General features: G+C 43.6%; 48 protein-coding genes. 35 read left to right on the top strand and 13 right to left on the bottom strand.

Going from position 1 to position 57,671, the window contains the following annotated elements:
* Window positions 1-107: 107 nt before the first annotated feature.
* Window positions 108-2,072 carry an ABC-F family ATP-binding cassette domain-containing protein gene (locus tag B3L97_RS02655; RefSeq protein WP_286933730.1) on the bottom strand — a complete coding sequence of 655 codons (1,965 nt, stop codon included), beginning with the start codon at window positions 2,070-2,072 and terminating at the stop codon, window positions 108-110.
* Window positions 2,073-2,367: 295 nt separating this feature from the next.
* Here B3L97_RS02655 and B3L97_RS02650 point away from each other — a divergent pair, with 295 nt between their 5' ends.
* Entirely contained in the window at window positions 2,368-2,568 is a 201-nt protein-coding gene (locus B3L97_RS02650) for a cold-shock protein (RefSeq protein ID WP_024822992.1), read from the top strand.
* A gap of 95 nt (window positions 2,569-2,663) precedes the next feature.
* On the opposite strand, the gene B3L97_RS02645 is transcribed toward B3L97_RS02650, so the two are convergent.
* Complete coding sequence (locus B3L97_RS02645) at window positions 2,664-4,355, bottom strand: DEAD/DEAH box helicase (protein WP_286933728.1); 1,692 nt, start codon at window positions 4,353-4,355, stop codon at window positions 2,664-2,666.
* A gap of 277 nt (window positions 4,356-4,632) precedes the next feature.
* Here B3L97_RS02645 and B3L97_RS02640 point away from each other — a divergent pair, with 277 nt between their 5' ends.
* From B3L97_RS02640 to B3L97_RS02620, 5 genes are all read left to right on the top strand, one after another.
* Complete coding sequence (locus tag B3L97_RS02640) at window positions 4,633-5,694, top strand: efflux RND transporter periplasmic adaptor subunit (RefSeq protein ID WP_286933724.1); 1,062 nt, start codon at window positions 4,633-4,635, stop codon at window positions 5,692-5,694.
* Window positions 5,695-5,711: 17 nt separating this feature from the next.
* On the top strand, window positions 5,712-8,777 hold the full coding sequence (locus B3L97_RS02635; protein WP_286933717.1) for an efflux RND transporter permease subunit: 3,066 nt from the start codon (window positions 5,712-5,714) through the stop codon (window positions 8,775-8,777).
* A gap of 69 nt (window positions 8,778-8,846) precedes the next feature.
* Window positions 8,847-10,115 carry a D-serine ammonia-lyase gene (locus tag B3L97_RS02630; RefSeq protein WP_286933715.1) on the top strand — a complete coding sequence of 423 codons (1,269 nt, stop codon included), beginning with the start codon at window positions 8,847-8,849 and terminating at the stop codon, window positions 10,113-10,115.
* Window positions 10,112-10,807, top strand: a complete 696-nt coding sequence (locus B3L97_RS02625) for a transglycosylase SLT domain-containing protein (protein ID WP_024822987.1) — start codon at window positions 10,112-10,114, stop codon at window positions 10,805-10,807. Before B3L97_RS02630 ends, B3L97_RS02625 begins: the two co-directional genes overlap by 4 nt.
* A gap of 29 nt (window positions 10,808-10,836) precedes the next feature.
* Window positions 10,837-11,730, top strand: a complete 894-nt coding sequence (locus B3L97_RS02620; protein ID WP_286933713.1) for a DMT family transporter — start codon at window positions 10,837-10,839, stop codon at window positions 11,728-11,730.
* Here the strand turns inward: B3L97_RS02620 and B3L97_RS02615 are convergent.
* The gene (locus B3L97_RS02615; RefSeq protein ID WP_286933708.1) at window positions 11,712-12,917 is read right to left on the bottom strand and encodes a CdaR family transcriptional regulator; all 1,206 of its coding nucleotides are present in this window, start codon (window positions 12,915-12,917) and stop codon (window positions 11,712-11,714) included. The two genes, B3L97_RS02620 and B3L97_RS02615, sit on opposite strands and share 19 nt — an antisense overlap.
* Before the next feature lie 512 nt (window positions 12,918-13,429).
* Between B3L97_RS02615 and B3L97_RS02610 the strand changes: the two genes are divergently transcribed.
* From B3L97_RS02610 to B3L97_RS02590, 5 genes are all read left to right on the top strand, one after another.
* Complete coding sequence (locus B3L97_RS02610; RefSeq protein ID WP_286933702.1) at window positions 13,430-14,716, top strand: DUF3798 domain-containing protein; 1,287 nt, start codon at window positions 13,430-13,432, stop codon at window positions 14,714-14,716.
* Between the two features lie 144 nt (window positions 14,717-14,860).
* Window positions 14,861-16,471, top strand: coding sequence for a sugar ABC transporter ATP-binding protein (locus B3L97_RS02605; protein WP_024822983.1), 1,611 nt, complete (start codon window positions 14,861-14,863; stop codon window positions 16,469-16,471).
* On the top strand, window positions 16,468-17,514 hold the full coding sequence (locus tag B3L97_RS02600) for an ABC transporter permease subunit (protein WP_024822982.1): 1,047 nt from the start codon (window positions 16,468-16,470) through the stop codon (window positions 17,512-17,514). The genes B3L97_RS02605 and B3L97_RS02600 overlap by 4 nt, the downstream gene beginning before the upstream one ends.
* Window positions 17,511-18,617 (top strand): ABC transporter permease, encoded by a 1,107-nt coding sequence (locus B3L97_RS02595; protein WP_414631806.1) that lies wholly within the window; start codon window positions 17,511-17,513, stop codon window positions 18,615-18,617. The genes B3L97_RS02600 and B3L97_RS02595 overlap by 4 nt, the downstream gene beginning before the upstream one ends.
* A gap of 28 nt (window positions 18,618-18,645) precedes the next feature.
* Window positions 18,646-19,026, top strand: coding sequence for a DUF6672 family protein (locus B3L97_RS02590; RefSeq protein WP_051461168.1), 381 nt, complete (start codon window positions 18,646-18,648; stop codon window positions 19,024-19,026).
* Between the two features lie 117 nt (window positions 19,027-19,143).
* On the opposite strand, the gene B3L97_RS02585 is transcribed toward B3L97_RS02590, so the two are convergent.
* The 5 genes from B3L97_RS02585 to B3L97_RS02565 form a co-directional block, all read right to left on the bottom strand.
* Window positions 19,144-19,734 carry a nitroreductase family protein gene (locus tag B3L97_RS02585; protein WP_286933701.1) on the bottom strand — a complete coding sequence of 197 codons (591 nt, stop codon included), beginning with the start codon at window positions 19,732-19,734 and terminating at the stop codon, window positions 19,144-19,146.
* A gap of 28 nt (window positions 19,735-19,762) precedes the next feature.
* Window positions 19,763-21,130: a tRNA uridine-5-carboxymethylaminomethyl(34) synthesis GTPase MnmE gene (mnmE, locus tag B3L97_RS02580; protein WP_024822978.1), complete on the bottom strand. Its 1,368-nt coding sequence runs from the start codon at window positions 21,128-21,130 to the stop codon at window positions 19,763-19,765.
* A 114-nt stretch (window positions 21,131-21,244) separates the two neighbouring features.
* Window positions 21,245-22,450 carry a PLP-dependent aminotransferase family protein gene (locus tag B3L97_RS02575; RefSeq protein ID WP_024822977.1) on the bottom strand — a complete coding sequence of 402 codons (1,206 nt, stop codon included), beginning with the start codon at window positions 22,448-22,450 and terminating at the stop codon, window positions 21,245-21,247.
* 100 nt (window positions 22,451-22,550) lie between these two features.
* The gene (locus tag B3L97_RS02570; RefSeq protein ID WP_024822976.1) at window positions 22,551-23,777 is read right to left on the bottom strand and encodes a PLP-dependent aminotransferase family protein; all 1,227 of its coding nucleotides are present in this window, start codon (window positions 23,775-23,777) and stop codon (window positions 22,551-22,553) included.
* 190 nt (window positions 23,778-23,967) lie between these two features.
* The gene (locus B3L97_RS02565; protein WP_286933699.1) at window positions 23,968-24,588 is read right to left on the bottom strand and encodes a M48 family metallopeptidase; all 621 of its coding nucleotides are present in this window, start codon (window positions 24,586-24,588) and stop codon (window positions 23,968-23,970) included.
* Window positions 24,589-24,756: 168 nt separating this feature from the next.
* Between B3L97_RS02565 and B3L97_RS02560 the strand changes: the two genes are divergently transcribed.
* Window positions 24,757-26,718: a transglycosylase SLT domain-containing protein gene (locus B3L97_RS02560; protein WP_286933695.1), complete on the top strand. Its 1,962-nt coding sequence runs from the start codon at window positions 24,757-24,759 to the stop codon at window positions 26,716-26,718.
* Window positions 26,719-26,789: 71 nt separating this feature from the next.
* Here the strand turns inward: B3L97_RS02560 and B3L97_RS02555 are convergent, their stop codons facing one another.
* Complete coding sequence (locus tag B3L97_RS02555; RefSeq protein ID WP_286933687.1) at window positions 26,790-28,910, bottom strand: CDC48 family AAA ATPase; 2,121 nt, start codon at window positions 28,908-28,910, stop codon at window positions 26,790-26,792.
* Between the two features lie 119 nt (window positions 28,911-29,029).
* Window positions 29,030-30,241: a pyridoxal phosphate-dependent aminotransferase gene (locus B3L97_RS02550; RefSeq protein ID WP_024822972.1), complete on the bottom strand. Its 1,212-nt coding sequence runs from the start codon at window positions 30,239-30,241 to the stop codon at window positions 29,030-29,032.
* A 165-nt stretch (window positions 30,242-30,406) separates the two neighbouring features.
* Here B3L97_RS02550 and B3L97_RS02545 point away from each other — a divergent pair, with 165 nt between their 5' ends.
* The 5 genes from B3L97_RS02545 to B3L97_RS02525 all read left to right on the top strand — a co-directional run bounded on the left by B3L97_RS02545 (window position 30,407) and on the right by B3L97_RS02525 (window position 35,519).
* Window positions 30,407-31,621, top strand: coding sequence for a 2,3-bisphosphoglycerate-independent phosphoglycerate mutase (locus B3L97_RS02545; RefSeq protein WP_286933686.1), 1,215 nt, complete (start codon window positions 30,407-30,409; stop codon window positions 31,619-31,621).
* A 27-nt stretch (window positions 31,622-31,648) separates the two neighbouring features.
* A complete protein-coding gene (locus B3L97_RS02540) occupies window positions 31,649-32,662 on the top strand; it encodes a 3'-5' exoribonuclease YhaM family protein (RefSeq protein WP_024822970.1) in 1,014 nt (337 codons plus the stop codon).
* A 6-nt stretch (window positions 32,663-32,668) separates the two neighbouring features.
* Complete coding sequence (locus B3L97_RS02535) at window positions 32,669-33,616, top strand: RluA family pseudouridine synthase (protein ID WP_286933685.1); 948 nt, start codon at window positions 32,669-32,671, stop codon at window positions 33,614-33,616.
* 167 nt (window positions 33,617-33,783) lie between these two features.
* Window positions 33,784-33,981, top strand: a complete 198-nt coding sequence (locus tag B3L97_RS02530) for a hypothetical protein (RefSeq protein ID WP_286933683.1) — start codon at window positions 33,784-33,786, stop codon at window positions 33,979-33,981.
* Between the two features lie 257 nt (window positions 33,982-34,238).
* Complete coding sequence (locus tag B3L97_RS02525) at window positions 34,239-35,519, top strand: Glu/Leu/Phe/Val family dehydrogenase (protein WP_024822968.1); 1,281 nt, start codon at window positions 34,239-34,241, stop codon at window positions 35,517-35,519.
* 179 nt (window positions 35,520-35,698) lie between these two features.
* Here the strand turns inward: B3L97_RS02525 and asnS are convergent, their stop codons facing one another.
* Complete coding sequence (gene asnS / locus B3L97_RS02520) at window positions 35,699-37,003, bottom strand: asparagine--tRNA ligase (RefSeq protein WP_286933680.1); 1,305 nt, start codon at window positions 37,001-37,003, stop codon at window positions 35,699-35,701.
* A gap of 86 nt (window positions 37,004-37,089) precedes the next feature.
* On the opposite strand from asnS, the gene B3L97_RS02515 reads away from it, so the two are divergent.
* From B3L97_RS02515 to B3L97_RS02505, 3 genes are read left to right on the top strand one after another with little or no spacing between them, the layout of a single operon-like run.
* Window positions 37,090-38,487, top strand: a complete 1,398-nt coding sequence (locus B3L97_RS02515) for a hypothetical protein (protein ID WP_024822966.1) — start codon at window positions 37,090-37,092, stop codon at window positions 38,485-38,487.
* A gap of 37 nt (window positions 38,488-38,524) precedes the next feature.
* Window positions 38,525-40,003 carry an AMP-binding protein gene (locus B3L97_RS02510; RefSeq protein WP_286846410.1) on the top strand — a complete coding sequence of 493 codons (1,479 nt, stop codon included), beginning with the start codon at window positions 38,525-38,527 and terminating at the stop codon, window positions 40,001-40,003.
* Between the two features lie 5 nt (window positions 40,004-40,008).
* On the top strand, window positions 40,009-41,025 hold the full coding sequence (locus tag B3L97_RS02505; protein WP_286933677.1) for a bifunctional heptose 7-phosphate kinase/heptose 1-phosphate adenyltransferase: 1,017 nt from the start codon (window positions 40,009-40,011) through the stop codon (window positions 41,023-41,025).
* On the opposite strand, the gene B3L97_RS02500 is transcribed toward B3L97_RS02505, so the two are convergent.
* On the bottom strand, window positions 41,003-41,854 hold the full coding sequence (locus B3L97_RS02500) for an HAD family hydrolase (RefSeq protein WP_286846408.1): 852 nt from the start codon (window positions 41,852-41,854) through the stop codon (window positions 41,003-41,005). The two genes, B3L97_RS02505 and B3L97_RS02500, sit on opposite strands and share 23 nt — an antisense overlap.
* A 175-nt stretch (window positions 41,855-42,029) precedes the next feature.
* Between B3L97_RS02500 and B3L97_RS02495 the strand changes: the two genes are divergently transcribed.
* Window positions 42,030-43,034: a hypothetical protein gene (locus B3L97_RS02495; protein ID WP_286933675.1), complete on the top strand. Its 1,005-nt coding sequence runs from the start codon at window positions 42,030-42,032 to the stop codon at window positions 43,032-43,034.
* Window positions 43,035-43,334: 300 nt separating this feature from the next.
* Window positions 43,335-44,705: a PLP-dependent aminotransferase family protein gene (locus B3L97_RS02490; RefSeq protein WP_286846406.1), complete on the top strand. Its 1,371-nt coding sequence runs from the start codon at window positions 43,335-43,337 to the stop codon at window positions 44,703-44,705.
* On the opposite strand, the gene B3L97_RS02485 is transcribed toward B3L97_RS02490, so the two are convergent.
* Complete coding sequence (locus B3L97_RS02485; protein ID WP_286846405.1) at window positions 44,690-44,893, bottom strand: hypothetical protein; 204 nt, start codon at window positions 44,891-44,893, stop codon at window positions 44,690-44,692. The two genes, B3L97_RS02490 and B3L97_RS02485, sit on opposite strands and share 16 nt — an antisense overlap.
* A gap of 192 nt (window positions 44,894-45,085) precedes the next feature.
* On the opposite strand from B3L97_RS02485, the gene B3L97_RS02480 reads away from it, so the two are divergent.
* The 13 genes from B3L97_RS02480 (at window position 45,086) to recA (ending at window position 57,424) form a co-directional block, all read left to right on the top strand.
* Window positions 45,086-45,748 carry a GntR family transcriptional regulator gene (locus B3L97_RS02480; protein WP_286846404.1) on the top strand — a complete coding sequence of 221 codons (663 nt, stop codon included), beginning with the start codon at window positions 45,086-45,088 and terminating at the stop codon, window positions 45,746-45,748.
* Between the two features lie 167 nt (window positions 45,749-45,915).
* Entirely contained in the window at window positions 45,916-47,046 is a 1,131-nt protein-coding gene (locus tag B3L97_RS02475; RefSeq protein ID WP_286846403.1) for a DegT/DnrJ/EryC1/StrS family aminotransferase, read from the top strand.
* A gap of 105 nt (window positions 47,047-47,151) precedes the next feature.
* Window positions 47,152-47,847: a zinc metallopeptidase gene (locus tag B3L97_RS02470; protein ID WP_286846402.1), complete on the top strand. Its 696-nt coding sequence runs from the start codon at window positions 47,152-47,154 to the stop codon at window positions 47,845-47,847.
* Window positions 47,848-47,933: 86 nt separating this feature from the next.
* Window positions 47,934-48,629: a DUF6391 domain-containing protein gene (locus B3L97_RS02465; RefSeq protein WP_286933673.1), complete on the top strand. Its 696-nt coding sequence runs from the start codon at window positions 47,934-47,936 to the stop codon at window positions 48,627-48,629.
* Window positions 48,626-49,954 (top strand): RsmB/NOP family class I SAM-dependent RNA methyltransferase, encoded by a 1,329-nt coding sequence (locus tag B3L97_RS02460; protein WP_286846398.1) that lies wholly within the window; start codon window positions 48,626-48,628, stop codon window positions 49,952-49,954. The genes B3L97_RS02465 and B3L97_RS02460 overlap by 4 nt, the downstream gene beginning before the upstream one ends.
* Window positions 49,955-49,959: 5 nt before the next feature.
* On the top strand, window positions 49,960-51,138 hold the full coding sequence (locus tag B3L97_RS02455) for a PASTA domain-containing protein (protein ID WP_286846397.1): 1,179 nt from the start codon (window positions 49,960-49,962) through the stop codon (window positions 51,136-51,138).
* Window positions 51,117-51,848: a ribulose-phosphate 3-epimerase gene (gene rpe, locus B3L97_RS02450; protein WP_286846396.1), complete on the top strand. Its 732-nt coding sequence runs from the start codon at window positions 51,117-51,119 to the stop codon at window positions 51,846-51,848. The genes B3L97_RS02455 and rpe overlap by 22 nt, the downstream gene beginning before the upstream one ends.
* Window positions 51,817-52,710 (top strand): helix-turn-helix domain-containing protein, encoded by an 894-nt coding sequence (locus B3L97_RS02445; protein ID WP_286846395.1) that lies wholly within the window; start codon window positions 51,817-51,819, stop codon window positions 52,708-52,710. Before rpe ends, B3L97_RS02445 begins: the two co-directional genes overlap by 32 nt.
* Window positions 52,707-53,996, top strand: a complete 1,290-nt coding sequence (gene rimO / locus B3L97_RS02440; RefSeq protein WP_286846394.1) for a 30S ribosomal protein S12 methylthiotransferase RimO — start codon at window positions 52,707-52,709, stop codon at window positions 53,994-53,996. Before B3L97_RS02445 ends, rimO begins: the two co-directional genes overlap by 4 nt.
* A complete protein-coding gene (locus tag B3L97_RS02435; protein WP_286846393.1) occupies window positions 53,993-54,457 on the top strand; it encodes a phosphatidylglycerophosphatase A family protein in 465 nt (154 codons plus the stop codon). Before rimO ends, B3L97_RS02435 begins: the two co-directional genes overlap by 4 nt.
* 6 nt (window positions 54,458-54,463) lie before the next feature.
* The gene (locus B3L97_RS02430) at window positions 54,464-55,678 is read left to right on the top strand and encodes a nicotinamide-nucleotide amidohydrolase family protein (protein WP_286846392.1); all 1,215 of its coding nucleotides are present in this window, start codon (window positions 54,464-54,466) and stop codon (window positions 55,676-55,678) included.
* Window positions 55,678-56,250, top strand: a complete 573-nt coding sequence (thpR, locus tag B3L97_RS02425; RefSeq protein WP_286846391.1) for an RNA 2',3'-cyclic phosphodiesterase — start codon at window positions 55,678-55,680, stop codon at window positions 56,248-56,250. Before B3L97_RS02430 ends, thpR begins: the two co-directional genes overlap by 1 nt.
* A gap of 61 nt (window positions 56,251-56,311) precedes the next feature.
* Window positions 56,312-57,424 carry a recombinase RecA gene (gene recA / locus B3L97_RS02420; protein WP_024822947.1) on the top strand — a complete coding sequence of 371 codons (1,113 nt, stop codon included), beginning with the start codon at window positions 56,312-56,314 and terminating at the stop codon, window positions 57,422-57,424.
* Window positions 57,425-57,671: the final 247 nt, after the last annotated feature.

The following is a 57,671-nucleotide window of genomic DNA, read 5'->3' as shown; positions in this document are numbered from 1 at the left end:
AGAAGTAATATGCGAAGTATCTCTTGGGTTTTATAGAGACCTGAAAAAATTATAAAAAATCATAAAAAGGGGCGATTCGTCTAAAAGGATCGTGTCTTTTCATAATTTTAAACAGACGAAGTGTTTTCTTCTTCTATTGCCTCTAGCTTTTCCATAAGGACTTCCCACTCCTTCATCTTTTCCTCAAGTTGGGTTTCAATGAAATTATGTCTTACCATAACTTCTTGGACAGCCTCCGAATTTATTAGAAAATCTGAAGAACAAAGTTGTTTTTCAATTTCTGCTTTCTCTGACTCCAGTTCTGCTATGGATTGTTCCAAAGGCTCGAGAACTTTATTAACTTTCTGCTTTTCCCGATAAATTATATTACGTATCTCTCCTTCTTTCCGTCTCCTTTCTCGCTCATTTTCTTTGTTCGTACTGCTGGCTTTAGCCTCTTCATTCATCAATGCTACTTTCTCTGCTTGAGAAAGAGCTTTTCGTTTCTCAATGAAATAAGAATAATTGCCGGGATAATCGTAAATTTGCCCATCCCGAATTTCAATAACACGTGAAACCAGGTTATCGAGAAAGTATCTATCGTGAGAGACGATGATCAACGTTCCACTGTATTCCATTAATGCCTGCTGAAAAATATCACGTGTACGCATGTCCAGATGGTTTGTTGGTTCGTCAAGGATCAGCAAATTTGTTTCTTTTAAAAGAAGCTTAAGTAAGGCGACTCGGGACTTTTCTCCTCCTGAAAGCACGGATATAGACTTATAAATATCATCGCCGCAAAAAAGAAAGGCACCAAGGAGATTCCGTTTTTCTCCATCAGAGCCAAGATAACCAGTATGAGATATTTCTTCCCAGACAGTGCGCTTGTAATCGAGGTTCTGAGCGCTTTCCTGGGAGAAAAATCCCATTTTGACATTGTAACCGTAGAGAACCTTTCCCTCAGTGGGAGGTTCTGCCTTGCTTATCAGTCGTGATAAAGTTGATTTTCCTGCTCCATTAACTCCGACTAAAGCAATTTTTTCACCACGAGTTACATTGAACGATATATCGCTGAAGACCCAGTGAGCATCATACTGCTTTCCTGCCCTTTCTACAGAAAGAACATTATGTCCACTTCTGGGGCATGGTGGAAAATGAATGGCTATAGCCCGTTCCTCGCTGTCTAATTCTACGAAGTCCATTTTTTCAAGTTGTCGAATTCTACTTTGAACCTGAGCTGCTTTTGTTGCTTTATAACGGAAACGCTCAATGAAGATTTTTGTCTTCTCGATCTCTTCTTTTTGTTTTTTGAAAGTTCGCTCTAACTCTTCTTCTTTACGTGCTTTCTCTTCTAGATACCACGAGAAATTCCCTTTATATACGGTAATAGTTTTGTTAGAAAGTTCGGCAGTAACAGAACAGACCTTATCAAGAAATCTCCGGTCATGGGAAATAGCCACGAGAGTTCCGTTAAAGGAAAGGAGCCATTCTTCGAGCCATTCCATACTTTCAGTATCGAGATGGTTGGTAGGTTCATCAAGTAGAAGAATATCTGGTGCGGAAAGGAGAAGGGCCGCTAAAGATATCCTCATTTTCCATCCGCCAGAAAACTCACTGCTTTTACGGTGGATGTCTTCATTGGAAAAACCTAATCCTTTCATGACTTTCTGAGCCATAGCAGAGAATTCATAGCCTCCCTGCTGTTCATAGCGGTGAAGTATAAGATCATGATGTTTTAAGAGCTGGTAATATTCTTGCCCACTTTCCACAGCCTGAGTAATAGCCTTTTCAAGGGCTTTCAGCTCTTTCTCTGTTTTGTAGACACCGGCCTGTTTTTGTAGGTACTCTAAGAGCGGAATGTCTTCTATTTCCACAAGATCTTGGGGCAGATATCCTATACGGCAATCTTTAGGAAAGAATACATTCCCTTCATGGGGTTCTATAGATCCCATGAGGATTTTGAAAAGAGTAGTCTTTCCGCTACCATTGTTTCCTACAAATCCAGTTTTAGTTCCGAAAGGAATTATCCAATTTAGTTCTTTATAAAGAGTTTGTTCTCCAAAAAAATGGGTTATGTTTGACAATTGAATCAATTTTTTCACCTTTTCATCTATTCTGCGGCTGGAATTATATCACGAGAGATAATAGATCGATGACATTTCTTTTTTGAATACTTTATAAGGCTGTTTGCTGAAGTTTAAGACAAGTGTATTATAAAAAATGTCTGCTAAAAAAGGAATGTTGTCGAATTTTCATTGCATGCTTAAATTGTTTAAGGTGCGCAAAACGTTAAAGATTGCTTGACAGTATTTACTAAATCGGGTATTGTCTAACAGCCGAAATATACAGAAACGGCTCTATATTCAAGTACTAGGAGGCTTCTCTTTTATGGCTCAGGGCACAGTGAAATGGTTTAATGATAGTAAAGGGTATGGATTTATTACGACCGATGAGGGAAAAGATGTCTTTGTCCATTACAGTGCTATTCTGGGGGATGGATTTAAAACATTGAGCGAAAACCAGCGGGTTTCCTTTGATGTAACACAAGGAGACAAGGGACCGCAAGCTGCTAACGTTCAGAAGTTGTAGCCTTTCTTTAAATCATTCATCGAAAATAGTAAAAAGGGTTGCCAAGCGGCAACCCTTTTTTATTTATCTCTTCTATATATCTTTACTTTTAACTTTTATCTTTTTTCTTTTTTACGGTGCCGGAAACCTTTGTTTGCTTTTTTCTCTCCGCCTTTTCCCCCACCTTTGCGAGGAGACTTTCGTGTCTCAGAAAGAGCTTCATGCAGTAATCCTTTTTCTACAAGTTTATTCCCGTATCGTCGATATTCTTTCTCTGACGTAGGTAAAAGTTCTACCAACGAATGGTCATCTTTTAGGCGGATTGCTCCAACTCCAGATTTTTCGATATGGAGGGTTGAACATATAATCCGCAATATTTTGCCTACATCCCAGCCGTGGCTCCTGCCTCTTTCCAAACGGATAACAAAAGCCGATGAACACAGTTCTTCCTTGGGCGTGCGAGAACGTTTAGGTCTGTTAGCATCTTTGATCTCTCGTTCTAGTTCTGTTGTTAAAGGGTATCCGGATTGTTTACGGGCAAAAAGTAGGCCAAGCAAACGTGCTGTCAACTTCTGTGAATCATTATTGCTAAGAAGAGCGTCAGCCCACTCTAAGTACTCTTCTTGTTCATAATGATCTGCAGTAAGAATTTTTTCTTCGTAGGCTTCTCTCTGCTTATGCCGTATATCTTTGGGATCCGGCACATTTTTCCACGTAAACTTGATCTTAGGCCCTACCATGCGTTTAAAGTTTGAAGCCTCTTTAGGAGAAAGGACGAGCAAATCCCGACCTTCATGTCCGGCTCGGCCAGTACGACCACTACGGTGTACGAAAGTTTCTCTGTTATCAGGGAGTCCCATCTGAATTACGTGAGAAACGCCTTGTATATCCAAACCTCGTGCTGCTACATTTGTAGCAACGAGAAGGGGTACTCGACCACTTCTGAACTGCGAGAGAGCGGTGTTCCGTTCTCTTTGAGTCATTTCGCCATGAAGACACACTGCTTGAAAACCTTCATCGTGAAGTCGTCGGCTTAAATCCACTGTCTCCACCCGTGTATGGCAGAAAATAATGGCTCTAACAGGTTTCTCCCATAAAATAACATTTACGAGTCCTTCTTCCTTATGTTTAAAAGGAACAAGGTAGACCTCATGCGTAATGTCTTCGTTGGCCTCCCCTTCTTCTGAAAGAGAAATAAACAAGGGGCTTTTAAGGAACTTCTTAGAAAGAGAATGTATCTCTGGGGGCATAGTTGCTGAGAAAAGCCATGTCCTTTGGCAATTCACAAGACTTTCAAGTATAGCTTCAAGTTCCTCTCTGAAACCTAAATCGAGCATATGATCCCCTTCGTCGAGAACTACAGTATGTATATCTGTAGTAACAAGGGTTCCTCTGCGTATATGATCAAGAACCCGCCCTGGGGTTCCTGTTACAATAGCGGATCCGTTGCGTAAAGATCGGATCTGTTGCGACATATCCATGCCGCCTACAAGAGATGCTACAGAAAGATCTAGATAATCACCGAGCCAGCAGGCTTCTTTCCATATTTGCTGAGAAAGTTCTCGAGTGGGAGAAAGAATAAGAATATTGGAGGAGCGGTCGCCTCGAGATGTTTCTTGCAATAAGGGGAGAAGGAAAGCTAGGGTTTTTCCAGATCCGGTACGTGCTCGAACGACAATATCTCGTTCGGCAATGTCTTCTGATAGAACTCGGTCTTGTACAGGTGTAGGTGTTGTAAAACCTTTCTCTGCCAAGGCCCGTAAAAGTTCTGGCCGAAGGCTGTATTCTTCAAAATAGTTTTGTTCCATAAATGTAATAGTGCCTCCCGTTTCTATTGGGGCATAAAAAAAGTGACCCGTCTGCAAAAAGAGGGCCACTTTTTACTATCCCTTTCTTATGCTCTCCTATTATGCAGATGTTTTACTCTTTGTCAACTCTTGTCCTCCCTTATTTTGTAAGTGGGCAAAACGTTCCTTGACAGCCTTGAAATTTTTAGAATATTATACCGTTAAGGGCGTTTATAAAGTTTATACTTCCCCAGCTCTGAAAGAGGAGTTGATGAGACAGAGGAAGTGAGTTTTCGTCATGAGGATTCGTTTTTTTATAGGGGTGGTGGCGGGGCTTGCTATAGTAATTGGAATCTTCCTCTTGTTGCGATTATGGGCGAATGGAGATAAAGAAACACTTAAAGTAACAACGCAGCAGCAAGCTATTCCAGTGATGTCTTATAAGGTGGAAGAGTCTCACTGGGAATATTGGAAATTATATTATGGGAAAATTCGCCCAGTCTCTGAACAGACAGTTACGGTATATGTCAGGGAATATGTGACAACTGTATATGTGGATGTTGGAGATCAGGTGGAGCCTAATCAAATTCTTGCCGAACTTTCAAATATAGCGCAATCTTCGGATTCTGCGTCTAAACTCGCCGATTATGAAAATGCTCAGAGAGATCTTAAACGTAAAAAAAATCTGTATGCGTCAGGAGGGATTTCTCAGCAGGAGGTAGAGCGGGCGTTGGCTCTTGTAGCTGAGAAAAAAGCTCGTCTTGAAGAGGCGCAGATGTTGTTAAAGCGCACATTAGTTCGTTCCTCTCTGAAGGGGGTCATCTTCTCGAAAAACATAGAAGTAGGCGAGATGGCGGAGCCAGGGCAAGAACTTTTTCGTTTGGGGAACCTTGAACATCTTGAAGTAGAGGTCAATATTCCTTATCCGGATATAGAGCACTTTACTCCTTTCACTCAGTGCCAGATACTGCAAAATACAAATATTTTACGAGGTGTAGTGAAGAGAGTGGATCCTGAAGCACTAGCGGATATTGGTATGTATCGGTGCCTTATTTCTCTCGAGAAAGGTGTTTGCCTTCCCCCAGGTTCTTTTGTAGAAGTGAAGGTTCGATTGGATGCCAAAGACGGAGTTGTAGCTATTCCTGACGATCTTTTACGCAGAGAGGGAAAAGACGTTTATGTCTTTCTTATAAAAGAAGGGAGGGCGGTGCGAAGAAAGGTTGTTACGGGAGAGAGTCAGAATAGTTTGATAGAAATAAAAGAAGGGCTTGATGAAGGGAGTTTTCTTGTGAGGGAAGGCTTGGATAAGATCTATGACGGGGCTCTTATTCAGGTCATTGAAAAAAAGGACCAGCTATAATGCTTGGTGGTGGTATCATGAAATTGATACAGATATTTATAAACCGTCCCGTTTTTACAAGTGTAACAGTTTTAATAGCAGTCGTTCTTGGTCTATATAGTTACGCAAATCTTGGAGTTGCTCTTGTTCCAGAAGTAGATATTCCGGTTGTCACAGTAAGCACTACTTATCGAGGAGCGGGACCTTCTGAAATAGAACTGCTTGTGAGCAAACCTATTGAGGATGCGGTGGCTCAGGTAGAAGGAGTAAAACGTATCCTTAGCTACTCTCTTGAAGGGGTTTCCTTTGTAGTTATAGAGTTCGAATATGACGTTAATGTTTCAGATGCTACCGTCAGCGTTTCTAATAAAATTAAAACTATTTCTGCTTTATTGCCAGAAGATGCTGAGGATCCTGTAACCGAAAAATTTGATATTAATGCCTTCCCGTTTATGACTATAGCGGTAACCTCTAACCTCCCTTCTCAATATGCTTACGATGTTGTAGAAGATAAAATCCAACGACGTTTAACGCAAATAGAGGGGTTAGCGCGAGTCGAAATACTAGGCGGTTTAAAGCGCGAGATACATGTATATCTAGACCCAATAAAGCTCTATCAATATAGAGTCTCTCCCCAGAAGGTAGCAGAAGCGATTCAAATGGGAAGCCGAAACGACCCTTCTGGCCATATTGTCCAAGGTCGAAAAGAATTTTCTGTGCGAGTTTTAGGCGAAGCTCAAAAGGTTGTGGAGCTAGAAAATATTTATATTTCTCTCAAAGGAGCTATTGCCGTGCGCCTTGGAGATTTGAGCAGAATACTAGATACCACAGAAGAACGGAGAGGATATGCGAAGTACGGAGGGAAAGATGCCATTCTTCTCGACTGTATATCCAGACCTGGAAGTAATGTAGTGGATCTAAGCTCTCGTATCAGACAAACGCTGGATGAACTCCGCTCTTCATTACCAGAGGGATTTGATATAACTATTACTGATGACATATCTTCTTTTGTCAAAGAAGCTATTCACAATGTGTTTCGCGACATGGTGGTGGGCATTTTTCTTACAGGACTTGTATTGTTTCTTTTTTTTCAGCGTCTTTCTCTTACAGTGGTAGTAGGTATCGTTATGCCTACAGCAGTTGTTTCTACTTTTATCCCCATGTTTATGACTCACATGACGATGAATATGATGAGTACTTTGGGTATTGCCATCTCCATTGGCATTTTAGTGAATAACTCCATTCTTGTTCTCGAAAACATTTCCAGGTACAAAGATCTTGGCTTCTCATCTTTGGATGCGGCGGAGAAGGGGACAGAAGAAATTGCGCTATCTGTTTTTTCGACCACAGCAACAAACCTTGGAGTCTTTATTCCGGTCATTTTTATGAAGGGCATTGCGGGCCAGTTTTTGAAGGATTTTGCCATAACTATCGTTTTCTCTACGCTCTTTTCTCTTTGGGTAGCGATGACGCTGACCCCGATGGTCATGGCTCAAGTCCATTACGAAAAAGCTCCCTCCTCTTTAGAGCGAAAAATGACATCTTGGTGGATTGGGCCTTATAACAGATTCGAGGCAGGACATCGTTCATTTGTAAAGGGAACATTACAATATCCTTATGTCACTATAAGTTTTTTTATATGCCTTTTCTTGTTTTGCCTCTTCTTAATTCCTCGTTTGGGAGTGGAATTTATTCCTAAGGTAGATCGAGGCGTAATGGAGATTACATTAGAACTTCCTTCGGATGCCTCCTTGACTTATACAGAAAAAATCACGGGAGAAGTGGAAAGATACCTTCGTTTTTTACCTAGTGTAGAAGCGGTAGAAGTAGCTGTTGGAGGAAGTGGATCTGAAACCGGAGTGAATAGAAGCCGTTTGAGAGTGCTTCTTACAGACGATCCTCATCGGCCGAGCTCTTTTATGCTGGCAGAACAACTTCGAGGCTACTTAAATTCTATCCCTGATGTACGAAGCAGCATTAGCGCTTCAGTGAGTGGAGGGGGATCCCCAGGGAAGCCTATTCAGATTATTGTCTCTGGAGAAAGTATAGAAACCCTTAATATAATAGCCTTTCAAGTTGTTGATATTATGAAAGAAACTTCTAACGTAGTTGATGTAGACACGAACTGGAGGTTAGGGCGGGCAGAGTATCGTATCTCTCCTGTGTCGTGGCGACTTGGCTATCTCGGTCTTACGACAGAAGCTGTGGTTGATACTGTTCGAAATTACATTACTGGTACGAAGGCAGGCATCTTCAGGGAGGAAGGGAAGGAGTATGATATCCTCACAATTCTTGATCCTCTACATGCCGATGCCATAGCAAAAATACAAGATTTCCCCTTGCCGTTCAGAGAAGAATTTATCCCCCTTTCCTCAGTGGTAGATCTTAGTTACGGTACGGGCCCCACAAGTATATTACGCTCAGATCGTAACCGAGCTATTACAATATCGGCTAATGTAAACAACCGGAGTGTCGGTGATGCTTTCGCAAAGATACAGAAGCGTGTTCAAGATATTTCTCTACCTCAAGGATATAAATTTTCATTTGCAGGAGAAGTAGAAGATATTAAAGAAAATTTTGCCTACCTTTATTCGGCTTTTGCCATGTCTGTCATTCTCACCTTTCTTATGATAGCGGCTATTCTGGAATCTTATCTTTTTGCTCTTATCATAATGATAACGCTACCTCTTTCAGCCATTGGTGTTATTCCAATTCTTTTTATAACAAGGACGGCAGTCTCTCTTTACGGACTTTTAGGGATGATTATGCTTGTGGGCCTTGTAGTAAATAATGCAATTATTATCATCGATTATGGTGAAAAAAGGAGAAAGGAGGGTATTGAGCCTTTTAAAGCCATACAAGAAGCGTGTGCGGTGAGACTTCGTCCCATTGTAATGGCAGATCTGACATCAATTATAGCTATGCTTCCCCTTGCTTTAGGTCTGGGGGAAGGTGGGCCATATAGGGCTCCAATGGCTATTGTTTCTATAGGTGGTCTTGTAGCCGGAGGTACGCTCGCTCTTTTTGCTGTACCCCCTATTTATATCTTATCTTGGCGATTTCGTTACTGGTTTCATGAAAGGCGAACATCTACCTCCGTATAATGGCGGGTTGATTGTATAGCAATGTTGAATTAGAATACTTCGATAAACAAGAGGAAGAGGTGATTTGTTGTGCCGGAAACGACCCAGGTACTTCAAGATGTCCTCCAAATGAAGCCTGTAACATGGTTTAACGAAGAGAAGGAAAAATCAGCTGACCTTTTAAAAAAATTGCCTGTAACTTTTCTCCATATACAAGAGGCTCAAGCCAGGTTACAGCGTTTTGCTCCTTTCCTCAAAGAAGCCTTCCCTGAAACGGAAAATGGGGTTATTGAGTCACCTCTGCGAGAAGCCCATTCCTTTAAAAAAAATATGGGAAACTACTACGGGCGGAAAATAGAAGGGCGCTTCCTTTTAAAGTGTGATAGCGAACTGAAAGTAGCTGGCTCTATAAAGGCGCGTGGCGGTATTTATGAAGTCCTAAAGCATGCAGAAGACCTTGCCTTTCAGGCAAAGATACTTTCTATCACTGATAACTACAGCGTTCTTTGTAATGAATCTTTCCGTAACTTCTTTTCCCAATATAAAATATCTGTTGGATCCACTGGAAATCTAGGGATGAGCATAGGTATTGTTTCTGCCGCCCTTGGCTTCCAAGTATCCGTTCATATGTCTCGAGATGCTAAGCAATGGAAGAAAGATTTTCTTCGGAAACATGGGGTGACAGTTATAGAGCATACTGAAGATTATTCTCGAGCAGTAGAAGAGGGACGGCGCCAATGTGCGGGGGATCCACGGGCCTATTTTATAGACGATGAAAATTCTGTTGACCTTTTCTTGGGCTATGCTGTAGCTGCTCTTCGCCTTCAAACACAGCTCGAGAGCCTGGGCATTCATATATGTGAAGATACCCCTCTCCAAGTTTATTTGCCTTGCGGTGTGGGAGGCGCTCCTGGTGGCATAACTTTTGGGTTAAAACACCTTTTCGGGGATGCGGCTCGATGTTACTTTGTGGAGCCGACCCATTCTCCTTCTGTACTTTTGGGAATGCTGAAAAATGACGACTCCGTTCGAGTTGTTGACTACGGCATTGATGGGTTGACGGAAGCTGACGGGCTAGCGGTAGGATCCCCCTCTAAGCTGGTTATGGGTTTAGAGCGCTATCTCATTGATGGTATTTACACGATAGAGGATGATGATCTTTATCGGTTGTTGACCCTTTTACGAGATTCTGAGGATTGCAAAATAGAACCCTCTGCTGCAGCAAGCTTGAAGGGGCCTCTCGTCACACAGGACATCCCTTCTGGGGGCACCCACATAGCTTGGCTAACAGGGGGGCTTTTTTTGCCAGAAAATATTTTTAGAGAATGTTATGAAAAAGGAAAGGAGTTGCTAGGATGACACTCCATAAAACAGAAAGAGTGTTTTTTTTCTCTACCCTTCTGTTTCTTTTGATGGGTATTACGGCTCCGCCCTCTTATGCTGAGGGACAGTATCTTTCCATTCCTTCCGAGGTTTTTGCAAAAGAAAAAGAGCTTAAAGAGATGGAGATGGAACAGAAGAGAGCAGCAGAGATGGAGCGCCAAAGAGAGCTTCAGGCGAAACAAGAGATGGAGGCTCAAGTTCGGAAAGAGGCCATTGCTGAGTTTTTTCAGGATAAAAATGGATCACTAGAGAAAGATCGGGCTGAAAAATATGCTCATTATGTTCTTGAGGCAGGCAACCAATTTGGCGTTGACCCTTTTATTGTAGCTTCAATTATTATAAAAGAATCGCGAGCTTATCATGAGGCTCGATCTAAAGCGGCGTATGGACTTATGCAGATCAACTGGAAAGTTCATCGTAATAATATAGGCAAGGCCTTTTCTCATATAAAGTCCTTGGCAGAAATGATGAAACCCAAAAATAACATCTCTGTAGGAACGTACATTTTTTCATGTTACCTCAACTCGGCAGATGGTGATTTAGCCAAGGCCCTAGCCTCTTATTGCGGAGGGAATAATACAAAATATATAAAAAATATTTTTTCTTATCAACAGGAGTTAGATGCTCGTTTTGAAAAGAAAATAAGCAAAATTCCAGATAGCAACTAACCCTCTCAGTTTTTAGAGGAGGTTGTAACGTGACGGAGCGAACGGGAGCCAGACTGGAGGCGCTGCTTGCAGTTGTTTTTTGGGGAGGTTCTTTTACGGCGATCAAGATGGTGGTTTCTCAGGTTTCTCCTCTTACTCTTTTATGGCTTCGTTTTGGTATAGGAGCCGTGGTTTTAGGGGGAATTTTGTGGGTGAAGAATGGGTTCCACCCGCTCTCTTTTCGGCAAGTTGTAGAGCTGTGTTTCTTGGGGTTCCTTGGCGTATTTCTTCATAACTATATCCAATCTTTGGGTCTTCGAACGGCAGCGGCAGGTATCTCTGGTTTGATTATTGCCGGGACTCCTATTCTTATCGCTTTATTGGGGGCCTTTTTTCTTTGGGAAGCACTTTCTTCTATTCAGTTAGGAGGAATATTTTTGGCTGCCTTCGGTGTCCTTTTTATCGTGTCTAAAGGGCATTTATCTTCTCTGTGGAGCGGGTGGGGGAATGTAGGTAATCTGGGGGAGAGATTGGTCCTCCTCTCATCGTTTACCTGGGCTCTTTTTTCTGTGTTATCTCGTAGGATTTTACAGAGGATGTCTTCAAGTCTTGCCATGTTTTATGTGATTCTTTCCGGATGGATTTTTTGTTCAGTCCCCTTCTTTTTCCAGGGGAGCCAGGAGGTTTTTATACTTGATAAGTCAGGTTGGTATAGCGTCATTTTTTTAGGTGTTTTCTGTTCAGCTATAGCCTATGTTTTTTGGTATGATGCTTTGAAAAAACTTCCTGCCTCAGAGGTAGGTGCCTTTCTTTATCTTAATCCAATTGTAGCAGTGGCTGTAGCTACGTTTTTCCTAGACGAACCTATTTCGTTTTCTACTCTTGTAGGAGGGGGTTTGGTTCTTATAGGAGTAGGAATTGTGAACTATCGAGAGGAAAGCTGATCGGTGTTTCGGTCAGAAAGTTCATTAATAAGGATAGCTATATAAAGAGATAAAAGTTCGCGAAAATTCTGAGAGTCGATATTGCACATAGACTCTATTTTATTGATTCTATAGTTAAGGGTATTTTTGTGAATGCTAAGAGCTTTTGCAGCTCCACTTGGGCTGAAACGATGTTCGCACCAAACGCGGAACGTGTTTATAAGTTCAACGCTGTCTGATGTTGCTTTTAAAGGGGCCAGGATGGATTCCCGATAGCGCTTCGCTATATCTCGACTCGCAGTAGTCAGTAAATCTTCGAGCATCAAATCGGAGATAGAGTATATACTGGGGCTATAGTGGATGTTTTTACCAATGGTAACTGCCTTCCATCCATCACGATGAGACGCTGGTAAGCATGATATATCTTGAGCTAAAGAACCAATTCCTATTACAACATGCAGTCCTTTCCCTTCCATGAGTTTCTTCAGCTTTTCGCATTCCTTCCAGGTTCTCTGTACAACTTCTTTTTCATTGAGTAGAGCGTTGGCTGCCCGTAGGATTTCGTAACGACCGGAATCCATCATCGTAGAAATATCTTGTGGGCGATTAAAAATAGTTCGAATGGCCATCATAATGTCCATTTGTGTGTAAGGAACGGTTTCAATCTCTAATCCCTGAGAGGTAACGGCACGGGCATCGAGAAGTTCTATAGCGACAGCTATTCTCGGAATTTGCAGTTCAAAACCAAGGCCTCTCGCAGTAGCCAAGAGAGAAGTTTCATCATCTTTTTCTGGATCAAAAGCAGCTATTTGTTCTAAAAGGTTCTGGATGGCCCTGCTTCGGAGGAAGAAAACCTCAGAAAACATTTTTTCGCTGAGGATAAGCTCCGTGTGTTTCTTCACGAGCATTCCAAACGGAGTTACTTTTGAGGGAACTCCTGCAAGGGCTATGGTTCCTATCCGTTTCCCTGTGAATTCTATAGGAAGAGTCACCCCAGATTTTACCCCTTGTAAGTGTTGTACGTCTTGTTCCTGTTGAATAGAGTTTTGTCCAGTTCGAATGACCTCTAGCGATGGCTCGTGAAGAGTGCCTCTCCGACTGGGATCGCTTGCCCCGATAATCATCCCCTTTTCATCGGTGATAATAATATCTATCCCGATTAATTCTGCTGTGGATGAAGCTATTTTTTGTGCTATTTTATCAAGCATTTTGATAGTTCCCCCTTACGGGAATTTTGTTTTTATTTAAGCATGTTTTGTCTAAAAATACAATAATTTGCAGTAAATAATATCTTTTACTGTGTTTTTATCCCAAGATATTTGTGCTTTTTTTATCTATACTATAACCAGAGTTAAAAAGGATTTTCTCTCAAGCTTAAAGGAGGTTCGAGGAACTATGAAAAACCGGGTTATACTCTCTGCCTGTGCCGGAGCAGCGTTTCTTTTTGTTGTACTCATGGCGGGTATGGCTGAAGTGCTGTAGATAGAGTTTTATATTTTTTGAATGGCTTGGCCGTGCCATTTTAAAATATATTCCCCTTTTCCACGGGAGGACGCAACTGTCCTCCCGTTTATTTTTTATTTTTTTATTTACCTTAGTAAAGAAATAACTCTCTAATAAACAATTATCTTGTCTTTTCTATGCATTGACAATAAAATAGCAATGAGATACTCTTCAAACAAGTAAGTTGATTCATACTTATTAAGTGGGGGGTAGGGTAATGAAGAAACTCGTCATTTTGGTTATTGTTCTTCTTGTTGCAGTTGGAGGTTGGATGGTTGTAGGCAACAAACCTCAGGAGCAGGCAGTAGAAAAACCGGCTGAACAGCCGGCAGAGAAACCAGCCGAAGCTCCAGCGGAGAAAACGTCAGAAGCACCAGCTGAAGCTGCCAAGTTCCATATCGGTATTTGCACAGGTACAGTTTCTCAGTCGGAAGATGACCTTCGTGGCGCTGAGCGTCTTATTGAAGAGTACGGAAGCGTCAGCGACGGTGGCATGATCCAGCATATTACATACCCTGATAACTTCATGGTAGAAATGGAAACGACTATTGCTCAGATAGCTGGTCTTGCCGACGACCCATTGATGAAGGCCATCGTGGTGAACCAGGCTATCCCAGGAACCACAGAAGCTTTCCGAAGAGTGCGTGAGAAACGCCCTGACATCCTTCTTTTTGCTGGTGAAGCTCACGAAGATCCAGGTGTTATCGAGTCTGCCGCAGACTTAGTTATTAACTGTGACAATATTGCTCGAGGCTACTTGATTGTTGCAGCAGCCCAGAAAATGGGAGCAAAAGAATTTGTTCATATTTCCTTCCCGCGCCATATGAGCTATGAGCTCCTTTCCCGTCGTCGTAACATTATGGAAGAGGCTTGTAAAGATCTAGGGATGGGTTTCCATTTTGAGACGGCTCCAGATCCCACCAGCGACGTTGGCGTAGCAGGAGCACAGCAGTTTATTCTTGAAAAGGTTCCAGCTTGGCTTGAAAAATATGGAAAAGATACGGCTTTCTTCTGCACCAATGACGCTCATACCGAACCTTTGTTGAAGAGAATTGCTGAAGAGGGCGGCTATTTTGTGGAGGCCGACCTTCCTTCACCTCTTATGGGGTATCCCGGAGCTTTGGGCATCGAGCTTTCTGATGTGAAAGGCGATTGGCCGGCAATCCTTGAAAGAGTAGAGAAGGCTGTTGCTGATAAGGGCGGTGCCAAGAGAATGGGCACATGGGCGTACTCTTATGGTTACACCACTACCGCAGCTCTTGGTGAGTTTGCGAAGAGAGTTATTGAGAAAACATCAGAAGTGGGTAATGTGGAGCAGCTTTTTGATTGCTACGGAAAATATACACCAGGAGCTAAATGGAACGGAAGTCTTTATACCGATGTAGCTACCGGCGTAGAGAAGAAGAATCACGTGCTCGTCTATCAGGATACCTATGTGTTCGGTCTTGGATATCTTGGTATGACCGATGTCGTTGTTCCTGAAAAATACTTCACCATTAAATAGTAGGCTCCGTGAATATAACTTAAGCCTTTCCTAAAAGGGGAGGAAGTCCCTATTCCTCCCCTTTTTCCTGTTTATAAGAGCAGGGGAAAATAAGGCCTAAGGCCTGCTGTAAGAGGGGCCTTGGAGTATGAAGAGGTGACTATAATGGCTTTATCTGAGCCCTTATTGAGAATGGAAAACATCGGTAAAGCGTATTTTGGTAACAGAGTTCTGAAGGATATTAGTTTTACCCTTGAAAAAGGGGAAATTTTGGGGTTGGTCGGAGAAAATGGTGCCGGCAAATCCACCCTCATGAATATATTATTTGGAATGCCGGTTATTCAAGAAACTGGAGGCTATGAGGGAAAAGTTAGTATTAACGGCCAGGAAGTTCAGTTCAAAAGCCCTTTTGACGCTTTAGAGGCAGGAATAGGCATGGTACATCAGGAATTTTCCCTGATCCCAGGTTTTTCTACCGCAGAAAATATTGTTTTGAATAGAGAATCTACAAAATACAATGTTCTTGTGGAGTCTTTTGGGGAGCGTCTTCGGACCCTTGATACGTCTAAAATGAAAGATCGAGCTGTAAAAGCTATTGAAAAACTCAATGTAGTTATAGATGCAGATACTCTCGTATCGGAAATGCCTGTCGGGCATAAACAATTCACTGAAATAGCCAGAGAAATTGATAAAGAAAAGACGCAGCTTTTAGTGCTGGATGAACCTACCGCTGTTTTGACAGAATCGGAAGCAGAGATACTTTTAGCATCAATGAAAAAGTTGTCGTCTATGGGGATTGCTATAATCTTTATTTCTCACAGATTGCATGAAGTTATCGATGTTTGCAATAAAATTATAATTTTGCGAGATGGCCAAGTTGTACATGAAACGACTCCGGAAAAGACGAATGTAATGGAGATTGCCTCTCATATGGTGGGGAGAAGCATTGAATCTGCTTTTGCTCGGCAAGAAAGGGAAAAACCATTAAGTAAAGATATTCTTCATGTGGAGCATCTGTGGGTAGATATGCCTGGAGAGACTGTCCGAGACGTTTCTTTTACAGTTAAAGAAGGGGAAATTTTTGGTATCGGAGGATTGGCAGGTCAGGGGAAGCTTGGCATAGCTAACGGCATTATGGGCATGTATCCTTCTGGTGGCTCAGTCTCTTTTGGTGGACAGGCTATCGTTTTGAATGATCCTCGCTCTCCCCTTTCTCTTGGAATAGCTTCTGTATCAGAAGATCGTCGCGGTGTGGGGCTTTTGCTGGAAGAACCCATATCGTGGAACATTATTTTCACAGCTCTTCAGACACAAAACAAATTTTTGAAGCCAGTATGTGGAGGGCTTGTTAAAATTCGAGATGAAAAGGCTATAGCGGAATGTGCTGAAGAGTATATTCAGTCTCTGGATATTAAGTGCACAGGCGGACATCAGCGAGTTCAAGAACTATCTGGTGGTAATCAGCAGAAGATATGTTTAGCGAAGGCTTTTGCTTTAAATCCTAAATTGCTTTTCGTATCTGAACCTACGCGGGGTATTGACGTGGGGGCGAAGAGAGTTGTTCTCGATACCCTTCGTGAATATAATCAAAAACAAGGTACGACTATTGTTATGATTTCTTCCGAGCTTGAAGAACTTCGTTCAATTTGCGATAGGATAGCGATTGTCAATGAAGGGAAAATAGCAGGAACCCGTCCTGCGACAAGCCCGTCCACCGAGTTCGGTTTGCTTATGCTTGGTGCTATTCAAAATGGTGCGGAGAAGGTGGGAGCATGATGAATACATTGCGAAGCTTTGTCGAAAAAGCTGGATGGCCACGGGTAATAATAGCCTTATTCCTAGGGGTCCTCTTTGTTGTCGCTCCCTTTGTAAGAGTTCGGGTCGATGCTTCTATAAGCGATACATTGGTTCGTTTTGGAATGAATGGTGTTATGGTATTAGCCATGGTTCCCATGGTTCAGGCTGGGTGTGGCTTGAACTTTGGCCTCCCCTTAGGAATTATTGCTGGACTTCTAGGTGCAGTGACCAGTATTGAAATAGGAGTTACCGGGCTTCCGGGGATTTTGATAGCAATGGTTATCGCTGTTCCTATTGCGGCCGTCTTAGGATGGTTGTATGGACAGCTCCTTAACAGAGTTAAAGGCGGAGAGATGATGATAGCTACGTATGTAGGTTTCTCTTCTGTGGCCTTCATGTGTATTATGTGGCTAATGCTCCCTTATAAAAGCCCCAACATGGTGTGGGGGTATGCTGGAACGGGGCTACGTACCACCATTTCTGTCGATGGCTTTTGGAGTAAGGCTATCAGCGATATTTTTGCTTTTAAAATCGGAAGATTCTTTTATTGCCCCACGGGGATGCTTCTGTTTTTTGCCCTCATGTGTTTTCTCATGTGGCTCTTTATGAAAACAAAGATTGGAACAGCAATGACCACTGTAGGATCAAACCCGGAATATGCAAAAGCATCAGGGGTGGATGTAGATAAAATGAGAACTCTCTCTGTCGTTCTCTCTACTGTCTTAGGAGCCGTAGGAATTATTATTTATGAGCAGAGTTTCGGGTTTATTCAGTTGTACATGGGGCCTTTTTATATGGCTTTCCCCGCAGTGGCTGCCATTCTTATCGGGGGAGCATCGGTGAACAAGGCCTCTATCTTTAACGTGGTTGTTGGGACAATTTTGTTCCAGGGTATTTTGACAATGACGCCATCGGTTATTAATAGTTTAATCGAGACGGACATGTCGGAAGTTATACGAATCATTGTTTCTAACGGCATGATTCTGTATGCTCTCACGAGGGCGGTGAAAATGAAATCATGATGACAAAAAAATCGTCTTTCCGAGACGACCTCTCTCATTTTCTTATTAGCAACGCAGTTCCAATAATATTCTTGGTATTGAGCGCCGTAGCTATCCCTATTTCGAGATTTTCCACGCAATATCTTGTGCAGGAAATGCTCGTTCGGCTAGCTCGAGATTCCTTTCTTGTCCTTTCCCTTCTCATTCCTATTATGGCAGGGATGGGCCTCAATTTCGGAATGGTCCTTGGGGCTATGGCTGGCGAGATCGGCCTTATCCTCATTACAGACTGGAATGTAGTAGGGTTGCCTGGAATGCTTCTGGCTATGATTATTTCCACCCCTCTAGCTATATTTTTAGGGTGGATGTGTGGTGTTATTCTCAACAAGGCTAAAGGACGTGAAATGGTTACGTCCTTTATTTTGGGGTTTTTTATGAATGGGGTCTATCAGCTTATCGTTCTTTATGGGTTTGGCAGCGTATTTCCCATTAAAAGCCCTGATCTTGTGCTGTCTCGAGGTTTTGGCATCCGTAACGTTACGAATCTAGAAAACATTCGGAAATGTCTCGATAATCTCATCCCTATTACTATTGGTGGGGTTGCGATTCCCGTGGCTACTTTTATCGTTATTGCCCTTTTCTGTGCCTTTGTAGTATGGTTCCGAAAGACAAAGTTAGGGCAAGATATGCGAGCTGTGGGGCAGGATATGGAAGTTGCTGATTCGGCGGGTATTCCTGTGGAGCGAACGAGAATTATATCTATTGTTATTTCTACCGTTCTTGCCTGTTATGGACAGATTATTTTCCTTCAGAACATTGGAACGATGAACACGTATAATAGCCACGAACAAGCGGGAATGTTTGCCATCGCAGCTTTGCTTGTTGGGGGAGCCAGCGTTTCAAAGGCCACAATTCCTAATGTATTCATAGGGGTTATACTCTTCCATTTGATGTTTGTTGTTTCTCCTATGGCAGGGAAATATCTTATAGGAGAAGCCCAGCTGGGAGAATACTTCCGTGTTTTTGTTTCTTACGGAATCATCGCTATAGCCCTTGTGCTTCACTCGTGGCGACGTCACCGTGATAGGGAGCGGGCGCGACGAGCTTTACGCGGCAATGCCTGACGACGGAGAAGAGACGGGAGGCGTAATAATGAGGCGATTAACGGTTAATGTAGGGCTGATGGTAATTCTGGTGCTTTTTTCTTTCTTACTTTATAACGTGGGGAAAGGATATACGTTGCTTGTAGATAATAAGCCTATCACGATTGGAGAGCAGTCTTTTCAGCCCTATCCGTGGGTAAAAGTGTATATAAGCAGCGTGGATGAACCTGTAATGTTAAAGGCAGGGGGAAGAGATTCTGTTTTTGTAGTAGGGAAGGCACATAAAGTTCGTGTAGAAATTTTAGATGAAGGTAAAAACATTATAAGAGAGGTAGAACAGAAGTTTAAGCTTTCTCGAGATTCCGGTGATCTTTTAAGTATCCCTGCTCTTGGAGAAAATTACCCACAGTGGATTCAGAAACGTCAGTAACTTGTGTTTTTTAGGGCCTGGTTCATGTAGAACCAGGCCCTTTTATCTTTTATGATATGGATTCCCAGCTGGAGGAAAACAATAGGAGCCTGGAGGAGCGTACCTTTTCGTTCTTTATTATATAGATTTGCCCCACTCATCTACAAAAACAAAATCCTGAAGACTTTTTCTATATCGTGTTTCCAGCTCTTTCTGGCGTAGTTCCTCTGGCAAAGCGTCAGGAGAACCAGGGAATCCTACTGCAATAGCAGTAATGGGGTCAAAATCTGCAGGCACGTTATAAAGTTCTTTGACGCGAGAGGAAGAGAAACCCGCCATAGGATGAGCTGCCAGGCCGAGAGCGGTTGCTTGCAGAGCAATATTTTGAATAGCCATTCCTACGTCATGATATGCATGGCGATTTGTTTTTCCATTCAATGAAAAAGTTGTTCGAGCCAAAGCGATGATTAAAATAGGGGCTTTTTGAGCCCATATGCTATTTTGTTCAGCTAGACACGAGAGCATCTTGCGAAAAGACTCATGGTTATTTTTTATAGCTACAAGAAAAAACCAAGGCTGATCGTTATAACATGACGGTGCCCAACGTGCCGCTTCAAAAAGCGACAATATTTTATCTTTGGACGGAATTTCTTCTGTAAAAGAGCGTGGACTCCAACGTTCTCGAATCAAGTCATGTATAGGATAATTGGCGGAAGCGCTTTTCTTCATAATCTATTGCCCCTTTCCTCTGGCGTATCTATTTTCCTACACAAAATTCATTAAAAATTTTGTTCAGAAGAGCATCGTCTACAGAGAGACCGAGAAGACGCTCCATAGCTTGCCGACACTCAGAAAGACACAATGCTATTACATCATCTCCCAGTTTAGATTCTAACGCCTCTATCCCGCGCGCAAGCGAATCTATGGCTTTTCGGATCTCTCCGACTTGACGCGAGGAAGCATTGAGGCCTGAGGTTAATGTTCCCCCTCCTGCAATACGTGCAACAATAGCGTCTTTGAGAGATTCCAACCCCTCCTTTTTTTGTGCAGAGATAACAAATACGGGGCTCTCCGGCAGAATACCGTTGATTATTTCTTCTGTGACAACCATAGGTAAATCGGCTTTGTTTATGACTACAATATGGTCAGTAGCGGAAATTTTCTGTGCCAAAGACAGATCTACAGACGTAAGGGCTTCGCTTCCATCGATAACCCAGATCCGAATATCAGCCTCTTTCATCGCTTGTTCTGCTCGAGCGACTCCTATAGCTTCAACTTCGTCTGTAGGCGCACCGATCCCTGCTGTATCTACTAAACGTATCGGAATGCCTCGGTATGTAAGAACTTCTTCGATGAGATCTCTCGTAGTTCCTGGAATGGCTGTTACTATCGCTCGAGATTCCTTCAACAGAGCATTAAGAAGAGACGATTTTCCTACATTGGGACGACCTACAAGGGCTACTCGTATTCCTTCTCTGAGGAGTAACCCTGTGTTGCAACGATCCAATAGATCTTCCAAGCTCTGACGTAACATCCAAAATCCTGATTCTGCGTCGTTACGGTCTATATAGGGAAGGTCTTCTTCAGGGAAATCCAATCCAACCTCAACGCTTGCGGAGAGCGAGAGCAGTTCGTTGTAGATATCATGGGCAAAGGTGGAAAGTTCTCCGCGAAGAGTGCGGGTTGCAGCCCTAAGAGCTTCTTCACTTTTTGAACGAATAATACCGAGAACAGCCTCTGCTTGCGAAAGGTCAATTTTCCCATTGAGGAAAGCGCGTTTTGTAAACTCTCCAGGTTCGGCTAGGCGAGCTCCTTTTTTAATGAGGTGCTCTAAACATTTTTGAGCAACCAAAGTGCCTCCATGGGTGGATATTTCTACCATTTCTTCCCCAGTGTAGCTTTTTGGAGACCTAAACCAGGAATAAAGCACCTGATCAATGCATACTCCTTTTTCATCGAGGAGATAGCCATTTCGCAAAAAACGAGGGGGTGTTTGTGCTAAAGGAATGAGGCCTTGAACTACTTCATCTGCTAAAATTCTAGAGTTTGGACCAGAAAGTCTCACGATAGCAATACCAGCCTCTCCCCAGGCAGTAGAGATTGCAGCGATGGTTTCTTCAGGCATAGTTACATAACCTCCCTTCGTTTTAAACGATCATAATATTTTCTATACGTATATTACAACAAAAAGGGCTGCTTCTTGTTAAGCAGCCCTTTTTTTAATCTTCCACTTTAGGTACTATAAAAGCTCTCTCACAGACACTCCGAGCCGACGTATCCCTTCATCGATCATATCTGGGGAAGGAAATGTGTAACAAAGCCGTAAGTGATGTGCCCCTCCTCCGTTGGGATAGAAAGGTTCTCCTTTTACAAAGGCTACATTTTTTTCTAGTGCCTTTTCGAAGAGGTCGTTCGATGATATATAGGGGGTTTCAACCCAATAGAAGAAACCACCAGCTGGAGTATGAAAAAAAGCGGTCTCTTCAGGTAGGTGGACGTTCAATGCGTCCTCCATGTAATCCCGTTTTTTTCTATAATGATCTACAATTCGAGGCAGGAAGGACTCTAAATATCCTAATCGGCAATATTCATAAACGAGAGCCTGAGCCACTACGCTCGTACATGTATCTACTCCTTGTTTAAAGACTGCCATTTTTCTAATAATGTCTTTATTGCCGCAACACCACGCTACTCGCGTTCCTGGCGCAAGAATTTTTGAAAAAGATCCAGCATAGATGACGAGGCCTGTCTTATCAAGAGAATAGAGAGGGGGTATATTTTCTCCCTCAAAACGGATATAACCGTAAGGATCATCCTCCAGAATGGCTATTTTGTATTTTTGAGCAATAGCTATCAGTTTTTTACGCCGCTCCAAGCTCATGGTAACACCGGAAGGATTATTGAAGTTGGGAATGGTATAAATATATTTAATGCGGTTCCCTTTTGCATGAGCTTTATCTATGATTTCAGGTAGTTTGTCTACTTCCATACCGTGGTTATCACAAGGGACACAAAGGAAACGAGCTCCATGATTATACATATCAATAGTGGCTCCCAGAAAAGTGGGCTCTTCTGTAATAACGTAATCTCCACGATTAATAGTAGAGAGGGTGAGAAGGTCTGTTGCTTGAATAGATCCAGAAGTTATAAGTATCTCTTCCATGGAGATTGTGCGTCCCAAACGGGGGGCGAGCCATTGAATTAGAAACTCCTTGAGGGGAGGATATCCTTCTGTAACCCCATATTGAAGAATATCTTTCCCATGCTTTCGGATAATGGACGAGGCTTCATAAAACTGTTCTATTGGAAAAATTTCTGGGTCGGGCATTCCACCTGCGAAAGAGATCATGCCAGGTTTTCTAATAATATGGAAGATGTCACGAATAGGAGAAGGTTTTATTTTTTGTGCTGCTTCACTATAGAGAGGTTCCCAAAAATTGTCCACGCTTGCAATTCCCTCCCTTGTCGTTCAAAAAGAGCCCGTTATGTTTTACACACGGGCTCTTTTTATCTATTCTTTTTTCTGGTAGCAGCGGAGTACACTCCTATGCTTCAACGGTTTGAACCAGTTCTTGCACTGCTACCGCCAACCTTTTAACTCCTTCCTCTATTACCTCTGGCGTAGGGAATGTGAAGCACAGTCGAGCGTTATGAATTCCACTTCCTGGGTTTGTGCAGAAAGGTTCTCCAACTACGAAAGCTACCTTCTTTTCGATAGCTTTTTTGAAGAGATCATGAGTATTGACCCCAGGGAAATGGAGCCAGTAAAAGAATCCTCCTTCAGGTTTAACCCACGATACCCCTAAAGGATCGAGATGGCGCTTGAAGCTTTCGTCCATAGCGTCTCGTTTAACGCGGTAGTTACCGATAATGACGGGTAAATGTTTATCGAGATAGCCATTGCGGCAATATTCGGCTACCAACGCTTGGGTAATGGTGCTAGTGCACAGGTCTGTAGCCTGTTTAAACACCGTCATTTTCCTTATAATATCTTTGGAACCGGCAACCCATCCTACACGACTGCCTGGCGATAGAATTTTGGAGAAAGAGCCAGCGTAGACAACTCCTCCCTGACTATCGAAAGAAAATATAGATGGGAGATGTTCTCCGTCATAACGCACATAACCGTAAGGGTCGTCTTCGAAGATAGGTATATTGTATTTATGAGAAAATTCCACAAGCTTTTTCCGCCTTGCAATTGACATGGTAGAGCCGCCAGGATTATGGAAATTAACGATAGTGTAAATGAACTTTATATTCTTTCCTTCTTTACGAGCTCTTTCTATGGCTTCCGGCAGCAGATCGACTTGCATACCGTTCCTATCCGTAGGAATGCCGATGAAGCGGGCTCCATGATTATAGAAAGTAGTGAGGGCAGCAAGGTATGAAGGATCTTCGGTGATGACATAATCGCCTCTGTCTACCATGGCCCAAGAGAAAAGGTCAAGAGCTTGTTGGGATCCAGTGGTAATAATCATTTCTTCTGTAGGAGACACAGCTCGCCCCATTCGCGGGGCGGTCCACTCTGCCAAAAATTCTTTCAAAGGGAGGTAGCCCTCTGTCGTCCCATATTGAAGGAGATTTTTACCATCATCTTTAAGAATGTGGACTCCTTCATAAAACTCATCAATCGGGAAAATCTCTGGAGCAGGCATTCCTCCTGCAAAAGAAATCATACCAGGTTGTTTGATAACAGAAAGCATCTCTCTAATAGGCGAAGGCCTTACGTTCACAGCATTGTAACTGAAATTTGCCTCCCAAATTTTGCTCACACATATCGCCTCCCCATTGGCGTTATAGAAAGTCAAACAAATCTAAAAACAAGGCCGTAAAATCCATAAATTGTAAACTACATTGATATAAACAAGAAAAAAGAAGACATGATAAGACAATTATAACATTGAAAAAAGCAAGAATATGCTCACTTTAGTGAAGAATAAAATATACATTTAGGCGAAGTTTTTATTTGCTGTATTTTGAAGCGGTTTCCCGTATATGTTGCAATCTCCGCTCTGTAGGAGGATGGGAGTTGAAGCCACTGGGCGATGTAGCATACCCTGCATCACGCATCTTTTCCAAGGCCTTAACTAGCCCCCAAGGGCTATATCCAACTTTAACAGCCAGATCCACCCCATAGTCATCTGCTTCTACTTCCTGTTCTCGGCTAAAACCAGATTCTGCAAGGCCGACACCAAGATTGGCAAGAATCTCGCCACTGGAGCCTTTGATATTCTTGAAAAGAAGGGTCCAGAGGAGATTGCGCCCTACCGTACTTCCATAATGATTCAGCTTGATATGGCCCGTCTCGTGGCCGAGAATTCCAGCTATTTCATCTTCTGTATCGAGAAGGTTCATTAGTCCTGATGTAACGTGGACGGAACGATTATCTCCAGAAAATTGAACCCAAGCATTGGGTTCTTTTTTATTTTCTATAGTAATAGGAGCTGTTTCCAGCCCAGCAGCCTTAGATATTCTTTCCCATGCCCGTTCAAGCTGTTGTGGAGATAGGGCAGCTTCTACAGCTCCAGCTGAGAGAGAAAGAATAAAAAGAAAGAGTACAAATTTTTTAAAGAAGCAACACATAATCTCGCCACCTTCTCTCTATTTTTTCTAGACTCATGCTAGCATAGAATATTCAGAGGCTCCAGAGTAAAAACAATGATCTTATTTGTAATTTATAAAATTTCAAGAGTATATATCATTCTTGTATAATAGAATATCCACACTCCGGAGTGGAAGGAGGAGAGTAGTTTGACAAGGAGATATCTTCGAACTTTGGCAATGGTGTTAGGAATCCTTTTACTGGTAAATGGAGCGGGAGTACTGGCCCTTTCCGCAGAAGAAAGACCTTCTCTGGATCAAGCCTTTTGGAATAGAGATTGGAAGTTACTCGATTCCCTCTATCAGCAGGGAGAGACGATTTCGCCGCGAGAGCTTTCTCTTGTGGCAAATGCTTTTTGGCTTCAAGGACGCTGGAAAGAAGCTTTAGATGTTTTGCAGAGAATAGGAAGCGAGCTCCCTGAAGAGCTGATTCCTTATAGAGATATGATGATTGTTTTGGCTCACGAACGTACGGGGAATATAGCTCAGGCATTACAGGCGGCTCATTCTCTCTACTCAAGGGCTCCGGAAGGCTTAAACTATTACGTAGCTTATGCTCTGTATCGCTTGACAGCAACAGATGAGGAGAAAAGGGGCTGGCTTGAAGCCATGTTGAAGCTTTCCACTAGCCAAGCTCAGACAGTCCAAACTCTGAACGAGCTTCTTTCCCTCCCAGGTGATAACGTGGCTTATGGATTACAGCTTGTACGTTTTGAGCCTCTCAACAAAAAAGCTTTTTCTGTCCTAGAAAAGAGCCCGGAACCTTGGAATGCAGCTGTGGCTGGAGCTGTCGGTTACGCAGCGTACTTAAAAGGGGATTACAAGAAAGCTATCTCCCTTTTTTTATCTGTTCCTCTAGATTCAGCAGAAGGGTTAAAATCCCGTTATTATCGAGCGATGTCTTGCTATCGGCTGGAGCGCTATAAAGAGGCGTTGGATTTATGGGAATGGTTAGCTATGAATGGGAAGGGGTATGCGGAATCCTCTATTCGTCGAATTGGTGTTTTAGCAGGGCGGGCAGAAGAAGAAAAAGCTATAGCTTCGTTACGTCGTATTGCAGATAGTGGCCCAGTTCCATTTCGATCCCAAGCACTATTTGCTCTTTTTACTGTCGCTGACGGGGATGTTAAGAAAAACTTAGAACAAGAACTTATAGAACGTTACCCTACGTCGGAAGGGGCGCGATCGATCCTTTGGGATCGAGCATGGGAAGCCTGGAAGAAAGAGAGGACGGAAGATGCTCTTGTAATATGGGAACAGCTTCTATCGGGCGGCGAGGGTGTGGGGAGAGAGCGTCTTTTGTACTGGACAGCTCGTGGATACGAAAAGGTAGGGGAAAAGAATAAAGCTGAGGAACGTTTTTATCAACTCCTCGCTGAATATCCTCTCTCTATTTATAGTTCTCTCGCCTCTCCAGGAGGGCCTTCTTTTAGTAACGAGATCCCTTCTGAACTCAATCGGTCGCAGGGTATTCTTGAAAAATGGGGTTTTGTTTTTTATGCCAAACTGAGCTTATTGAAGGAAGGGACTCCTTCCGCTATGTACAGAGCTGCAGTTTTATCAGAATGGCTTGGAGATGAAGCCGGTGCTTATAGCACCGTTTCTTCTTTGTCCTCTACGCTGCTCAAGAATGTACCTCTGCCGCGAGAGGGGATACGCTTTCTCTATCCTAGGCCCTTTAAAAATCTTGTGGAGTCTGCTTCTCAGCGTTTTGGCGTAGAGGGGAATCTTATTTGGGCTGTTATGCGACAGGAAAGTGCTTTTGATGCTGACGTGAATAGCTGGGTGGGAGCTGTCGGTCTTATGCAGCTTATGCCTGCGACAGGACAAGAAGAGGCTCGGCTTCTGGAGATGGGAAATGCAGATTTATGGGATCCAGCGACAAATATTTTGCTTGGTGCTTCTCACCTGGCTAGATTACAGAAGCGTTTCAGACGATTGGAGTGGGCGGTAGCAGCTTATAATGCAGGAAGTGGATCTGTAGGGAAGTGGATAAAAGAGGGAGAGGATCGCCCCTTTGATGAATGGATGGAAGATATTCCTTACAATGAAACAAGGAATTATGTAAGAAAAGTTATGGGGAACCTATTTATCTATAGGGTACTTTATTAGGCTTTACGTACGTTTGAAGCGGCAGAATAAAAACGAGATATTCTTGTATTTATCCTGCCGCTTTTCCTTGTCTAGTTCTTCCCTAAATGATCTCTTAAGAAAACAAAAGCTGCCTCAAAATGTTTGTTCTGTAAAAGGGGAACTCTCCACTTCTTGTTTTTTAGGTAATCTCGAATGGCCAGAGCAGAGGCTTTCCTACAAAGAAGAGCAATATCTCCTCCCGAGCGGCCTTCCGTTTGTATTGCTAATTTTTCTATTTTTACGTCTTTTGCTAAAGGTTTCTGGCGAAGGTGGATTTTGAAAATTTTTCCTCTAGCTTCCCTGTCTGGTAACGGTAGTTCTAAAACCACATCAAAACGGCCACTGCTAAGGAGAGCGGGGTCGATAAGATCGATCCTATTTGTTGTGGCCAGAACTGTGACGCTCTTTAATTCTTCTATGCCGCTCATTTCTGCCAGAAATTGGCTGATTACGCGTTCTGTAAAGCTGGCACCAGCACCGCTGTCTCGCCCTCGTATGGGAACGAGAGATTCAATTTCATCAAAATAGAGGATAGACGGAGAGGCTTGTTTGGCCTTTCTAAAAACATCCCGAATAGCCCGTTCGCTTTCACCTACATACTTTGACATGAGCGAGGGGCCTTTGACGGGAATAAAGTTAACTCCACTTTCATGGGCCAGCGCTCGAACAAGGAGGGTTTTCCCCGTACCGGAGGAGCCATAGAGCAAAATACCTTGTGGCGGCGTTATGTTAAACTTTTCATAGATTTCACTATATTTAAGTGGCCATTGTACAGCTTCAATAAGTTCTTCCTTAATCGTATCGAGTCCGCCAATATCGTCCCAAGTTACATCTGGAACCTCCACAAAAATTTCTCGAATCGCAGAAGGCTCTACTTCCTTCAGAGCATCGAGAAAATTTTCCATGGAGACATTCATGGAGAGCAGTAGGTCATAGGGAATTTGAGCTTTTTCATAATCTATACTTGGCAAGAGTTGCCGAAGGGATGCCATAGCGGCTTCTTTTGCCAAAGCTTCTAAATCCGCTCCTACAAAACCATGAGTAATTTCTGCAAGCCGGGGAAGATCTACATCTTGTGCCAGAGGCATGCCTCGAGTGTGAATTTGCAGTATTTCAAGCCGATCGTTCCGGTCCGGGATGGGGATGGCGATTTCTCTATCAAAACGTCCTGGTCTGCGCAATGCGGGATCAAGAGTGTTGGGAATATTGGTAGCCCCAATCACAATAACCTGCCCACGAGATTCAAGGCCGTCCATTAAGGCAAGAAGTTGAGCAACGACTCGCCTCTCTACTTGTTTTTCGCCCCCCATTTCCTCTCGTTTTGGGGCGATAGCATCGATTTCATCTATAAAAATAATAGCGGGGGAATGAGCCTGGGCTTCGTCAAAAACATTGCGAAGTCGTTCCTCACTTTCACCATAGAATTTCCCAATAATTTCAGGGCCTGAAATATGTGTAAAATAGACGTCTGTTTCATTGGCTACAGCTCGTGCGATCACTGTCTTCCCTGTTCCTGGAGGCCCGTACAGCAGCACACCTTTAGGAGGTTGTACTCCCAACCTATCGAAAACTTGGGGGAAACGGAGGGGGAGCTCAATCATTTCTCGCACTCTTTGAATCTGGGGACCAAGCCCACCTATATCCTCATAAGATATACGGCTTGCCTTTTGTAGGGAGGAAGATTGCTTTTCCACATTAACATATGTAGCAGTGCTAATAATCACAACACTGTCTGGCGTTGTGTCTGATACGAGAAAATCGCATGTTCTTGTCCCAAAAAGTGTTACCCGGATTCTGTCTCCTTTGAGGACGGGGAGGCCTTCCAACTGTGAACTAAGATAGATAGAGTCACGTTCTTTCTCAAGTAATGGAGTAGTGGTAAGAGGGCGGAGGGCAATACTTCCCGCAAAATGATGATCTGTTTTAAGCACTTTTATCTTTTCATCCAGACCGACATGGGCGTTTTCCCGGATAATGCCGTCAATCTGGATGATCTGTTGCCCCATATCGCTGGAATCGCAAGATAGAATTCTCACAGGAGTCTGACGTTTACCTTCTATAAGAACTATTTGTCCCTCAGAGATCCCATATTTTTTCATGTCTTGAGGATCCATTCGAGCAATACCATGACCTACATCTTTAGCTAAAGCCTCTTTGACCCGTAGTGACATTGGGATGACGCTCCCTTCAAATTCTCTAGATGGTAGCATCTATGCTATCATAAAGGCCCTTCCCGGAATACTATCCGAAAAGGGCCCTTATATTTTTTTAAGATATCGTTTTTTATCTCTTATTTAGCTGCTATTGATTCTATTTTGCCAGGATATGCCTCAAGGGCACCTTTCAAAATGTTCATAGCTTTTACAATATCTTCATTGTTCAACACGTAGGCGAGGCGAGCTTCATTCTTGCCAAGCCCGGGAGTAGCATAGAATCCTTCTCCCGGTGCTGCCATCATGGTTTCCCCGTTGATGTCGTAGTTTTGTAACATCCAGATAACGAATTTTTCAGCGTCGTCCACTGGCATTTTTACCATGACATAAAAGGCCCCTTTGGGCTGTTCGCATACTACACCGGGCATTTCTTTCAGAGCTTTATACAGCGTATCTCGTCTCGTTTGATATTCTTTGTTCACGTCTTCCAGATAAGAGACAGGGGTACTGTAAAGTGCTGTAGCACCTACTTGCTCAAGGGTTGGTACACAGAGTCTTCCCTGACAGAGTTTTAATATTTCCTTCATAAGATCAAGGTTTTTCGAAGCGATGCATCCAATGCGAGCTCCGCATGCACTATAGCGTTTCGATACAGAATCGACGATAATAACCCTATCTTCTATTTCTGGGAGATTGCCAAAACTGGTATATTTAAGGCCATCATAAACAAACTCCCTGTAGACCTCGTCAGCTATGATAAACAAGTTGTGTTTCTTGGCCAGCTCAGCTAGCATTTTCATCTCATCGAGAGTATAGATAGTTCCTGTAGGGTTCCCAGGATTTGAGATGAGAATACAACGTGTTCGAGGAGAGATAAGAGGCTCTATCTTCTCTCGTGGCGGGAGGTGAAATCCTTCCTCGGCTTTGGTGGTAATAGGTACCACATTGACACTTACGCATTGTGAAAAGGCATTGTAGTTGGCGTAGAAAGGTTCAGGAATCAGAATTTCGTCGCCAGGATCGCACGTAGCCATAATAGAGAACATAATGGCTTCACTACCCCCGTTAGTGACAAGAATATGATCCCGATCGAAATGAATATTGAAATTTTCATAGTATTTTCTCATAGCGTCGCGAAGTTCGTTGCTCCCTTGAGAGGTAGAATAGGCAATAACTTCTTGAGCGAAATTTTTAATCGCAGAGAGGAAAGAGGGAGGAGTTTTTATATCGGGTTGGCCTATGTTGAGGTGATACACCTTTTTGCCCTTGGTCTTTGCTTCATCAGCGTACGGAATCAATCTTCTGATAGGAGAAGATTGCATGGAAGTGATTCTTTTGGAAAACTTCATATAACAACGTCCCCCTTATGCGTATATTATGAAGCAAAATATCTTTTTGAATCATAACATAAGAGCCTGGAAACGTTAATGCTTTATCAAACATTAGGATAATATATTATTGCAAGAAAAATTTGAAATATATATAAATAAGCCCGATCTCATGGAGGTGTTAGCGTGGTGTCCCGTGCAGAACTGCTTCAATCGTTGGCAACAGAGAATGAAAAGAAAATTCTTTTGCTCGTCATGGATGGTCTTGGGGGTCTTCCAGGAGAAGTGGGATCGACAGAATTGGAAGAGGCTGTTACTCCTCTTATGAACCGTTTAGCGGCTGAAAGTGAAATGGGACTTCTTTCTATGGTAGATGTTGGAATTACGCCAGGAAGTGGTCCAGGCCATTTGGCTCTTTTTGGGTATGATCCTCTTACGTGGTCAATTGGACGGGGAATTCTCGAAGCTCTTGGTGTTGGAGCTCATGTAGGTGCTGGAGATGTTTGTGCCAGGGGGAATTTTTGTACAGTGGATCATGAAAAAAATATTATTGTGGATCGTAGAGCTGGCCGCATTCCCACGGAAAAAAGCGAGGAAATTATAAAAAAACTTCAGCAGGCTATTCATTCTATTGACGATGTGAAAGTAACGTTCTATCCGGGCAAAGAACATCGTTTTGTAGTTGTTTTTTCAGGTGAAGGCTTGTCTGAAGCTGTCCATGATGCAGATCCTCAAAAAGATGGTCACCCTATGCGCTGGGCCGTAGCTCAAAATGAAGAGGCAAAGAAAACAGAGAGAATTATCAATGGTTTTATTCGCCGTGTTTGGGAAGTATTAAAATCGGAGACTCCTGCTAATGGGTGCCTCCTAAGAGGTTTTTCCTCTGCGCCTCATCTCCCCTCTCTTTCTGAACTATACAAGATAAAACCAATAGCATTGGCCACATACCCCATGTATCGAGGTTTGGCTCGTCTTGTAGGCATGGATATTGGAGAGCCAGGAGAAACAATGGAAGAGCTTTTCCATTCTGTTGGCAGATACTGGTCAGAATATAATTTTTTCTATGTCCATGTGAAGTACACAGATAGTAGAGGAGAGGATGGTAACTTTGGTGAAAAGGTGAAGGTGATAGAGGAGGTAGACAGACTTCTTCCTAAAATCCTCGACTTGAAACCTGATGTATTAGCAATTACAGGTGACCATAGCACGCCATCGCGCCTCGCCGGCCATTCATGGCATGATGTTCCCGTTTTGCTTTGGAGCCCTTATGCCCGTCGAAGTGGAGCGTTGTTCTTTGGTGAGCGGAGCTGCGTCTCTGGAACTCTGGGGCGTTTGCCGGGAGAAAAACTTATGGGATTATTGTTAGCTCACAGCTTGAAATTAGAAAAATATGGAGCTTGATTGAGTTTCAGGATAGGAGGAGTTTGTGTGGCGGAAGTTGAATATCTTAAAACAGGAGCTGTTCGAAAGCTGCCTCGGGAGAGTAAATTTTATTGTCTTGGTGTCGTCAATAAAATAATATCGAAAAGAGACCGTAATGGGAAAACCTATTGGGAGCTATCCATTATGGATGAGGAAGGTGCCCTTGAGGGTAAAATCTGGGGGAATGCCCAATGGTGGGATCGACGTGTAGAACCTCAACAATCGATAGATCCCCTGACATGGGAACTGACCACCGATTTGGCTGGACACAGCATAGGTCTTTTAGGTCAAGTTGTGGAATTTCGAGGCCAGTCTCAATATAATTTTAACGCGGTTTTTTATGTGGACCAAGAGCGATATAAGCCCCACTCTTTTGTGCAGCGTTCTCCTTTCGAAGAAGAAGATATGGAGAAAGACTTTCGTGGGATGATAGAAACATGTACCTCTCCTATAAAAGATTTTTTAAACTTTGTTTTTAAGGGGGAGTTCTGGGAATGCTTCAAAGTTTGGCCTGCTGCTGTTTCTCACCATCACGCATATGTTTCTGGTTTGCTGGAACATACACTTGGAGTAGCTCGATTGGCTTGTTCCATGGCAGAGGCTAGCTCTCATTCTGGGTACGAAGTAAACCGAGATATTGTTATTGGCGGAGCGTTATTGCATGATATAGGGAAGTTAGATTCTTATAAACTCTCTCCAGCCCCCGAAATGACAGTTGAGGGAACTGTTATCGATCACATAGTTTTGGGATATAACCGGTTAGCTCGTCTTTTTGAAGAGTACAACCTTGATCAGCGGTATGCTTCGGCATTAGGGCATATTGTAGTGAGCCATCATGGAAGTAAGGAATTCGGTTCTCCCGTTGTCCCAGCTACTCCTGAGGCCATGATTGTTTCAGCGGCAGATGAGTTGGACTTTAAGCTGTATTGTTGGAGAGACGCTGTAGACCAGATTGATGATGGTAAAGAGATATCTGAGTGGAGCTATTCTGCTCAGCGCCGATTTTGGAAATGGGAGTAATAGCGCATGTCCTGCTCTTTTAAGGTTTCAGTTCATCAAGCGGGTCGAAGGCTCGATAAGGTTATTCGATCCCTTTGGCCTCGTCTTCCCTTGGGAGCCATGATGAAGGGGATACGAAAGGGCCTTGTACGGGTGGATGGCAAGAAAGTAGATTGCTCTTTCCACCTTGAAGAGGGGCAAACTGTTATTGTTCCTTGGGAGCCAGCAGAAAATATTCCTGCTCCAGCCCTTTCCCCTGTTTATGGAAAAGAACTCGAGATAGTGTATCAAGATGCCATGCTCATGGCTATTAACAAACCTGCTGGGTTATTAGTGCAACCAGATTGCCAAGGAGGGGACAGTGTAATTACTCGAGTATGGAATATTGTGGGGGAAAAAGCTGATTTTCGCCCTGCTGCTATCCATCGTATCGACAGAAACACATCTGGTTTAGTGATCATTGCTCTGCATGGACAGGCTCTTCGAGAGCTTCAGCGAGCGTTGAGGGATGACGATATAGCAAAATTTTATTTAGTAGCTGTTCGGGGAAAAACCCCTCATGAAGGAACTATAGACGCGCCATTGTTAAAAGATAGAGAGCATAATATTGTAACTGTCAATCCAGAGGGACAATCGGCCCTTACTCGTTATGTAAAAATCGCAGGGGATCAGGACTATTCTTTGCTTCAGGTAGAACTTATAACGGGACGATCTCACCAAATCAGAGTCCATCTGGCTTCTATCGGTCATCCTATAGTTGGAGATGTGAAATATGGCGATGGTGCGGTTAATGGAGAATGGCATCATCGTATTGGTCTTAATCACCCGTTGCTTCATGCGTGGAAAGTGCAGTTTAAACACGTATCCTCACCTCTGAAAGATCGGGAGGGGAAAATTTTTGTAGCCCCACCCGATGAACTTTTTTCTAAATTTCTTGAGAAGAGGGGTTGGCAGATATACCTTAAGGGGGTATAATGCTTTTAAGATAGAGGGAGTGGAGGTGTAGAGGCATGAGAGATTTAAAAATCGCCATATCTGATAAAGCATTTGAACGTTTGTCGAAGATGAGTGAAGCTTTCTTAATTGAAAGAAACGTAGGTGGTGGTTGAGCTGCTGTTCGTGCCGTTCTCGTAGAGAGTGGTATGCCGCCAGCGGATCAGGGATATACTTCCTATGATGTAAAGGGAGTAAAGTTATGGATTCCAGATTTCATGGAGTTCCAGAACGATGAGGTAAAAATAGAATTGAGAGGCTTCCTTTGGGCGTCGAACCTTGTTGTGGAATCAGCTCTCATCGGACATTCACGATCTAGTAGTTGTGGAAGTTGTCATTGCCATTAGGAAAATGAAGCTTTGAAAGAGGAAGAGGGTTAACCCTCTTCCTCTTTTTTATGTATAAAGAGCACAACATACAGTATAAAGTATTCCTTTTTCTGAATTATTGAGTTAATTCTGGGTATAAAGTACTATTTAACAAAATTGACGGTCTATTGTTGGGTGGTATGTAAAATTCGTGATATTATTGTAAATAAAGAGTTCTTAATGACGTTGGTTTGAATAATGGCGTGAACCGTTAGCTTGTAGGAGGTGTTTGTTTGATGTCCGTGGTTAAGCGTACGTCCTCTAATGTGCTCCTTGATACGGCCCTGAAAAACTTCTATGGTGCTGCCGAAGAGATGGGCCTCGAAGATGGGCTTGTTGAAATTCTGAGCCACTCTGAGCGTAAGGTTGCAGTCTCCATTCCTGTAGAAATGGATGATGGAACTATCAAGGTATTTGAAGGCTATCGCGTGCAACATTCTACGGCTGTTGGGCCAGCGAAGGGTGGAGTTCGATTCCATCCGGAAGTCTGCTTGGACGAGTGTGAAGCTCTTGCTATGATGATGACATGGAAATGTTCCCTCGCAGGTATTCCTTACGGCGGAGGGAAAGGTGGCGTTTGCTGTGATCCCCTCGAAATGTCGAAGAAGGAAAAAGAACGTGTAGCGAGAACCTATGCAGCTCGTATGGAGCCCTTCCTTGATGCCTGGACTGACGTTCCTGCTCCAGACGTGAATACAGGAGCTCCTGAGATGATTTGGTTCATGGACACCATCAGTAAAATGAGAGGCCGCTTAGAACCTGCTATTTTTACGGGTAAACCAGTGGGTCTCTGGGGATCGAAAGGTCGCACGGCAGCAACGGGATATGGTGTTGCTACGTGTGCTCTTGAGCTTTTCAAGGCTTTGAAGAAGGATGTAAAAGGCGCGACTTTCGCTATCCAGGGCTTTGGTAACGTTGGAACCTATGCCGCAAAGACTCTTCAGGATGCTGGCGGAAAAGTAGTTGGTATCAGCGATATTACAGGAACATATTATTGCAAAGACGGTATAGATATTGATAAGGCCATGCATCATGTGCAGAATGTCCATCCCAAGAAACTTCTTGAAGGCTATGAGCAGCCAGGCCTTGAGAAGATGGGACTTACTGACATCCTTTTCCTCGATGTAGATCTCTTTATTCCTGCAGCTCTTGAAGGCGTAATCAACGATAAAAACGCTGACAAAGTTAAGGCGCGATATATTGTTGAAGCTGCTAATGGTCCCTTAACTCCTGGTGCTGATGCTATCCTCGATGAGAAGGGCGTTTTGATTGTTCCAGATTTTCTTGCTAACTCAGGCGGAGTTATAGGCTCATACTTCGAGTGGGCTCAGAACCTCGGTGGATTCTTCTGGTCCATAGAAGAGTATAACGAACGTTTGATCCGAATCATGAAAGAGAATTTCAAAAAAGTTTGGGGTTACTCTGAGGAAAAGAACGTTAAAATGCGCCGGGCAGCCTTTATGGCAGCCATTCAGCGTGTAGCAGATGCTGCTCGCATGAGAGGAGTTTTTCTGTAAGTTTCTTGTAAGTTTGTCTTATTGTGCTGTGATTGGAAAGAGCGGGGCGAAAGAAGTTTGTCCCGCTCTTTAAATTAAAAAGTATTAGTTATACACGATAATTTCTTTCCCTTTATCCCCATCTAGATGGTTACCAACTATAAAATCCCTGAAGATCTCAGCGGTAACCACATAGCGTTTTAAGGTTTTATTCTGTAGATGGTCCGTGGCCAGGGGATGGCTTCCCGAATATGATCAAGGCCGCAGATCCATGCCACGACCCTTTCAATTCCCATGCCAAATCCACTGTGAACAAAGGTTCCGAATTTGCGCAGATCAAGATACCAATCGTAAGATTCCTCAGACAGTCCCTCTTCGTGAATGCGACCAAGGAGGCGATGGAGGTCATCTTCTCGCTGAGATCCTCCAATAATTTCTCCATATCCTTCTGGTGCCAGAAGATCATCGCATAAAACGAGATCAGGATTTTCCGGGTGTTCCTTCATATAGAAAGCTTTTACCTTTTTAGGGTAACATTCCACAAAAATTGGTTTATCAAATTGCTGGGTGAGTATTGTTTCATCTTCATTCCCGAAGTCATCTCCGTAGGGAGTTTGGCTCCCTAGTTCGTGAAGTATTTCCATAGCCTTGTCGTAAGTTATTCTATAAAAAGGAGCTTTTATCCGTTCTAATTTTGAAATATCTCGTTCTAAACTCTCCAATTCTTGACGACAATTGTCCAAAACTTGTTCCACTATATATGAAACAAGTTTTTCCTGAAGTTCAATATTCTTATTGTGGTCGTAAAAAGCTACTTCTGGTTCTAACATCCAGAATTCGGTGAGATGTCGTCGGGTTTTAGATTTCTCTGCTCTGAATGTAGGGCCAAAGCAGTAAACTTTGCCGAAAGCTGCTGCTGCGGCTTCTGCGTAGAGTTGCCCTGTCTGTGCCAGATATGCCTTTGTCTCTTCAAAATAGTCCATTTCGAAGAGACCTGCAGCACCTTCTCCTATGGACCCTGTGAGAATTGGACTGTCGATGAGCATAAACCCTTCTTTATGCAGATATTCTCTCGCTGACCATATAACACGTTCTCGAATTCGCATGATTGCTTGTTGCCGGCTACTGCGAAGCCAAAGATGACGATGATCGAGTAAGAAATCGATCCCATGGTCTTTTTTCCCCAACGGGTACTCTTCTTCTGGATTTTGTATGGTCCGAAGGCCAGTAATGGTTAGCTCTACTCCTGATGGGGCCCGTGTGTCCAGTCTTACTGTCCCCTCAACTTCCACTGAAGCTTCCAGCCAGAGTCGTTTCCCTTCTTCGAAATCATCTTCAGATACCTCATTTTTTACCATAACGCCTTGTACCGTTCCAGTTCCGTCACGGAGTTGAAGAAAATGAATTTTCCCAGAGCTTCGTTTGTTGTACATCCATCCTTTTACTGTGACGGTTTGCCCCTCGTAAAGAGAGAGATCTTTAATGTAGATCCATGGTGCGGACATCTCGACCAACCTCCGTCTTATCATGTATATTACGATCGATATATATGATACACTAAGTTTCATATCTATAAAAAGGGGCGTTTTAGTTGGATATCCCTCGGCTTATACTTGCTGATGAACGAAGAAAAGGGGAGGTTCCGCCTGTTGCTTTAGTTATGAGCGCCATGAAACAGCTAAGATACCCTCTCCGGCTGTTTTGTGCAGGAGTTGATGAGAAACTCGTTTTACTGTTACAGCGTATATGCGGGCAGTCAGTAACAGTGCTAGATCCCTTCCTTTGCGGCAGCCAAAAGAATTTAAAGTCTCTTTTTCAGCAATCTGCTGATAGCAGTGCTCTGAATATAATTATTGCTCCTCTTGGAGAGAGAAGCAAGGAAGATATGATCACCGTCTCTCCTTTAACTATTGAAGTAGGAAGAGCCCTTGGATGTGGAATCGTTCCTATAGTATATGGGGATACAGCTGCAACATTAACGGCTAGAACTGTAGAAAACCTTGTATCTCAATGTGATGGAGTTGCCGGTGGCCCAGCCTCTGTTCTGGCAATGTTGTATATGTCGGTCTTTAATCCAAGAGAATATCAGCTTCTTGAAATCGAACAAGGGCGCAGAACACCTTTGATTAGTCTGGGGTATATCCCTGCATACTTGCAACGTCAATGGGCTTCTCTTTTTGAACTTTCGCTCCCTGAAAGAGGCTCGCGGTTCATATTAGCTTTGAGGGCAGCAGCTGCGCAACTTGTGGGGTTGGTCGATCAGGTAGATTGGGCTTCTATTGCGGCCCTTGCAACGTTGGATTTGCGGTGGAGTTGTCCTCAAGATCTTAATGTACGACAACTATCTCATTTCACAGTGGCAGTATATGATCATCCAGCTTTTAGTCTTGCAGGCGATAATGCAGAGCAACTTTTTTCCTATCTTGGTTGTGACGTAGTAAGAACTTCTTCTTTTGTTTCTTTATCCACTCACGAAATAGATGCCATGTATATCCCCCACGGCATAGGTTTCTTAGCCGCCGATGTTTTGATAGGGGATCACGAGACGCAGGGACAAGTGAAAAATCTTTTTCTTTCTCGCAAACCCATTATGGTGAATGGGGGCTCGACGCCGTTATTGGGACAGGCTTTCTCTCTTCCTGGTGGTCGATCCTACGAAGGTTTAGGGCTTTTTAACTATGACGGAATCTTTACTCTTCCAGATATCTTGGAAGAAGGGGGGCCGGAGTCTTTACAGATCCAATCTTTTACCAAGGGCCTCTTTTTAGATCGGGGAGAGAAGGCTCGGGGATACAGGGTTCCCTATGCCCGTCTTCTCTTTAAAAGCTCTACGGAAAGGGGTTTGTGGGGGTGTGTCCACCCAGATTCTTTGCAAGAGATAGATCAAGCTGGTTGGGAACTGGGGTATGGCGTAGCTTCTCATGTTGTCTTAGAGCTTTGGAGTTGCGCAGAATCTGTTTCTAATTGGCTTACGTTGCGAAAAAGATAAAATAAAAGTTTCGATCGTATTAGGGGGCAGTTACTAAATGGGGAAAAGACTTGACGAAGTGGTCAGTGACCTTTACCAAAAAGATCCTGAAAGAGAGTATCTTTGGTGGAATGGCGAATGGTGGAGCCGAGCGCGATTCAATACTACTGTAAATAAATTGGAAAAAGTGCTTAGTGAAGCCGGTTTTGAAGGAGGACAGAGGCTAGTAACAATGTTGCCTAACAGTCCGTTGCTCCTCGCTCTTTCTGTAGCATGTTGGCGTCTGAGCGGAACTATTGTCCCTTTAAATTTACAGGCAGGCCCACATTCGCTTGTCCGTAGTATTCGACATGCTGATCCCTTCGTTATCCTAGTGCCTGATAGCGTCCCTTTCGACGAGGAATCCTTGGGATCAATGGGGATACCAGTGGTAAAAGGGGATCTCAATGGAAATATTCCATCGTTTCACGGAGAAAAACGCACCTCTTCTCGTCTCGATGTTGCGGTTATGTTTTATACTTCAGGAACAACGGGCCTTCCCAAGGCAGTTCCTCTTTCTGGTACGAATATATATAGCAATGTTGAAGCAGCGGCAAAACATTTCTCGGCTTTTAAGCCGGAGGAGTGCATAATACTTAATGCGTTACCAAATTTCCATACACTTGGTTACTCAACCAGTGGGCTTTTACCCCTCCTTACGGGAGCAAGACAAGTAGTTCTTCCCCATTTTATGCCACCAGATCGCACTCTCCAAACCATCAATGCGACAGGGGTTAATTTTATTATTGCCGTTCCGGCTATGATCTCTCTTCTTGTAGCTGCGGCTGCCAAGGGGAATGTGCCGGCTCCTAAAACAATTACTACGATAGTGAGTGGTGGAGACCGTTTCCCTATGGCTCTGGATAATCGTGTACGTGCCATTTTCGGAGTAGAGGTGATGGAGGGATACGGTTTAACGGAGTGTTCTCCAGTAGTGGCAGTAAATCCTGATAGAGCGCGACGAAAAATAGGAACAGTAGGAACTTTGTTGCCAGGTTTCGAATATGAGATCCGTGATGAGAGTGGGAAAGTCTTGCCTTCAGATAAGGAAGGGGTTTTATGGCTCAGGGGGCCTTCTGTTGCCCAGGAATATTTTAATGATCCAGAGAATACAGCGCAAAAATTTAAAGATGGCTGGTTTGATACTGGAGATGTGGTTCGGATAGATTCAGAGGGGTATATCTCTATTGTGGATCGAGTGAGTGATATTATTATTGTAGGTGGGTTCAATGTATACCCCCAAGAGGTAGAAGAGGTTCTTAACAGCTATCCTGGAATTAAAGAGTCAGCTGTTGTGGGGGTTCCTCACTCTATGAGCGGGCAAATAGTAAAAGCTTTTGTAATACGAAGCAATCCGAAGGTAACTTCGAAGGAACTCTATGCTTATTGTAAAGCCCAGCTTGCTCACTATAAGACCCCGCGGATATTTGAGTTTGTGGAAGATTTCCCTCGTAACAGTATAGGTAAAGTCTTGCGCAGGAAGTTGAGAGAAGGGTAGCCATAGTGGAAACTTTTGTTTTTTTGTCTCGACTTTTTGGTGATGTCCATGTGGTGGTGGTGGGAGACGCTGTACTTGATCACTATGTTTGGGGAGGAGCCTCGCGCCTTTCCCCAGAAGCACCTGTTCCTGTAGTAGTGGTGGGACGCGATGAATATCGTGCGGGTGGGGCTGCTAATGTGGCGACAAATATAGTGGCTTTAGGAGGGAGAGCATCTCTCCTATGCCCCATTGGCAACGATAGTGCAGGTGAAATATTAACGAATGTAGTGAAAGAGAAAGGTGTTTACTTTGAGTCTCCGTTAGTGAGGGCTCAAGCTCCCACTATTGTAAAGACAAGAGTATTGGCCTTGAATCAGCAGGTAGTCCGGATCGATAGAGAGAAAAAAATCTCTCTTAGTATGGAAGAGGAACAAGCGTTTTTAGATGCTTTGGAGAACCTCTCCACATCCCCATCAGTTATAGTTCTCTCAGATTATGCAAAAGGTACTATTACATCTTCTCTCGCCCAGGGAATTATTCTATGGGGGAAAGCTCATAACGTTCCGGTTATTGCCGATCCCAAGCCGCCTCACTATCATCGTTTTTATGATGCGGCTCTTATTACTCCCAATGTGTCAGAGGCAGGGAGGCTTCTGGGTCGGGATCTCTATGATCAGGAAGAGGTGGAGGCTGGAGCCTTGGAGCTTTGTCAAAGTCTTAATTTATCAGGTATTCTCATTACTCAAGGAAGCGATGGAATGACCTACGCCAATGCCCAGAAATGTTTCCATCTGCCTGCCTTATCTATGGAAGTTTATGACGTTTCAGGAGCAGGGGATACGGTTGTGGCAGCTTTGTCTCTAGCTCTGGGTGGAACGCTCCCCATAGAGGAGGCTTGCCGTTTCGCAAATATGGCAGCAGGCGTGGCAGTACAGAAAAGAGGCACCTCCATTGTTTCCTTGGAGGAAGTACTTACCGGCTGCTATGCAACAGATATGGAAGCGATGGCTTCCAGACTTAAAGGATCATTTTATTTTTAAGGAAAGAGAGAGCCTCGGAGAGAAAATTAAACTGCATGCTCCAGTGGGGCAATAGGGCCCCAATGGCAATAAATTGCCCCTTCCCAAATTGTAATAGGGCTTGACGGTCGCTCTCTGTATCGCCAAAGAAGATGGGGTTATTTGCCTCGAAAAGCGTACATAGGCGAGCAATTCCCTGAGGGGAAGGTTTGGTTATGCCTGATTCGGGAGTAATAATTTGTTCTTCTGGAAGGTCTTCCCAACCGAGCAATTGCAGTGCCAATTTCATCTCTCCCTTGCTCCTTCCTGTATAAATACCTACAGGCAGGGAGAGATCACTCCAGTGCATAGAGATCTGTGGTTTTTCCTCTCGCCAGTATCCTTTACCGGATGTTATGAAAAGAGGAGATTCGCCCATAATAGATCCTATTTTCTCTGCACCATAATAAAGTTCTTCACATATTCGTCGAACCACGAGACGAGAAATTCTGTCACCTACGTTTTTTTTCACCCATTCTTCTATATCCATTCCTTGAGATGTTTCTAAAAGCTTTTTCCACTCTTTTAAAGAAGGAGCTGAACGGCGTAGGCTTTCGGTTTCTTGGGCCAGGGTTGCACATAAAAAAGACCAGGCTATATCATAATCGTCGTTAAAGGGGGGAAACACTTTCGTCGCATAAAAATGGTCTAATGTGAATCCAGGTGCGTCAACGTGATGATCTAAAACATATTTCCATACCCATCGAATGGCTTCCGCGACAACGAGAGGATAGGACATGCTTGTATCGATGAGAACGCCGTCTACATCAAAAATAAGAAGGTCTGTTTTAAGATTCAGAGAAGATGCCATGGAAAGATACCCCTTTTGTTTGTAATAATTAGGCAAATAATAAATCATTCAGGTGTGAATTTTTTTGTATCTATTCTCAGCCTTGAAGTATAAAAAAGATTTTAAAAGTTCTTTTCTTCGATCATAATAATACCTGAAGGATGTCTTTTTGTAAGGGCAAAAAGGAGGGAGTTTTATGAGTGATGAGATGGTTTTGTTGCTATTTGATACGTTCCACCCCTGTTGGGATGAAGAGACAGTGGTTTGGGCAGGGGAAGATGTCGAAGGGCTGCGGCGACTCAGAGAGTTAGGTATGTTAAAAGAGAAAAACGGTATTTATTCCCTCACTTCCCATGGACGCGAGACGTTTCAGGAATTGTGCCGGCAATGGTTTTGTGAGAACAAACCGGGATCAGCTTCTTTAGGAGATAAAGAACAAGAGATTTTTCTTTGGCGGACTCGATTCCAATATATTTTAGATGGCGGGTTTGCTGCTAGATGGGGGGCTAAAGATTACTATCCAGGTAAAGTGCTTGAATATGCCCCTGCTTTGTCGCAACAAGAAATGTATGTTCTGCATAACCCATCTTCTGTAGAGTGGACATATTGCTCTCACCCCTACGTGGAAAAAATAAAAAGTCATTTTCCTGTTACGGGATTAAAAGCGAGAGAAGTCACACCTTTGAGTCGAGATGCAGCCCGTTCTTGGCTCGATGAAAATAACATTCCTGTGGGAAGCTTTGAGGTAGACTTGCTCTTGCTGGGGCGTTATGATTTTGCTTACTATATGAATTTTTCTAAGCATCCCAATGATCCCCTCGGTCTCGTTAATTCCGATAAGTTTTTCTTTTTCCGTGCCCAACCCCCTTTTTCAAAACAGCTCCCCTTTTTCCTTGAGAGTATTGGAAAAATCCATCTTTTTTTGTTGAATCAGCGACACATGTATATACCGGGATATGTGGATTTAGATTCAGCAGATCAAGATTCTTTGAACTGGTTAGTATGGGTTGTAGAGACGGAAGAAGACGTTTTTGCTCTGTTGCGCCTCCTTGTTCCCATGGGGCAAATATTAATAGAGCCGGCTAAACCTATGGATATATGGGTCTTGAGTATAGAAGAGCTGAGAAAGGTAAAAGAGAAACATGAGACAATCTATGACCTTTTTTCTTCCATAGGTCATCCGATAGTCAGAAACCTATAAAGAATGGCTAGAGGCACCTGACAGGTGCCTCTAGCCATATGAGATTTTAGCAAGAGAAATTCCCCTTACTCTATTTCTTGCGCGACGTTTTTATCGTTTTTTAAAGCCTTCATAAGAGGATTAATGTTTATGAAAACCAAATTGATAGGCTCTCCTATTCCATCATATAAAATTTTATATAGAACGAGAGGGTCGAATATGCGATAGGAAAATATCAACGTACCAGTAAAGTATTGCCATTTAGTATAATTTTGTTACAAACATAACATAGATGATATAGAAAACAAAAGGGGCGACAATATGCTAGAAATACCTCTAAACCGGAAATCAGAAGTGCCTTTATATCGGCAAATAGCTCTTCATTTGCAGAAAATGATAGAGAGAGGAGCGCTATTACCCAAAACCAAGCTCCCTGGCTCAAGAGGGTTGGCACAAAGTCTCGGTGTAGGACGTATAACGGTCATGGAGGCATACAAGCTTCTCTCTGATTATGGATATGTGGTGGAGTTAGGTCGAAGCGGTACATATGTAAGTGAGAGAAGCGTTTCTGACGACTATTTTACGGGGGAGTTTGACCATAAGTGGGATTTTAGAACAGGACAGCCAACCCCAGATCTTATTCCCTCGGAGGAGCTTTCTAGAGTAGCAAGGGATGTTTTGGCTTTTTCAAGTAAAGAGGCTCTTTGTGAGGCGCCTCTTTCAGGCCTTGATTCTTTGCGTCATGTTTTAGTTAAACACGCGGCTTCTCGAGGGATTCCAGCTTCCTGGAGGGAAGTTTTCGTGACTGCAGGTGGACGGCAGGGCATTGCGCTTTCCCTTAATGCACTTAAGCAATTAGGGGTCCGTCAAATGTGGGTTGAAAAGCTGACCTACCCTGACGCTATTATGATGGCACAATCAGAAGGCATAGAAATTAAAGTACTGCCCCCTCTTGAAGATATAAGTGAAAAGTGGTATGAATGCCTGTCTGGCTCTCATATGCTTTATCTTGTCCCTAGTTTTCAGAATCCAACTGGGCAGACTATCTCAGAATCGTTACGCCATGTTATCCTGGAAGGAAGTATGAAATACGGATTCTGGGTTCTTGAAGATGATGCTTATGGTGAACTTCGCTACGGTGAACGAAGTATTTCTGCTTTGAAAGCTCTGGATGGATCTGAACGGGTCGTCTATTTGGGATCGTTTAGTCAGGTTCTTTTTCCGGGACTACGTATTGGGTATTCTCTTGTCCCCAACCAACTGATGGAATCTTTTGTCCAGGCTCAGGCAAAACGATATGGGCCAGTCTCCTCTCTAGATCAGCTTATAGTCGAGCGTTTCATAGAGAGTAAAGGGCTGGAAAGTGCACTGACCACAACTCGTGGAGTGATGGAATCGAGAATGAAAACATTAGGAGCTTCTTTACGTGTTTGTGTGCCAGAAGGGGATTTTCTTCTCCCTGAAGGGGGAATATATCTTTGGCTAAATATTCCTGGCATTGATGGCAGAGAAGCTGCTTTTGAAGCTCGCAAGGCAGGTGTCCTTGTTGCTTCTGGAAATCAATTTTCTTATGAAGGAGAAAGGGTAGAAGCTGTTCGTTTTGCAGTGAGCAGCATCGTTAACGAGGGAATATCTTCGGCAGTCCGTTGTCTCCAAGAAGTTTGGAGACAAGCCTTTTATTCGAAGTGCTGATTTTCAAGGGATTTTAGGTATTTTTTCCAAAGCCAAATGGCAGCTAGTGCCGATAGGATACCTCCAGAAAGGCCGAAAATGATATATGCGGTATTTCCCTTCCCAAAGAAAAATCCCCCGAGGCCGGCAAGCGCGTAAGCAAAAAGGATAATAGTAGCCAAAGATAATAATAGAACAGTAATTCTCATCAAACGACCTCCAGTTGTATGCGGTATAAGGTATGCGGTATAATGCAATCAATTTGTTTATTTTTTTATTTTTCGTGTATTTTACCACGTATCCCTTGTAGAACAGTATAACGTATGTTAAAGTTATTTGTGAAAAAGACAGACTCTTATACAATATAAGAGAGTCCATTTGGATCAAGGAGGAATTAACGAATGCGAGAAGCGAGATTATATACAACCTCTGCTGACTATGCTTATCAAGAACTTCGTCACAAAATTATTACCAAACAACTCAAACCAGGGCAGAGACTTCCGGAGGTGAATATTGCGGTTCAGATGGGGGTAAGTCGTACCCCGGTTCGAGAAGCTTTGCGCCGGTTGGCAAGCGAAGGGCTCGTTGTTATTATCCCGAATAGTGGCGCTCGTTTAGCTGCACCAACGGCTCGAGAGATAGAGGATACATTCCTTGTTAGGGAACAGTTAGAGACCCTCGCTATTCGTCTAGCGGCCGAGAGAATTGGTGATCGCCACCTTCGTAGATTGGAAGAAGCCATGATTGAAGAAGGTCGCGCTATAGAAGAGAAAGATCTCGAAAAATACTTGGAAGTGAACGAGGCTTTCCATAAAGCGATTGCTGATGCGAGTGGAAATAAAGTGCTAGCCGAGTATGTAGAGAATATATTGGCTCGTACAAATGCATATGTAGTCTTTTATGATCCCTTTTATCAATTAGAGACAGTGCCGAGTGTAGATGCTCATCGAGAGATTTTGATAGCTTTGCGTCATCACGATTCTGAACGGTCTGTAACCCTCCTTAAAAAGCATCTTCAGGATGCGATAGAAGGTCTGCGTCAGGCGAGAGAAGAAGGGCGCTAATTTAAAAGAATTACAAGTAAGATGACAACTATAAGGGCTGGAATGCTCCAGCCCTATTTTTTTACCAAAAAACAGGCTTTTGAGGGGAAGATATATAGCAGAGAAAGGCCTTTTGGGGCATAATATTTTTTTGAGTTTGCACTCTGATGAGGGGGATATGAGAGAAAATGAAAATACCTACATTAGATTTGACACGTAATTATGAGCGTATCAGAGAGGAAGTGGCGGATGCACTTGAAGAGGTGCTTGAAAGTCAGTATTTTATTTTGGGGCCAGTAGAAAAAGCCTTTGAGGAAGAGATTTCTGCCTATTTAGGAGGAGCCCAAGCTATTGGGTGCGCTTCTGGCAGCGATGCGTTGCTTTTGGCGTTGATGGCTCTCGATGTTTCAGAGGGAGATGAAGTAATTACCACTCCCTACTCTTTTTTTGCCACTGTAAGTTGCATAACAAGACTAGGTGCGAAGCCTGTTTTTGTGGATATTGACCCCGACACGTACAATATAAATTTGGAACAGCTTATGGACAAGGTTACGTCTCGCACAAAAGCAATTATCCCTGTTCATCTTTTTGGTCAAATGGCTCCTCTGGAAGAGGTGTCCCATGAGCTTGAAAGCCGAGGGATAGCTATTGTTGAAGATGCAGCTCAGGCTTTCGGTTCCTGGCGACAGGTAGAAGGTGAAATTATACGAGCTGGTGCGTGGGGATCCATAGGATGTTATTCCTTTTTCCCTACAAAAAATCTTGGTGGATATGGAGACGGGGGGATGGTAGTTTCATCCCGTTCTGATCTGGCTGCTAGATTAAGAACGTTGCGAGTTCATGGCGCTGGAACTACATACATTCATGAAGAAGTAGGTTTAAACAGCCGTCTTGATGCGTTGCAAGCTGCTATTCTTCGAGTGAAGTTGCGTCATTTGGACGAATGGAATGAGGAGAGACGATTGGTTGCTGATCGGTACAATCTCCTTTTTGCGGAGCACGATCTTCTTGAGAACGTTAAGCCGCCTAAAGAGTTGAAGGGGAATTATCATATCTACCATCAATATGTTCCTCGGGTAAACAATCGAAGTAAACTTTCAGCATTTTTAGAGGGGAAAGGGATAACGACACGAGTATACTACCCGCTTTGTTTGCATCTACAGCAATGTTTTGGTTTCTTAGGTTATAAAGAAGTAGACTTCCCTGAAGCCGAGAAGTTAAGTCATGAGAGCTTAGCTTTCCCCATCTTCCCTGAGTTGACAGTGGAAGAACAAGAATACATTGTTGGTGCTGTGGCTGATTTTTACGCAAAAAATTAATTTGACCAATATTGCTCTTTCCTGAGGATCCGTGTAAAATACGGATGTAAGAAAAGAGAAATTTTGTCACAATAGTTTCAAAAGCCATAGTACGGAGGTGATGGCGTGTTTCCTCTTTTTTTCGACCCAACATTTGTTCTGCTTGTTCCGGCTGTTATTTTGGCCTTCTGGGCTCAGATGAAGGTGAGAAGCGCATATTCACAATACAGTCGTGTCCTTTCGCGAAGAGGAGTCACTGGTGCCGAAGCAGCGCGTGCGTTGCTTGATCGTTTTGGAATGACAGGTGTTCCTATCCAAAGAGTTGCGGGGAACCTTACAGACCATTATGATCCTAGAGATAAAACTCTTCATCTGTCAGAGGGTGTCTATAATAGTTCGAGTATAGCTGCAATAGGCGTGGCAGCTCATGAAGTGGGCCATGCTATTCAGCATCAGGAGAATTATGCCCCCTTAAAGTTTCGTAACGCTGTAGTTCCAGCTGTGGGAATAGGGTCTTCTCTAGCTTTCCCTCTTTTTTTCCTGGGATTGCTTTTTCGTGGCTCGATTCTAATGGATGTTGGAATTCTCCTTTTTGTTGGTGTAATTGTCTTCCACTTGGTTACGTTGCCTGTTGAATTTGACGCGAGCTCAAGGGCGTTACGTTTGCTAGGGAATACGGGCATGTTGGCCTCAGATGAGGTTCAGGGAGCTAAAGTTGTTCTTAATGCAGCGGCTCTTACCTATGTTGCAGCTGCAGTTATGGCTTTCGCCCAGTTAGCACGGCTTTTAGTGCTTCGCGGGATGTTTGGTAATCGCGATTAGCATACGTTCCTCCTGTCGAGCGGTACAATAGATGGTGGGGCGTTATGGGTGCGCCTCACCATTTGTTTTGAAAAGGATGGTATCTTATGCCTTTTATTCTTCTGCTACTTTTGTTTTTTATAGCTCCATGGGCTGGATTTATAGCGTTGCTCCTTTTTGTAATTTTTTTCTTGGTATTTATCCCCTTAGGGTTTGCGGCCAGTTCTTTTATTTGGCTTATCGCGGGTCCTACTCAGCTATTTAAGGTTCTATTTAACAAAAAAGTTCGGAAGAATCATGGACTAGAACATGGGACAATTCACGTTCTGGAAGAATCCTTGGGACGTTGTAACATAGAAGGAATGGCTTATGATGATGGTTTTTCTCTGCGCGGTCTTGTAGATCCAGCTTCTGCTCTTTATGCCGCAAGAGTTGCTCTCGAACGAATGAAAAGAGGGGAGTCTTCTTTAGCTGTTCATCCTCGCTGTGGTACTACTATTGTGGTTATTAACACCCTTTCTTCCCTGCTATTTATAGTGCTTCTTTTAGCCACTGGTACTATGGGGTTGCTCTATGTAATAGTAGTCCTTTTATTATCTCATCTTTTGGGACCGGCTTTAAGCACTGTGGTACAACGATATGTTACAACAGATTCTGATGTAGAAGATATAGAGATTACAGGAGTAGAGGTGCGTGCAGTTAATACAGGATGGGGTGGCTTCTCTGTATATGGTCCGTCTCAGCTTTTTATTCGCACCCGTCGAAAATCTGAAGCTATTCAACCGGAGGTTCTTTTCCCATGAGAGGTATAGAAGCTGCACTTTGTGTTCTTGAAGATGTTTCCAAAGGGAAATTTGCTAGCGAGTCGTTGCGCCATTTCTCAGAAAATATGAATAATGGAGATCGCATACTAGCAGCTTCCCTTATTTATGCGACTCTTCGTCGTCAATCATTATGGAGGGCTGTCGTGGGACGTTTCCTTCGCCCATCCTTCGAGTCTCTTTCCAAGAAGACTCGAAACGCATTGATTCTTGGAACGGCAGGTCTTTTAGAGTTGAAACATTTTATTCCGAGAGTCCTTGTAAACGCCCTTGTTCAGGAAATAAAAGAAAGTGGGCGTCCGCAAGAGGCTCGAATTGTAAATGCCGTATTACGGAGGGTGGAAGAGAACGGGCGAGCTTTCCTTGAAACGTTGGAAAGGAGCAGTGGTATCCAAGAACAATCTCTTCTGGCAGGGGTCCCTTTGTGGGTCGCGTATCAATGGAAAGATGTGTTGGGGTATAATGATACTTTAAAATTATTTAAACTTTTTAGAATGCGTCCATACGCGTCCCTTCGAGTTTTTCCTCAGGGGCACGTTCCTATTGTTGTTGAAAATCTAAAAAAAATAGGGATACGAGGCTGGGCTTCTCCTTTGCTTGATTATTCCATACGAACAGCTTCTTCTGTTTTCCCTCTCGATATTCCTGGTTTTAAAGAAGGGCAAGTAACAGTCCAGAGCGAGTCTTCGATGCTTGTAGCGAATATAGTGGCTCAATTTTGGAAAGAAGGTCCTATCCTTGATATGTGCGCTGGGCGAGGAATAAAGGCTGGGCAACTCGCATCTCTGTTGCCTCATGCTACCATTGAAGCTTGGGAACTTTCGAAAGGACGTTACCATGCTGCTCGAAGGGAAAAGGAGCGTCTTTCCCTGGGGGCGCGGGTTGTTTTTCGTCAAGGGGATGCCCTTCAAATGACGCCACAAATGCTACCTAACCTTGTTTTTCTTGATGCCCCTTGCTCTGGCAGCGGCACATGGAATAGACATCCAGAGGGGCGTTGGGCTTTATCAAAAGAAAAATTAGAAAATCTAGTGTTTCTCCAGAAAAAACTTTTAAGAAAAGGAGTATCGCTAGTTGCGCCAGGTGGTTTCATCGTTTACTCTACTTGTAGTCTCATGAAGCAGGAAAATGAGCAGGTTGTTGCTGAAATTTTAGCCGAAAATGAGGATCTTGTAGAAATGTCAATCCCGCTCGGTGGACGGTATATAAAAAAAGGGAGGCCTTGGGGTACATATATATGGCCGGAATTGCCTTGGCTTGACGGCTTTTTTATAGCTGCAATCCTGAAAAGAAATCGGGAGGTTTAGAAGAGATGAATAAAATGTATAAGTGGATCATGCTTTTGATCCTTCTTATTATTGTTATTTCAGGAGGAATAGCGGTTTTCACTATCTGGACTGGTGGGAAGGGATTGGCAGTTCCGCCTTTAAAAGAGATGTCGGTAGTAGAAGCAGTAGATGAGGCGCATCGTCTCGGCCTTAAGGTAAAAATAGAGCAAATAGAGTCGAATCTCCCGAGCGGGACAGTCCTTACTCAATGGCCTGATCCAGGCACTAAGATTAAGCAAGATACCACTATTATCCTTAAAGTGAGCAAAGGGGGCAATAGGGTTCCTTTGCCAGATGTTCGAGGCCTTGAGTACTCTCAAGCCCTTAAAAAACTAGAAGAAGCGGGCTTCCAAACAGGAGATGTTTTGCGCATTCAAGATGAATCTCGCCCTGCAGGTACTGTCGTTGCTCAAAGCCCAGCTGCTCCTGTGATGGTGGAAAGCAGTAGAAAAGTCGATCTTTTAATAAGCTTGGGGCAAGTAACTCAGAGTGGTCAGATTTCTGTCCCGGATGTATTACAGAGGCAAGAAGCTACAGCGCGGAAAATGTTAGAAGAGGCAGGTCTTGCCGTTTCAAATATAGAGAGAGTTTATACTCAAAACTCTCCAGAGGGTATGGTTATTGCTATGCGTCCTAGCGCAGGAAGCACCCTCAAACGAGGTCAAGGCGTGGTTCTTCAGGTTGCGACTCTCAGAAAGCCTGTTGAAGAAGTCTCCTCTTCTCAGGTGGTGGCGATTCCAGGTGCTTCTCGTATAGAAGATCAGGCCACAACAATTGTTCAGCCAGATGTGGCAGCTCAACCGAAGAGTTCTGGAACTATGGTTCCTGTAATTCCTCCAAAGTCTAAAGAAAAAGTGACAGCTACTACACCTTCCCAAACCTCTTCTTCAACGTCAGGAGGGGAAAGCAAAACGACTGAAGTTCGGAAAACGGCTCCAGTTCCTGCTGGTGGCAAAATAGCGAAAGTCCGTTATCAAGTACCGCCCCTTACCAGGCCGATGCCGTTGAAGATAGAGATGGTGGATGGGAATGGTACTCGTGTTCTTTTAAATAAGGAAGTTAAAGGAGGAGAGTATATCTCCCTGGAAACGCCTTATGTAGATGAAGGTGTAGTGACTATATTCCTGGGAGGTGAATTTGTATGGCAAGATCGCTACCGATAGGAAAAAAATCTCACTCTTTCTTTGTGGCACCATCTCTTCTTTCTGCTGATGTCTTAAACATGGAGAAGAGCATCTCTTCCTTACAGGAACAACATGATTGGCTTCATTTAGATATTATGGATGGCCATTTTGTTCCCAATCTATCTTATGGGCCATCTTTGGCTAAAGCGATGAGAGCTCGCTACTCTCAGGAAGTGCTAGATGTCCATCTTATGGTAGAGCCGCCAGAGGATTTTATAGAGGCTTTTGCTTCTGCTAAACCTGATTATCTTACAGTGCATGTAGAGGCTACGCCACATCTCCATAGAGTGTTATCAAGAATAAGGAGTCTTGGTTGCCGGCCAGGGGTTGCTCTTAACCCGGCAACGCCATCGGAATGGGTTTACCCTGTACTGCACATGGTAGATCTTGTTTTAATCATGTCGGTAAATCCTGGTTTTGGTGGGCAGTCTTTTATATCTGAGACATTAGAGAAAACGATAAATATCTATCGATATCGTGAAGCGCAAGGCTTGTCTTTTGCTATAGAAATGGATGGCGGCATTGGTCGTAATTCTATAAGGCAGGTAGTTGCTTCTGGATGCGATGTAGTAGTCATGGGAAGTTCCGTTTTTGGAACCCCAGACCCTGCTGAGACAATTCGTGAATTAAGAGCTTGTGTTAAGGAGGCAGTGGTCGGTGAAAAAGGAACGACGTCAAATAACTCTTGAGGAACTTGGTCGAGCGGTACGGGAGAGGCGAGAGCAACGTGGTTTGAATCTTGATGATGTAGCTGATCTAACGAAAATTAGAGCTCAGTTTCTTGAGAACATTGAGGAGGGGCGGTATGAAGATTTCCCCGGCATTGTTTATGTGCGGGGCTTTGTTCGTACCTATCTTCGTATTATAGAGGCGGAGGATCTATGGGAATATTACAAGCCCCTTTTGTACGATATGGAAAAACAGGAAGGAGAAGATTCTCTTATAGGGGCGTGTACTCCTCCAGCGAAGGGGTTTCGCTTGGCTTCTCGCTTTTGGGTCATTCTTGTATTGGTATTGGCAGTGGTTGGAACGGGATGGTATGTTTGGTATACATGGAATGAAAAAGGTTTTCATATGGAACAAGGAATGCAGGGGGAGGGAGAAGAAAGTTCTCAAAGCTATCAAAATGAAAAGGCCCCCAGTGAAATTATCTCTCCAGATATAATGCTTTTCTCTAAAGATATTCCGTCTTTGGGCATTCAAAGTGCCGTATCTCAGCCGGAAAATCCGCTTTTTTCAAGTCCTGACGTAGCCCTACCTCAGGAGCCTCAAAAGCCTGCGGAGCCGAAATTGCCTAAGCTTGAAATAGTAAGTACGGGAAAGTGTTGGATCCAGATACGTGATGGTAACGCTACAATTTATCAAGGGATCCTTTCTAAGGGACAAACGTATTCCCTGGAAGTAACGGATAGAGTGGTAGTGACATATGGACGTCCTAACGATGTCCGAATTACTTGGAATGGAGAGGAACTTGGCCACGTTGGAAATGGTGGACGTGTAGAACGTTACTTTTATTCTAAAGACGGGAAGATGGGCAAGGTGAAAGAGTGAACATTTATGTCATTAATTTAGGTTGTGCTAAAAATTCTGTAGATAGTGAAAATCTTATTGGCATGTTGGAAGGCTCCGGGTTTCACGTAGTAAAAAAACTTGAAGAGGCTCAGGTTGCATTGGTGAATACGTGTGGATTTATCCAACCAGCAGTCGAAGAGAGTATTGATGTGATTCTTGACCTTGAAAAAATGAAACAAGAAGGACACTTACAGAAGATTGGAGTTGTTGGCTGTCTTGTTAATCGTTATGGAGAAGATCTGAAGAAAGAGCTGCCTACTGTAGATATTTGGGCTCGTTCCGAGGAGTGGGAATCTGTAATTTTGCAACTTGGGGGGGCACCAGCACCCTGGCATCGAGGTCAGCTACCAGAGACTCGTTTGTGGAGCCGCTATCTGAAAGTAGGAGAAGGTTGCGATAGTTTTTGCTCCTACTGTACAATTCCTTCTATTCGTGGTCGTGCGCGGAGTTACCCCATCGAAAGGCTTGTCAATCAAGCGACCCACCTTGTGGAAGAAGGAGCTAAAGAGATATGTTTGGTAGGGCAGGATCTTACCATTTACGGAAGAGATATTTACGGAAAGTCTTCTCTTCTATCGCTTCTCAATGCCCTTTCTTGCGCTATCCCTCAGAGTGTATGGCTTCGGCTTCTCTATCTTCATCCCGACAGAATCGACAGTAATTTTATAGATTGTCTTGGGGATGTTCCAGGGGTTTTGCCTTATTTGGATATACCCATCCAGCATGTGGATGAGCATATTTTAAGAGCTATGAATAGAAAGGGTACAGAATCATCTCTTCGTCACCTTTTTGAATATATACGGGCAAAAAACCCTCTTTTTGCTCTCCGAACAACCTTGATCGTCGGTTTTCCAGGAGAAACAGATGTCCAATTCGAAAAAGTCCTTGATTTTTTGGAAGATATGGAAATAGACAGAGTTGGAGCCTTTACCTATTGCCAGGAAGATGGAACTGTGGCGGCAACATTATCTGAACAAATCCCTCAAGATGTCAAAGAAGAACGTTATCGTCGTCTTATGGAACTTCAATCCGAAATATCATGGCGTAGACAGCAGCTTTTTGAAGGGAAAGAGCTCATGGTCCTTGTGGAAGAGAAAGACATAGAAGAAGGTATAGCATGGGGCCGTTCATATCGTGATGCTCCGGAAGTTGACGGTCTTGTGGGCATTATAAATGGGGCACATCTCCAGGAAGGGGCTTTGGTGAACGTCAAAATAAAAGAAGCTTCCGAGTATGATTTGTTAGGTGTGGAGGTTCCCCGATGAGGAAACTTTCATTAGCGGGGGCTATTAGTACCCTTGGAGGGCTGGGGTTTTTCTCTTCCATGCCTGGGACCTTGGGGTCAGGAGTTGCGTTTCTTTTTGCTTTAATTCTTCCTATTCCATTGTGGGGGATTGTAGCTGTAATGTTTTTAGGTATCTGGGCCTCTGACCGCTACGCTGCGGAAACATGCCAGAAAGACCCTAAGGAAGTAGTTGTGGATGAGGTAGTAGGGACATGGATTGCTATGTACGGCTTACCGGCGGGGTCCCTCTTGCCGGCGCTTTTCCTCTTCCGCGTTATAGATATTCTTAAACCTATCCCTGTTTCTACAGCTGAAAAACTTCCCGGGGGAGTTGGAATTGTTGCAGATGATGTAGTAGGCGGTATTTTATCTAATTTACTGCTTTGGGGATTCCATTGGCTTTACTACGAAGGAGGTTTTCAATATCTTTTTGGGAGATGATGGTCTATGCAAACCGCAGTACTATTAGCAATAGGCGATGAACTTTTAAGCGGTAGCAGACACGATATAAATTGCACTTGGCTCGCTTCTAAACTTTCTGAAGTCGGGTGTCTGGTTCGGAAAATTGAGTTTATACCAGATGAAGAGCGTGAAATTATCGAGGCCTTGAGAAGGTGGGTTGGACAAGTTGAGCTTGTAGTCCTTTCAGGGGGGTTAGGACCTACCCATGACGACAAGACCCGTCAAGCGCTAGCTTCTTACCTTGGGGTACCCCTAGAAGTTAATCATCAGGCATATAATAAAATTGTGGGACGCTATAGCCTCTCAGAGCGAGATGCAGTGGAACGATCAAGAAGCACCCAAGGAGCTATCCCGCAAGGCACATCTCCAATTCACAACTCGAAGGGATCAGCTTTAGGTATTTCCTTTCGCATTGATAAAACTCTCTTCTTCTCCTTCCCAGGAGTGCCCGTGGAATTTCAGGCCATGGCTGAAGAGTCTGTTCTTCCTTTAATGTATCAAGGTTCGGCTCGGCGACTCTCTCTTTTTGTCGTGGGTTGGGCAGAAAGCCTTTTAAAAGATAAACTTGCTCCTGCTTTGAAAAGAAAAGATCTTCATATCTCTATTCTTCCCTCTGTTAACATTATAGAGCTGGCTTTAAGTGGGGAAGATAAAAAGGTGGAAGAAGTTGCCGCACAGATACGTTCGCTTGTTGCGGAAGATTGTCTTCCGGCTGATTGCACCTCTATCCCTCAGGCTATTTATCATGAGGGAGAACGCACACATTGGACCCTCGCAGCAGCAGAATCATGTACAGGGGGCCTTGTGGGTGCTGCCTTGACCGATGTGCCGGGAATCTCTGCTTTTTTTCGAGGAAGCGCTGTTTGTTATAGCAATGAAGCAAAGATAAAGATTCTTTCAGTCCCTTCTTTTATTATAGAAAATAAAGGAGCTGTAAGCCAAGAGTGTGCCGCTGCCATGGCAGAAGGAGCACGTCGCATCTATGAAGTAGATCTGGCTGTATCTGTTACTGGGATAGCAGGCCCAGAAGGAGGAACACAAGAGAAACCTGTAGGAACGGTATGTTTTGGAATAGCCACGCCCAAAGAGACAAGAACATTTCAACGGCAATTTTCTGGAGATCGTGAGCGTGTACGCAAGAGATCTCTTGCCGTAGCTTTGGAATATCTTTGGCGTGTTCTGAAGGAGGTTTCTGTTTAATGCCTGTTTTTATCAGAGCCTTTGTTTGTATAGAAATACCGGAAGAGGAACGAAAAAAAATCGCTTCCGTCCTCTCTCTGCTAAAAAAAGAATACCCTAACTTAAAATGGGTTGCCCCTAGCGGATTGCATGTGACCCTTAAGTTCTGTGGAGAGTTGCAAGAAGACCAATTGCAACTTTTTTCTTTCTCTTTGAAGAAATCTTTAGCTCAAGCAGTAACAAAACCTTTCCAGATACGTCTTGGCTCTATAGGAGGATTCCCTTCTTTGCGCTCTCCTCGCGTTTTGTGGGTGGGAGTAAGTGAGGGTGCCCCTGTTCTTGAAGAGCTGAAAAACATAGTAGAAGCCTCTGGCTTTTCAGCAGGATTAGAGAAGGAGGAGCGCCCGTTCCATCCCCACCTTACCCTGGCTCGCATCCGATACGGCAAAGGAGTCCCGCAGGAACTAGAGGAGCGTCTTAAGAAAATAGATTTTTCTGGCCTTCGTTGGGAAGCTCATCAGATGATTCTTATGCGAAGCCAACTTCGGCCGGAAGGCCCTTTTTATACTCCACTGGAAACATATTCCTTGTAATGATATGGTATAAAAGTAATCTGATAGAGAATCGGAATGGATCTATAGGAGGTTCATTTATATGGCTAAAAAGAAAAACCCGCAAACGCGGGAAGATATTCTCGAACAAGCTATAGACGATATTCGTAGTAAATTTGGAGAAGGATCCATTATGCGACTAGGCGATCCCTTCAAGGAGCAGGTAGAGGTTATTTCTACGGGTATTCTGCCTCTTGATGTGGCACTAGGGATAGGCGGACTTCCTAAGGGGAGAATTGTAGAAGTATTTGGTCCTGAAGGGTCAGGGAAAACAACTGTGGCCCTTCATAGCATAGCAGAGGCGCAAAAAAGCGGTGGTATAGCCGCTTTTATCGATGCGGAACATGCTTTGGATCCCAGATTAGCGGCATCATTAGGTGTGGATGTCCAATCTCTTTATGTCGCCCAACCTGATAGTGGTGAACAGGCTCTCTATGTGTTGGATACTCTTGTGCGTAGCGGTGCTGTGGATTTAGTGGTAGTAGATTCTGTAGCAGCATTAACTCCCCAAGCGGAAATTGATGGGAAAATAGGAGACAGCCAAGTCGGATTGCAAGCGCGTCTTATGTCCTATGCGTTGCGCCGGTTGACTTCGGCTATTTCTAAGAGCAACTGTGTTGTCATTTTTATAAATCAGCTTCGAGCCAAAATTAGCACTGGATACAGTTCTGGCCCTCAAGAAACTACTACAGGAGGGCGCGCACTCAAGTTTTACAGCTCTGTTCGCATTGAAGTAAAACGGGGGAAAAGTCTTACAAAAGGCGATGAAACCATCGGTCATGAGCTTTGGATAAAGGTGGTAAAAAACAAGCAAGCCCCTCCTTTCCGAAGTGCTCATACTTCTCTTGTTTATGGGAAAGGCATTCCTCGTGGCATGGCTGTGCTTGATATGGCCATTGACCTTGATGTAATAAAGCGAAAAGGATCATGGCTTGCTTACAAAGGGGAAACTATAGGCCAAGGGAAGGATAACGTAGCTCAGTATTTAGAGGAGCATAGCGATTTAATGGCGGAAATTACCAATGACGTTATGGGAAAAGTCTCTGAAGGCTTGGGCTTTACTCTTGGTTTTGAAGAGGGAGAAGGGGGTGAAGAAGCGGAAGAGGAGAACGAACTGCCTATTGAAGAGGGAATTCTAGAGCTCGACGAAGAATAAAATAATTTATGCAGAAGTATTAGTTCATTCTTAAAAAGGTTGCCATTAAAAAAATAAACTACATGTAAGTTGATAAAGGAACGATCTTTGTTTGTTCAAAAATAAATAATGTTAGGGTTTGATTACTATTGGAACATAAATAATAATAGTATGTTCCACATGTAAGTGTTGACAGTCTTCTTAAAGTCAAGTATTATCTTCAGGCACTCGAGGGAATGCTGAGTGCGAAAGAACCTTGAGAAGTGAA

Source organism: Aminobacterium sp. UBA4834, assembly GCF_002400205.1.
Classification (GTDB): domain Bacteria; phylum Synergistota; class Synergistia; order Synergistales; family Aminobacteriaceae; genus Aminobacterium; species Aminobacterium mobile.
The sequence above is the reverse complement of the archived record's forward strand: the minus strand, read 5'-3'. Positions and strand labels throughout refer to the sequence as shown.

What these genes read in the sequence shown, in the direction of transcription:
- B3L97_RS02650 (WP_024822992.1), top strand. Translation starts at nt 2,368, where the DNA reads ATGGCTCAGGGCACAGTGAAATGGTTTAATGATAGTAAAGGGTATGGA.
- B3L97_RS02645 (WP_286933728.1), bottom strand. Translation starts at nt 4,355, where the DNA reads ATGGAACAAAACTATTTTGAAGAATACAGCCTTCGGCCAGAACTTTTA.
- B3L97_RS02640 (WP_286933724.1), top strand. Translation starts at nt 4,633, where the DNA reads ATGAGGATTCGTTTTTTTATAGGGGTGGTGGCGGGGCTTGCTATAGTA.
- B3L97_RS02635 (WP_286933717.1), top strand. Translation starts at nt 5,712, where the DNA reads ATGAAATTGATACAGATATTTATAAACCGTCCCGTTTTTACAAGTGTA.
- B3L97_RS02625 (WP_024822987.1), top strand. Translation starts at nt 10,112, where the DNA reads ATGACACTCCATAAAACAGAAAGAGTGTTTTTTTTCTCTACCCTTCTG.
- B3L97_RS02615 (WP_286933708.1), bottom strand. Translation starts at nt 12,917, where the DNA reads ATGCTTGATAAAATAGCACAAAAAATAGCTTCATCCACAGCAGAATTA.
- B3L97_RS02610 (WP_286933702.1), top strand. Translation starts at nt 13,430, where the DNA reads ATGAAGAAACTCGTCATTTTGGTTATTGTTCTTCTTGTTGCAGTTGGA.
- B3L97_RS02605 (WP_024822983.1), top strand. Translation starts at nt 14,861, where the DNA reads ATGGCTTTATCTGAGCCCTTATTGAGAATGGAAAACATCGGTAAAGCG.
- B3L97_RS02600 (WP_024822982.1), top strand. Translation starts at nt 16,468, where the DNA reads ATGATGAATACATTGCGAAGCTTTGTCGAAAAAGCTGGATGGCCACGG.
- B3L97_RS02595 (WP_414631806.1), top strand. Translation starts at nt 17,511, where the DNA reads ATGATGACAAAAAAATCGTCTTTCCGAGACGACCTCTCTCATTTTCTT.
- B3L97_RS02590 (WP_051461168.1), top strand. Translation starts at nt 18,646, where the DNA reads ATGAGGCGATTAACGGTTAATGTAGGGCTGATGGTAATTCTGGTGCTT.
- B3L97_RS02585 (WP_286933701.1), bottom strand. Translation starts at nt 19,734, where the DNA reads ATGAAGAAAAGCGCTTCCGCCAATTATCCTATACATGACTTGATTCGA.
- mnmE (WP_024822978.1), bottom strand. Translation starts at nt 21,130, where the DNA reads ATGCCTGAAGAAACCATCGCTGCAATCTCTACTGCCTGGGGAGAGGCT.
- B3L97_RS02565 (WP_286933699.1), bottom strand. Translation starts at nt 24,588, where the DNA reads ATGTGTTGCTTCTTTAAAAAATTTGTACTCTTTCTTTTTATTCTTTCT.
- B3L97_RS02555 (WP_286933687.1), bottom strand. Translation starts at nt 28,910, where the DNA reads ATGTCACTACGGGTCAAAGAGGCTTTAGCTAAAGATGTAGGTCATGGT.
- B3L97_RS02550 (WP_024822972.1), bottom strand. Translation starts at nt 30,241, where the DNA reads ATGAAGTTTTCCAAAAGAATCACTTCCATGCAATCTTCTCCTATCAGA.
- B3L97_RS02535 (WP_286933685.1), top strand. Translation starts at nt 32,669, where the DNA reads ATGTCCTGCTCTTTTAAGGTTTCAGTTCATCAAGCGGGTCGAAGGCTC.
- B3L97_RS02530 (WP_286933683.1), top strand. Translation starts at nt 33,784, where the DNA reads ATGCCGCCAGCGGATCAGGGATATACTTCCTATGATGTAAAGGGAGTA.
- B3L97_RS02525 (WP_024822968.1), top strand. Translation starts at nt 34,239, where the DNA reads ATGTCCGTGGTTAAGCGTACGTCCTCTAATGTGCTCCTTGATACGGCC.
- asnS (WP_286933680.1), bottom strand. Translation starts at nt 37,003, where the DNA reads ATGTCCGCACCATGGATCTACATTAAAGATCTCTCTCTTTACGAGGGG.
- B3L97_RS02510 (WP_286846410.1), top strand. Translation starts at nt 38,525, where the DNA reads ATGGGGAAAAGACTTGACGAAGTGGTCAGTGACCTTTACCAAAAAGAT.
- B3L97_RS02500 (WP_286846408.1), bottom strand. Translation starts at nt 41,854, where the DNA reads ATGGCATCTTCTCTGAATCTTAAAACAGACCTTCTTATTTTTGATGTA.
- B3L97_RS02495 (WP_286933675.1), top strand. Translation starts at nt 42,030, where the DNA reads ATGAGTGATGAGATGGTTTTGTTGCTATTTGATACGTTCCACCCCTGT.
- B3L97_RS02490 (WP_286846406.1), top strand. Translation starts at nt 43,335, where the DNA reads ATGCTAGAAATACCTCTAAACCGGAAATCAGAAGTGCCTTTATATCGG.
- B3L97_RS02485 (WP_286846405.1), bottom strand. Translation starts at nt 44,893, where the DNA reads ATGAGAATTACTGTTCTATTATTATCTTTGGCTACTATTATCCTTTTT.
- B3L97_RS02480 (WP_286846404.1), top strand. Translation starts at nt 45,086, where the DNA reads ATGCGAGAAGCGAGATTATATACAACCTCTGCTGACTATGCTTATCAA.
- B3L97_RS02475 (WP_286846403.1), top strand. Translation starts at nt 45,916, where the DNA reads ATGAAAATACCTACATTAGATTTGACACGTAATTATGAGCGTATCAGA.
- B3L97_RS02465 (WP_286933673.1), top strand. Translation starts at nt 47,934, where the DNA reads ATGCCTTTTATTCTTCTGCTACTTTTGTTTTTTATAGCTCCATGGGCT.
- B3L97_RS02460 (WP_286846398.1), top strand. Translation starts at nt 48,626, where the DNA reads ATGAGAGGTATAGAAGCTGCACTTTGTGTTCTTGAAGATGTTTCCAAA.
- B3L97_RS02455 (WP_286846397.1), top strand. Translation starts at nt 49,960, where the DNA reads ATGAATAAAATGTATAAGTGGATCATGCTTTTGATCCTTCTTATTATT.
- rpe (WP_286846396.1), top strand. Translation starts at nt 51,117, where the DNA reads ATGGCAAGATCGCTACCGATAGGAAAAAAATCTCACTCTTTCTTTGTG.
- B3L97_RS02435 (WP_286846393.1), top strand. Translation starts at nt 53,993, where the DNA reads ATGAGGAAACTTTCATTAGCGGGGGCTATTAGTACCCTTGGAGGGCTG.
- B3L97_RS02430 (WP_286846392.1), top strand. Translation starts at nt 54,464, where the DNA reads ATGCAAACCGCAGTACTATTAGCAATAGGCGATGAACTTTTAAGCGGT.
- thpR (WP_286846391.1), top strand. Translation starts at nt 55,678, where the DNA reads ATGCCTGTTTTTATCAGAGCCTTTGTTTGTATAGAAATACCGGAAGAG.
- recA (WP_024822947.1), top strand. Translation starts at nt 56,312, where the DNA reads ATGGCTAAAAAGAAAAACCCGCAAACGCGGGAAGATATTCTCGAACAA.